Origin of the sequence: Staphylococcus sp. GDY8P54P, assembly GCF_017892645.1 — a bacterium.
Classification (GTDB): domain Bacteria; phylum Bacillota; class Bacilli; order Staphylococcales; family Staphylococcaceae; genus Staphylococcus; species Staphylococcus ureilyticus.
Genome location: NZ_JAESLN010000007.1, coordinates 1 through 57671 on the forward strand (window position 1 = coordinate 1; position 57671 = coordinate 57671).

General features: G+C 31.9%; 39 protein-coding genes and 2 pseudogenes (1 of these 41 running past the window's edge). 15 read left to right on the forward strand and 26 right to left on the reverse strand.

Features of this window, described 5'->3' with window-relative positions:
• From KA883_RS01990 to KA883_RS02005, 4 genes and pseudogenes are all read right to left on the reverse strand, one after another.
• Positions 1–85 (reverse strand): annotated as a pseudogene (locus tag KA883_RS01990) (IS200/IS605 family transposase); the annotation flags it as partial.
• 202 nt (positions 86–287) lie between these two features.
• Positions 288–2162 (reverse strand): glycosyltransferase family 2 protein, encoded by a 1875-nt coding sequence (locus KA883_RS01995; RefSeq protein WP_210122404.1) that lies wholly within the window; start codon positions 2160–2162, stop codon positions 288–290.
• Positions 2163–2177: 15 nt separating this feature from the next.
• Positions 2178–3245, reverse strand: a complete 1068-nt coding sequence (locus tag KA883_RS02000) for an acyltransferase family protein (RefSeq protein WP_046207215.1) — start codon at positions 3243–3245, stop codon at positions 2178–2180.
• 405 nt (positions 3246–3650) lie between these two features.
• Entirely contained in the window at positions 3651–5261 is a 1611-nt protein-coding gene (locus KA883_RS02005) for a poly-gamma-glutamate hydrolase family protein (RefSeq protein WP_245335462.1), read from the reverse strand.
• Between the two features lie 293 nt (positions 5262–5554).
• Between KA883_RS02005 and KA883_RS02010 the strand changes: the two genes are divergently transcribed.
• Positions 5555–7156, forward strand: a complete 1602-nt coding sequence (locus KA883_RS02010) for a trypsin-like peptidase domain-containing protein (RefSeq protein ID WP_046207213.1) — start codon at positions 5555–5557, stop codon at positions 7154–7156.
• A gap of 492 nt (positions 7157–7648) precedes the next feature.
• On the opposite strand, the gene KA883_RS02015 is transcribed toward KA883_RS02010, so the two are convergent.
• Positions 7649–10498 carry a YhgE/Pip domain-containing protein gene (locus KA883_RS02015; RefSeq protein WP_107365361.1) on the reverse strand — a complete coding sequence of 950 codons (2850 nt, stop codon included), beginning with the start codon at positions 10496–10498 and terminating at the stop codon, positions 7649–7651.
• A gap of 217 nt (positions 10499–10715) precedes the next feature.
• Here KA883_RS02015 and KA883_RS02020 point away from each other — a divergent pair, with 217 nt between their 5' ends.
• Positions 10716–12911, forward strand: coding sequence for an amidase domain-containing protein (locus tag KA883_RS02020; protein ID WP_046207211.1), 2196 nt, complete (start codon positions 10716–10718; stop codon positions 12909–12911).
• A 161-nt stretch (positions 12912–13072) separates the two neighbouring features.
• Here the strand turns inward: KA883_RS02020 and KA883_RS02025 are convergent, their stop codons facing one another.
• Entirely contained in the window at positions 13073–15067 is a 1995-nt protein-coding gene (locus KA883_RS02025) for a hypothetical protein (protein WP_210139837.1), read from the reverse strand.
• A 585-nt stretch (positions 15068–15652) separates the two neighbouring features.
• Here KA883_RS02025 and KA883_RS02030 point away from each other — a divergent pair.
• On the forward strand, positions 15653–16264 hold the full coding sequence (locus tag KA883_RS02030) for an MFS transporter (protein WP_268989456.1): 612 nt from the start codon (positions 15653–15655) through the stop codon (positions 16262–16264).
• 534 nt (positions 16265–16798) lie between these two features.
• Here KA883_RS02030 and KA883_RS02035 read toward each other — a convergent pair.
• The 5 genes from KA883_RS02035 to isaB all read right to left on the reverse strand — a co-directional run bounded on the left by KA883_RS02035 (position 16799) and on the right by isaB (position 23296).
• Entirely contained in the window at positions 16799–18607 is a 1809-nt protein-coding gene (locus KA883_RS02035) for a MucBP domain-containing protein (RefSeq protein WP_210122406.1), read from the reverse strand.
• Between the two features lie 47 nt (positions 18608–18654).
• Positions 18655–20154: a YSIRK-type signal peptide-containing protein gene (locus KA883_RS02040; protein ID WP_046207208.1), complete on the reverse strand. Its 1500-nt coding sequence runs from the start codon at positions 20152–20154 to the stop codon at positions 18655–18657.
• 613 nt (positions 20155–20767) lie between these two features.
• Positions 20768–21406, reverse strand: a complete 639-nt coding sequence (locus KA883_RS02045; RefSeq protein WP_046207207.1) for an NAD(P)-dependent oxidoreductase — start codon at positions 21404–21406, stop codon at positions 20768–20770.
• Positions 21407–21864: 458 nt separating this feature from the next.
• The gene (locus KA883_RS02050) at positions 21865–22293 is read right to left on the reverse strand and encodes an Rrf2 family transcriptional regulator (RefSeq protein ID WP_046207206.1); all 429 of its coding nucleotides are present in this window, start codon (positions 22291–22293) and stop codon (positions 21865–21867) included.
• Positions 22294–22699: 406 nt separating this feature from the next.
• Positions 22700–23296 (reverse strand): immunodominant staphylococcal antigen IsaB family protein, encoded by a 597-nt coding sequence (isaB, locus tag KA883_RS02055; protein ID WP_210122407.1) that lies wholly within the window; start codon positions 23294–23296, stop codon positions 22700–22702.
• Positions 23297–23850: 554 nt separating this feature from the next.
• Between isaB and KA883_RS02060 the strand changes: the two genes are divergently transcribed.
• Positions 23851–24783, forward strand: a complete 933-nt coding sequence (locus tag KA883_RS02060) for a ketopantoate reductase family protein (protein WP_107365743.1) — start codon at positions 23851–23853, stop codon at positions 24781–24783.
• A gap of 370 nt (positions 24784–25153) precedes the next feature.
• On the opposite strand, the gene KA883_RS02065 is transcribed toward KA883_RS02060, so the two are convergent.
• Positions 25154–27106, reverse strand: coding sequence for a purple acid phosphatase family protein (locus tag KA883_RS02065; protein ID WP_046207203.1), 1953 nt, complete (start codon positions 27104–27106; stop codon positions 25154–25156).
• Positions 27107–27361: 255 nt separating this feature from the next.
• A complete protein-coding gene (locus tag KA883_RS02070; RefSeq protein ID WP_046207202.1) occupies positions 27362–27577 on the reverse strand; it encodes a zinc ribbon domain-containing protein in 216 nt (71 codons plus the stop codon).
• A 591-nt stretch (positions 27578–28168) separates the two neighbouring features.
• On the opposite strand from KA883_RS02070, the gene KA883_RS02075 reads away from it, so the two are divergent.
• The 4 genes from KA883_RS02075 (at position 28169) to KA883_RS02090 (ending at position 32826) form a co-directional block, all read left to right on the forward strand.
• A complete protein-coding gene (locus KA883_RS02075; RefSeq protein ID WP_245337586.1) occupies positions 28169–29275 on the forward strand; it encodes an ATP-grasp domain-containing protein in 1107 nt (368 codons plus the stop codon).
• 138 nt (positions 29276–29413) lie between these two features.
• Positions 29414–30535 carry an MFS transporter gene (locus KA883_RS02080; RefSeq protein ID WP_210139838.1) on the forward strand — a complete coding sequence of 374 codons (1122 nt, stop codon included), beginning with the start codon at positions 29414–29416 and terminating at the stop codon, positions 30533–30535.
• Entirely contained in the window at positions 30516–31811 is a 1296-nt protein-coding gene (locus tag KA883_RS02085; protein WP_046207199.1) for a tetratricopeptide repeat protein, read from the forward strand. Before KA883_RS02080 ends, KA883_RS02085 begins: the two co-directional genes overlap by 20 nt.
• Positions 31804–32826, forward strand: coding sequence for a class I SAM-dependent methyltransferase (locus KA883_RS02090; protein ID WP_052722086.1), 1023 nt, complete (start codon positions 31804–31806; stop codon positions 32824–32826). Before KA883_RS02085 ends, KA883_RS02090 begins: the two co-directional genes overlap by 8 nt.
• Positions 32827–33068: 242 nt before the next feature.
• Here the strand turns inward: KA883_RS02090 and KA883_RS02095 are convergent, their stop codons facing one another.
• The 6 genes from KA883_RS02095 to KA883_RS02120 all read right to left on the reverse strand — a co-directional run bounded on the left by KA883_RS02095 (position 33069) and on the right by KA883_RS02120 (position 42468).
• Positions 33069–34538 (reverse strand): DNA/RNA helicase domain-containing protein, encoded by a 1470-nt coding sequence (locus tag KA883_RS02095; protein ID WP_210139839.1) that lies wholly within the window; start codon positions 34536–34538, stop codon positions 33069–33071.
• 254 nt (positions 34539–34792) lie between these two features.
• Complete coding sequence (locus tag KA883_RS02100; RefSeq protein WP_046207198.1) at positions 34793–35707, reverse strand: DUF5655 domain-containing protein; 915 nt, start codon at positions 35705–35707, stop codon at positions 34793–34795.
• A gap of 126 nt (positions 35708–35833) precedes the next feature.
• On the reverse strand, positions 35834–37039 hold the full coding sequence (locus KA883_RS02105; protein ID WP_080937849.1) for a restriction endonuclease subunit S: 1206 nt from the start codon (positions 37037–37039) through the stop codon (positions 35834–35836).
• The gene (locus KA883_RS02110) at positions 37032–38588 is read right to left on the reverse strand and encodes a type I restriction-modification system subunit M (protein ID WP_046207196.1); all 1557 of its coding nucleotides are present in this window, start codon (positions 38586–38588) and stop codon (positions 37032–37034) included. Before KA883_RS02110 ends, KA883_RS02105 begins: the two co-directional genes overlap by 8 nt.
• A gap of 117 nt (positions 38589–38705) precedes the next feature.
• Entirely contained in the window at positions 38706–41498 is a 2793-nt protein-coding gene (locus KA883_RS02115) for a type I restriction endonuclease subunit R (protein WP_210122409.1), read from the reverse strand.
• Positions 41499–41664: 166 nt separating this feature from the next.
• Positions 41665–42468, reverse strand: a complete 804-nt coding sequence (locus KA883_RS02120; RefSeq protein ID WP_107365240.1) for a hypothetical protein — start codon at positions 42466–42468, stop codon at positions 41665–41667.
• A gap of 219 nt (positions 42469–42687) precedes the next feature.
• Here KA883_RS02120 and KA883_RS02125 point away from each other — a divergent pair, with 219 nt between their 5' ends.
• The 4 genes and pseudogenes from KA883_RS02125 (at position 42688) to chrA (ending at position 45894) form a co-directional block, all read left to right on the forward strand.
• Positions 42688–43002, forward strand: a complete 315-nt coding sequence (locus KA883_RS02125) for an ArsR/SmtB family transcription factor (protein WP_046207818.1) — start codon at positions 42688–42690, stop codon at positions 43000–43002.
• Positions 42999–44284: pseudogene (gene arsB / locus KA883_RS02130) on the forward strand (arsenite efflux transporter membrane subunit ArsB). The gene KA883_RS02125 and the pseudogene arsB overlap by 4 nt, the downstream one beginning before the upstream one ends.
• A gap of 17 nt (positions 44285–44301) precedes the next feature.
• Complete coding sequence (arsC, locus tag KA883_RS02135; RefSeq protein WP_046207817.1) at positions 44302–44694, forward strand: arsenate reductase (thioredoxin); 393 nt, start codon at positions 44302–44304, stop codon at positions 44692–44694.
• Positions 44695–44730: 36 nt separating this feature from the next.
• Positions 44731–45894: a chromate efflux transporter gene (gene chrA / locus KA883_RS02140; RefSeq protein ID WP_046207816.1), complete on the forward strand. Its 1164-nt coding sequence runs from the start codon at positions 44731–44733 to the stop codon at positions 45892–45894.
• A 356-nt stretch (positions 45895–46250) separates the two neighbouring features.
• Here chrA and cstB read toward each other — a convergent pair whose 3' ends face one another.
• Together cstB and cstA are read right to left on the reverse strand one after the other, a co-directional pair.
• On the reverse strand, positions 46251–47585 hold the full coding sequence (cstB, locus tag KA883_RS02145) for a persulfide dioxygenase-sulfurtransferase CstB (RefSeq protein ID WP_046207815.1): 1335 nt from the start codon (positions 47583–47585) through the stop codon (positions 46251–46253).
• A gap of 28 nt (positions 47586–47613) precedes the next feature.
• Positions 47614–48681 (reverse strand): persulfide response sulfurtransferase CstA, encoded by a 1068-nt coding sequence (gene cstA / locus KA883_RS02150; RefSeq protein ID WP_046207814.1) that lies wholly within the window; start codon positions 48679–48681, stop codon positions 47614–47616.
• A gap of 137 nt (positions 48682–48818) precedes the next feature.
• Here cstA and cstR point away from each other — a divergent pair, with 137 nt between their 5' ends.
• Both cstR and KA883_RS02160 read left to right on the forward strand, forming a co-directional pair.
• The gene (gene cstR / locus KA883_RS02155; RefSeq protein ID WP_031869238.1) at positions 48819–49079 is read left to right on the forward strand and encodes a persulfide-sensing transcriptional repressor CstR; all 261 of its coding nucleotides are present in this window, start codon (positions 48819–48821) and stop codon (positions 49077–49079) included.
• Positions 49079–49834, forward strand: a complete 756-nt coding sequence (locus KA883_RS02160) for a sulfite exporter TauE/SafE family protein (RefSeq protein ID WP_046207813.1) — start codon at positions 49079–49081, stop codon at positions 49832–49834. Before cstR ends, KA883_RS02160 begins: the two co-directional genes overlap by 1 nt.
• A 555-nt stretch (positions 49835–50389) precedes the next feature.
• On the opposite strand, the gene KA883_RS02165 is transcribed toward KA883_RS02160, so the two are convergent.
• The 4 genes from KA883_RS02165 to KA883_RS02180 form a co-directional block, all read right to left on the reverse strand.
• Positions 50390–50935: a YdhK family protein gene (locus KA883_RS02165; RefSeq protein ID WP_046207812.1), complete on the reverse strand. Its 546-nt coding sequence runs from the start codon at positions 50933–50935 to the stop codon at positions 50390–50392.
• A gap of 17 nt (positions 50936–50952) precedes the next feature.
• Positions 50953–53016 carry a heavy metal translocating P-type ATPase gene (locus KA883_RS02170; RefSeq protein WP_046207811.1) on the reverse strand — a complete coding sequence of 688 codons (2064 nt, stop codon included), beginning with the start codon at positions 53014–53016 and terminating at the stop codon, positions 50953–50955.
• A gap of 644 nt (positions 53017–53660) precedes the next feature.
• On the reverse strand, positions 53661–54092 hold the full coding sequence (locus KA883_RS02175; protein ID WP_016911012.1) for an antibiotic biosynthesis monooxygenase family protein: 432 nt from the start codon (positions 54090–54092) through the stop codon (positions 53661–53663).
• A 30-nt stretch (positions 54093–54122) separates the two neighbouring features.
• Positions 54123–55496 (reverse strand): cryptochrome/photolyase family protein, encoded by a 1374-nt coding sequence (locus tag KA883_RS02180; protein ID WP_046207810.1) that lies wholly within the window; start codon positions 55494–55496, stop codon positions 54123–54125.
• A gap of 183 nt (positions 55497–55679) precedes the next feature.
• On the opposite strand from KA883_RS02180, the gene KA883_RS02185 reads away from it, so the two are divergent.
• A complete protein-coding gene (locus KA883_RS02185) occupies positions 55680–56105 on the forward strand; it encodes a pyridoxamine 5'-phosphate oxidase family protein (RefSeq protein WP_041080228.1) in 426 nt (141 codons plus the stop codon).
• Positions 56106–56280: 175 nt separating this feature from the next.
• Here the strand turns inward: KA883_RS02185 and KA883_RS02190 are convergent, their stop codons facing one another.
• Positions 56281–57671 carry the 3' portion of a phytoene desaturase family protein gene (locus KA883_RS02190; RefSeq protein WP_046207809.1) on the reverse strand. Its footprint extends 115 nt past the window's final position, so 1391 of the gene's 1506 nt are visible here — the last part of the coding sequence; the start codon falls outside the window, past its right edge; the stop codon is at positions 56281–56283.

The following is a 57671-nucleotide window of genomic DNA, read 5'->3' on the forward strand; positions in this document are numbered from 1 at the left end:
TTTGTCTTCTATATTTAGGAGTGAAGACAATGTGATACTTACAATTCCATTTTGTATGTGCTAAACTATTTGTGTCTGATGACATAAGTTGCATCTCCTCGTGCTGTTTATTTTGGTTGGCTGACCAAATATTATTTTAGCACGTAGAGATGCAATTTTTAATACAACGGTATAACCATACTGCACCATACGCATAGCGTATGGTTTTTTCATCTAACAAAAAAGGCTACTAAAACCAGTACTTCCGGTTATTTAGTAGCCTTTTAAATATATTCATGATTTAAATATTATTTTATAACTTCAACAAAATCTTTATTTGCTGTTAAGTAATTTCCTTCTTGTGTAACTAATCGTGGTGTTGATTTATTTGTATAAGCAATATTAGCGATACTAATCGTGTCTCCAACTTTAAGTGTTTCCAATGGCTCACTTTTGAATATTCTAGAATGATATAACTTACAAACTTTTTTAATTTTAATCTCATTAGGAACATCTGTAATATATTTATGATGGTTGTCCATGTGAATCTGTGCCAAAAAATCTTTATTTGCTGTGATCACACTATCATCTTCAAGAATTAATCTAGGTGTACCATTTGATGTGAACTGAACATCTTTAGGCACTACTTTCATACCTGGATTTAAACTCATGAGCTTCGTTTCAAATTCAATATCACGATATACATTTGTTTTTTTAAGCGTCATCAATGGTTCTGATGCCGTTAGGAAATATTTTCCTTTGTATTTTTCCCTCAACTTATTGACGAACTCTAACTTGAAGCTTTGTCGCTTCATTTTATAAATGTCATTATTACTCGGGTAAGAAGCGTAAACTAAGGCGATATCATTCGTTTCACCAAATTCGACACCGAGGTTAACATCTATCTCTTTCGATTGCTTAAATTGCTCCTGGGGTATATAAATGCTTTTATCTTTATACACATAATCAACATGATACACGTTCATTGCGTTATTAATTTCAATTAATTTCACACCATTGATTTGAACGTTTTCTGGTTTCAATACTTTAATCACTTCATATAATTCACCATTTAGCATTTGTGTACCTTCATACACTGGATAACAACGCACTGGTGTTGGTTCTAAAATAGCACAATTACTGTCAATTTCCATGTAAATTGCATCTTTTTTCATATAATAACGCCAATAACCATAAACAAGTGCTTCTGTAAAATTTAAAAAAGCTTCCTTATCTTCTTGATGATAAAGTGTATACATAGCTATAAATTTTTTGTTACTAATAAATTCCTTCATATCATAACCATATTCATTTAGCATCTGTTCTACATCATCAAAAATAGCATAGAACGTTTGCTTATTATCAGACTTTAAAAACGTCTTTGTATGCAACAACCTTCTAAAGAAGTCTACTTCCACCATTCTAGATAACATCATTTTTTTCAGAGATTCGGATATATTCATTTTACAAATACGTTTGGTTATATCCACATTCAAATAAGCTTTATCTACCACTGAGGTCTCTTTCACAAGTGATTGATTTTCATCGTATCTGTTCACATGATAAACAGGTATCGTAGACATCGTAATGTTTTGAATCTTAGAAATAAGATCGATGAAAAATAATTTATCTTCACCAAATTTCATATGTTCAAATTGAATCTGATTATTAATTACAATATCACGTTTAAATACTTTACCCGGTGGCCCTACTGCTCTAAAAATCTTTTCAATATCTTGTGGCATCAAATTTGATGCATCTTTATAGGATGTGAATTTAGCATGATACGTAATACTTTTATTCGTATGTTTGTAGCTTTGTCCTAAGCCTAACTCTGCATCATCACTATTAACTTTTTCCATAAATCTTGGAAACCCTTCAGTATCTAACCAATCATCTGCATCCAATAAGGCAATATATTTTCCTTTTGCCGCTTTAATACCTATATTTCTTGGTTCTGACGGACTACCTGTATTCGTTGATAACTGAATTAATCGGATAAAATCATACTGGTTAGCATAACTATCAATCATTGCTACTGAGTTATCTGTAGAACAATCATCAACAAAGATTGCCTCCGATTTTGATTGTTCCATATTTAAATTGATTAAAGATTCAATACATTTTTTTAAGAATGGTTCTTTATTATAGACAGATATAATAACCGAGACTAATTTATCCATTCAATTCTCCCCTTTTTAATCTACTAGGTTATTTTTATAACTTTGATAAAACGTATCATACTTAACGTTCCCAATGCCTCCTACTATATATTTGCCTAGTTTAAACTGGTTAAACACATAAGCAATGCATATTGAGAACGTAATCGTTAATGTAAATGTAAATACGATATTGAATATAGGATGTTCATGTAATGTCCCTAACCTATGTACAATAAAGTAATGAATTAAATATATTGAAAAAGAATAATTACTGATTAAAATGAAAAATTTTGGTACATATTTAACATAAGACGATATTAGAAAGAATATTAAGATTATCATAGTAACATAGATTGGTGTATCAATACGCTTAGAGTCCACTAGCGTTAACCAGCCCGACAAGTAATTGATCAGCGTTATGACCGTCACTATAACAGTTCCTAACACAATGTATTTCGTATACTTTTGTATGTTGGCCATCAACGTTTCATAATAATAACCCATATAAAAACCTAGTAAGAAATAACTAAGCCAACCTATGAATATCATCCAGCCCTCTCGTTGCCATAACCAATTTAAATACCAAGCCTCTGGTGCATCAACAAAAGTTCTCATAGCCCAAAATAGCATCGTGATAACTAATGAATATACGATTAATTTTAATGGATTAAGTTTTACTAAGTGCTTCGCAAATAATACATGTAAAGCATAAAATTGAAAAATAATAACAATAAAATATGTCAGCGTGCCTCCATGAAACATCATAAATTGTACAGAATCTAAATATTCCATTAAATTATTAGGCTGCCCGTAGACATACGCTAAACCTAAGTTAATGATGATATATGGAATCCCTAATGTCAGCAACTTCTGTTTTACAAATCCTTCTTTAACCCGTGTCTTATATTGTTTCGCTAATAAAAACTCAGAAATAAAAACAAACATTGGTGTCGCGTATAATAACAGTAATTGAAAAACTCTTAATAAATAGCCATCATTCGGCATTTCAAATTTATAAAATGTTGTAGTAATTGTATGAATCATCACAATACTTAGACAAGCAATTGCTCTCATCCAAAAAATAATAGATGTATATACCTTCATCATTGTGCTCCTCTTTAGATTAATCTATGTATGTTCAAATTTTCGCAAATGTGAATTTATCATTTTGCATGAAATAACGTGAATTATATTACAATGTTTTTTTGAATTCAAACATTTCTTTGTTTTTGAAATCTATACTTAGAGATTTATTTATTAACGCTACATGCTATGTCCTTATACAATTTTATAAATATATGCGCAATTACAATTTTTGTTTTTCTACAGAAAATCGGAAGATTTAGACTTCCCTTAGACTACCCGAATATGAATCTCACTAAAATATATAAAAAACCCCAACACGTATATACATACGCATTGAGGTCATTAGCTTATTAAAAGAAATCTACTTATTAAAATTAAAAACTTGAAACGTGCTACTTTAGCAATAAATTCAATATATTATCCTTAATTTTCTGGATAGACTTGCTTGATTGCACCATTAAGCGCTTCAGCAAAATCATACATCGTGGTAGTCCAATTTTCTATTTTTTTTCGTGATGCTGTGCTAGTGTCTTCATCTTTGAAAAACACTTTTCTTAAAGCGGTCGTTAGTTCTAATTGAACACCTGTGCTTTCCTCTACTTTATTAATAAAATTAGCATTACTCAGCCCACCAAGGTATTCTGGCGGTATCTTCACTACAAATCCTTTAAGTTCAAGTTGACTTTGAATGGCGTCTCTAAGCGGTGATTGATAACCACCTAAGTATACGAGTTGTTCTTCACCTTGAGCACCATGTATTGAAATGGTAGCTGTTCGATCTTGAATCATCTCATGCAAAGTTGCATCATCATAATTTGTAGATGTTACATGTAATTGTGTGTTGTTGGATGGACGTATCGCTTCAAATGAAAAATAATCAAAATCACCATTATTCGCCACTAGTTTTGTTAATTCTGAAGTCCCTTGTTCAATGTTCCCACCATGTGGTGCCGCTATCAACACTGATTTCCCGACATTTCGTGTATCTTTCTTCCAGTCGATACCTTCTGTCGTATCTTTGTATAATTCTGTCATAGACTTATAATAATCTTGTTTACGCGTTGCACTAGCTGTCTTTGTTTCCGTTTCTGGGGTTGCTTTTATTGTTTCTTGTGACTGTAATGTCTTATCTTGAATGTTCGTATTTTCGAGTTTAGGAGATACTGTGTTTTGGGATGCTTCATTTGTCTTGACTGGTGCGTTTGCTATTGTACTGGGTTGTACTGGTGCAGATGGTGTAGGTACTGTCGATGATGTGTTTGATTTTGTAGTCTGCGGCGTTGTTGTACTTGAAGCCTGAGTCTTTGTCGGTGTGCTCTGTGTCTTTACTGGAGTTGTTTGCGTTTTTGTCGATGATATTGTCGTGCTTTTTATCGGTGTACTCGGTTTCTTCGCTGTTGTCGTCGGTGCTTTTGTTGTTGTGCTTGGTTTCTTCGTTGTTGTCGCCGGTACTTTTGTTGTTGTGCTTGGTTTCTTCGCCGTTGTCGTCGGTACTTTTGTTGTTGTGCTTGGTTTCTTCGCCGTTGTCGTCGGTACTTTTGTTATTGTACTCGGTTTCTTCGCTGTTGTCGTCGGTACTTTTGTTGTTATGCTTGGTTTCTTCGCTGTTGTAGTCGATACTTTTGTTATTGTACTCGGTTTCTTCGCTGTTGTCGTCGGTACTTTGGACGTAACAGGTGCTTTAACCATTGTTGTTGAAATAGCTTTACTAACAGGTTTTTTTACAGGTACTGACTGCTTCGTCACTGGTGCTTTTTGCGCTATAGGTTTTACTGTTGCTTGTGTTTTTTTAGTCGTTACATTTGTAGCAGCTTTTGTTGGCGTTGCTTTTACCACTGCAGGCTTTACTGTTTTCACCGTTGTAGTTGGTTTAGTTGTCAAAGTCGTTGTTTTTGTTACTGTTTGTGATTTTACTGTTGAAGTACTCGCATGTGCATTTTCACTTACTAAAGCAATCGTGCTAATCCCAATAGCAGTCGTTACAAGCCCTAGCACTAACTTCTTGCTAGAAAAAGTACGTATATTCGTATTCATTTTCATTCTTTTCCCCTTAATGTTTTCTATAATTTTAATAATACACAATGTTTTTTAAAATGCAATAATTAAATTATTGTTTAACTTAAGATTAATAGCTTATGACATTAGTAAAAAAATCTGAAATAAAGAAAAAGTTAGTTATCACAAGTATATTTTGCCAAACAAATGTCTATTTCATTATATTATTCCTATTCTCAAAAATATATTGCCATACACAAAAGAAAAAGTATATAATATTAAAGAAATAATCTTATTTACTTTTTACACAAAAAACAGAAGGGACAGATTAAGTGAATAAACCGTCGTGGGCAATAAAATATATTTCTGCAATCATCGCCATATCTATGATAATTTGTTTGGTGATAATATTTCATGTTGATACAATGGAGGCTGCTGAAAACACTACTGATATCAACTATCCAACTAACCATAAAGTAACTAAAAAATATCCGATAACAACAAAAGCAACAAAAAAGATCAATACTACAAATGAAGTAAAAAATACTAAAATAGTTAGTAATAGCAATTTAAAATCAAAACAAAATGGAGTTCAATTTCCCAAGCAAAACACTAAATTGAAATACAATAATAAAGACATAGAATTTAAAAATCCAGTTAAAAAAGGGGATCCAAAAGATACTCCGAAAGTAATTTTGGGTAAAAATGTGCAACCACCATCAAAAACTATAAAAGTAAAATCGCACTCACCAATAACCCCAAAGAAAAAACTATCAAAACAACCAATAATTCAAAATAAAAATAAAGCTATTATCCCCACTAACAAAAATCAAAAAACAAATGCATCTATTAAACAAAAACAAAGTGGGTCATCAAAAACCAAAGTTCGAGTAGCACAACATACTTCTTCTAAGCGTACATCAAAATCTATAAAACCACAGTTACTATCAAGTTCAACTAAAACAACAAAAAAACAAACGAATACGACTAAAATAAATAAAAATATAAAACCACAAACCTTATCTTCAACAACAAAAAAACAACAAACAAAACCATTAGCTAAGCAAGCAAAAGCATCTAAAAGTGTAAAGGTTATTCCAAAAACAAGTAAGCAAACTTCAAAAAACAGCAACTACTATAATCAAGCACCTAAAACTTGGTCATCAAAGATACCAGGCAGCGATAATGTGCGGGATTTTGGTCAAACGACTGAAGCATCCGGCATCAATGATGCATTAAAAATCATGAAAAAGTCCGGCAATAAAGGAGTTACTTTAGAACATACGACTGCAAAAGCAGCCAATATTGCAACCGTATTTAATTGGAATCCTATTAAAAAAGCTCTGACATATGGCACTGGAACTGCAATTGGTAAACATACAATATTAACAGCTAATCACGTCGTCAATAATCCAGAAGCACATAAACCAATGTCACCATCTTCATTACAAAATCTTAGAGTGAACCTGCTACAAGAAGGTTCAACCTACACACGTTCTCTCAATGTGATTGGTGTAAAAATGATGCAATTTGGTGATGTCGCATTATTATATACAAAAGAAGATATTTCAAAGTATATGAAAATACGTAAAATTGCTCCAGAAAAATCGATTACTAATATCAAGGCTAATACGCCTATTCATATGTACCATTATGGATTACCAACTGGTAAATTCAAGAATGATCCTATGGGTACGATGTATCATTCTAAGGGAAAATATTCCCTTATGGCTCGCAACATCAATCCAATGGGCTATTATCAAATGATGGCTGAACCTGGTTCTTCAGGAGGTGCCATTTTAAATAGTAAAAATGAAGTTTTAGGTATACACGCTTTTAGAATTGATTCAGGTGATTATAAAAAATACCACTTAAATACGATGGCAGAATTAAGAAGTAAATTACGCAAAGAAGTTATTCAAAATATTATCTAAGCTATTTAATAAGCATCTTCGATTGTTATCGTGGATGTTTTTTATTGTTGCAATAATTCGAAACCCTTAAAGTGTCTTTTTTATATTAAAATACATACCTTCAATCATTTTTAACGCCTCACAACAGGATTATATTATAGAAAAGCGCATCTACGAATTAGATCCATTTTCTAAACAAGTATGCATACACATTCAAAATCTAAACTGATTCAAAAAATAAAAGTCCCACTTCTCAATTGATTGAGTTAGTGGGACTTATGCATGAATTACAGCTCTAGGTAGTCATTTTATACTTTTTTCAATTCTAATTACCCAAGCAAGAGGAGATAACAAAATCTTTTAAATAAAATTAGATTTCTGTCCTACTCCCTTATTTGAAGTGAAATTCATCGCTCATTATATTTTTAAGTTTCTGTTTTAGACCAAAACTGTTTTTCACTATCATCATTCAAACTGATAAACATCATTTTGACGTTTAACTTGTTAGCAACTTTACTCCATTACATCGCTTTCTTCAGCTTTTTCAGTTACTTTTCTCATCAGTGGATCTGTAATTGGTTTGAATATTACACCAATTAATAAGAATCCTATACCAAATAATGAAAGTACTACTAATTTTTGAGTTAGAATTTCAGGAACAGGTCCGCCAACCGCTTCTCTTAATGCATCGATTGCATAAGAGAATGGTAAGTAAGGATGAATCGTTTGGAAAAACTCTGGTGTAACTTGGATAGGAAATGTTCCCCCACCACCTGCAATTTGTAGCACAAGAAAGATGATGGCAATGGCTTTCCCTGGATTTCCTAACAGTGATACCAAAGTATAAACAATGGTAACAAATACGATTGATGCGAATACTGCGATACCAATAAACCAACCAATTGATTCTACTTGTGCTTTCAGTATTACGATATCACCAATAGATACAATAAGCGCTTGAACGATACCTAATAAGTAGAATAATCCACTTTTACCTAAATATATTTCTCTTGTTGATAGGTATGGTGCTAATGATTTGTGTTTATTATCTGTCGTTAATAAGCTCACCATCAATAACGCACCTACCCAAATGGCTAAGGCTGTATAGAATGGCGTGCTTGCTGAACCATAGTCTTTCACAGGAAATACATCCTTTTGATCAATATCTATTGGGTTCGCAATCACATTCGCTTGTTTTTTCAAATCATTCTTCAATAAATCTACCATTTTGTCTACCGCATCATCTTTTTCAATCTCATCAAATAGTTTGTTCGCTTTAGCAAGATCTTTTTCAACATTTGGTAATTGGTTACGTGCGAAATTCGCTAAATTATGCAATCCTTCTTTGGCACGTGGTTGATTGGTATCCAAAATATCAACTAAACGATCGTAACGATTGAATAAGGTCGGTATCGTGCTATTTACTGTTGCTGTCGTATCAGACAATTGTTGCTCTAACCCTGGTAAATCATTTTCAATAAAGGATGCTGCGTTCGCAACGCCTTGTTTAAATTGTGGATAATAATTTTGTGCAGTAGCCATTGCATCCATATATCTTTGCTCAATGGTTGGCAATGCACTTTGAATCGCTTCGATTCTATCTTTGCCTGTTGTCAAAATACTTTGTCCAGAGTTTATAACCTGTTCTATCGTATTTAATTTCGATTGAAGCGTTGAAAGTCTAGCATCGCCTTCATTTAATACAGACATTACTTCGTTTGATATGTCGAACAAATTCTGATTTAGTTCTGTTTTAATATAATTTCTTAAATCATCCAAGCTACGATTTACGCGAGGTAGGTCTTTAAGTAATGCTACTGCTTCTGCCTTACCAGAACTTCCGTTTGACAGTGCATCACTAAGTTGATTCTGCTGCTTAATTAAGTCATTTATTTTATTATTTGTCGATTCTAATTCTTTGATTTCATTCGATAAATCGACATTTTCTCTCTCTTCTAGTTCTGTTAATATATCGATAAATTGCTGATTAAATTTACTAGTTATTTCCAGTCTGGATTTAATATGATCCAGTGTTTTTTGAAAATCTTTAGGTTTGTCTGTAGATAAAATACCATATGTGACATTTTCCAACGCTTTGATATCTTCCTGACTACTTTCGGCTTGTTTGTCAGCATAATTAGAAAGTGATAACAATGACTCTGATAATGAAGATTGCATAGCATTAACATCTTTACTACTTACTGTAGAATCATGTTGTTCATTGTCATCATCATCGCTTTGATTATTACTTATTTGCGATGTTTGAATATTTGAATATCGACCTGAACGCTTAGCACTTTGCTGCTCAGTTTGTATATTATCTTCTAGGCGTTGATTAACATTTTGATTTGCATCTTGTGCGCGATCAACGACTTCTTGGTAACTTTCTACGCGTTGTTGAATCGCAGGCAAGTAACCTTGTGCATCGTTCAATCCTTGTAAGCCAGCGTCTACCCCAGTGCTTGCAATATCAACACCTCGATTGATTTTAGGAAAGGCTTCTGGCACATCGTTAGAAGCAACATTAAGCGCATTTTCAATATTTGGCATGTAGTCATTTAATGCCAGTATTAGTTTAGCACGCTCGTTCAATGCAGGTATTGCAGCATTAACTTGATTTAACTTATCTGCTGCATCGATAACTTCACCTTTATAGTCACCTAATCCTCTAAATCGATCCGCATAATTGTCAATTTGATCTTGGTTTTCATCTAAATAAATAAGTGTATCTGCAAAATCGTTAATTTTTGGCATAGCTTTATTCGCTTCGGATACAGCATCTTCAATTTTATTGATGGTTGGAATCTCTTCTTCAAGTTTTACACCTAGACGATTCGCTTCATCTAAAAGTGCTTGTGTCACTGTTTCATTAAACTGTTCATTCGCTTTTTGAACGATAGCACTTGTACCAGCATCAGTCATTTTAGGCGCAATCGCATTAAGTTTTTGGTTCACTTTATATTCAACGTTTGCTTGTTGTGGGTCTTTTCGCAACGTACCAGTAATTTGGTGTGTAAATTTATCTGGTATATAAATGGCTGCATAATATTCTCCCATTTTCAAATCATGATCTGCTTTTTTTCTACTTACAAACTGCCAATCAAAGTTATCATCTTTTTTAAGATTATCGGTAATTTGATCACCAACATTAATTTTTTTACCTTTGACTTTATCCCCATTATCTTCATTCACAACTGCAATTTTAATATTTTTAGTATTACCATATGGATCCCATGTCGCATCCAAGTTAAACCAAGCATAAAACGAAGGAAGCAAGGCTAAACCACCTAAAATCACTAATACACTAGGCGCTTTAGCAATCTTTTTTAAATCCATAAAAAATAATTTTATTACGTTTTTCATTTATACACCTCAAAAACTAGATCTGTGATTTCTTCTTATATAAAATTCAAATTACTATTTGTTTATTGCATATAAATTGATATACTGAATTCATTAATAACGTTTAACCTTTTCATAGTTGATAGACATCAACTAAAAGCAAGACTATTAACAGTTTACCAAGATAAACAATACTTTGTATATAGTAAATAATATATTTTAGGAAAGAGGTATTTTCATGAGGCAACAAAAATTATTAGTCTGCTTACTTTCAACTTCTTTACTTATGCCATCATTTCCTATCAATGATGCCAAAGCCGAAACCTCAAAAGAAGATACAATGACTACTCAGTCAACTGAGACACAGAAAGACAAAGACAAAGACAAATCTGATTCATCGCTATCATCATCCCAAAATCATAAAACTAATAACGAGAAATCTGATGATGTAAAAGAGAAATCTAGCGATAATAAGCATAGTAGTGAACGGGGAGATCAACAAAATCGCAAAAATGATGGCCATGCTAAAACAAGTGAGCAGAACAACAGCCAAGAAAACGATAATTCTAAGACTTCTGACAAAACGTCGACAAATGTAACTAAAAATACATGGGATACATCAACAGACGATGATCGTTCAAACATATTTGATATGTTTAAACCAACACCTTTGAAACAAAACCAAGACAATAACAGTTTATCTAAGTTACTGGATCAATTACTTTCTAATAATGAAGCAACACAACCCCCTTCCACATTAAAACAAAACGATGATTCAAACGAAGACAATAACAAACAAAATAATTCATTAACAGACCACACTGATTCAGAAGATTCAAATGCGACAGCTTTCATTGATGATAATGAGATAAATGATGATTCAAATGAAGATAGTGAGGAATTTGTACAAGAACAAAGTCGTACAGATTATGACAACGATGCTAATGACACAGCGCGTGAATCAAAAAACAGTCAATATGAGTCAAATCAATATACAGATGAGCATGATGCGCAACAAGATGATAACGAATCCAATTCAGATTCACACCAAAATCAATCTCGTGAAAACACAACGCAGGATGGGCATAGTCAGAATAAACAAGATGATGAAACAACGACAAGTAATAATGATACAGGTGAGCAGGATGATGACGCAGACACTCGTGACAATGACAGCACAACAGACAATCAATCCGGTTCATCGTCGGAAGATAGAGTATTAGAATCAATTTTAGACGAGTATAGTGAAGACGCTAAAAATAACCAAAAGCAATATGAATCTCAAAAAGCACATTCATCAAATAAGGATTCTGAAAATAAGAAAAGTGACTCAGATGAACAACCATCAAGTAACCATGCTAATCCGCAGTTACCTTCTCAATCACAATTAGCCAAAAAAGAAAAACCGGCTCAATCCTTTGAAAATGACACCAAGCAGTCTAACATACGCGCTACTGCTATTTTTCAACAATTACCAAACTTGTCGGGCGATAATAACACTACAAATCAACTGACAATAACTGAAAATAAAAACACACGTGACTTCATTAAAACAATCGCACAAGATGCACATGACATAGGCCAAGATGAAGACATATACGCATCCGTGATGATTGCACAAGCCATATTAGAATCAGATTCTGGCATGAGTGCACTTGCCCAAGCACCTCATTATAACTTATTCGGTATCAAGGGAACTTACCAAGGAAAATCCACTACTTTCAATACACTTGAAGACAATGGAAACAACATGTTCCAAATCTCAGCTGATTTCCGTAGTTATCCGAGTGAAAAAGAATCATTAGAGGATTATGCTAAATTAATCAAACAAGGTATTGATGGCAATCCAAATATTTATAAACCAACGTGGAAGCGCGAAGCACATAACTATCGGTCAGCAACTGCACATCTGGCTACCACATATGCAACTGATTCTCAATACGCTGACAAACTTAACAGCATTATTGAGCACTACGACTTAACACAATTTGACCGTAAACAAATGCCAGATTTAGACGATTATAAATTGAAGAACGATGACGATAATAGCGATTTCAAGCCATTTTCAGAAACCACAAATCACTCGCCTTACCCACATGGCCAGTGTACGTGGTATGTCTATCACCGTATGTCGCAATTCGATCAATATGTCGGTGGAGATCTAGGTGACGCCAGAAATTGGAACAATCGCGCAGAAAGAAAAGGTTATACGGTTTCTTCAACACCTAAGACACATACTGCCGTTGTATTTGAGGCAGGTCAGCATGGTGCAGATTCAATATACGGTCATGTAGCTTTTGTAGAAAAAGTGAACGATGACGGTTCTATCGTTATTTCAGAATCAAATGTTAAGGGACTTGGCATCGTTTCTCACAGAACCATTGATGCAGATGTCGCTACTGATTTAAGTTATATTACAGGTAAACAAAACTAACTTTATATAGACACATGATAGAATTCAATCAATATTTTAAAATTCTCATTTTCTGCAAAATAAAAGTGCACCATTTCAAAAGTCTCACTTATGTGACTAACTTTGAATGGTGCATTTTTTATATGATAACAAGTAGCCTTAGCACCTGTTAAATTGATAAACTATGATTTTTTCGACTGTTTACGTTTAGCAAACCATATCAGTCCGCCACCAACGATTAACAACACGATACCTACTGGAATCGTTGATTTTTTCATTACTGTACCAGCATCAGGTAACGAGAAATTACCCTCATCATCGAACAAACCACTCAAGAAACCGTCTGATTCACCTATAGATAAAGCACGTCCAGGTGATGGATTCGGTATGTCTCTCACACCATCTAATAAACCATCACCACTGAATAAGCCACTCAACAGACTTGGTTTTTGAAGTCGTTGTGTCTCTGCATCTAATAATGTCGATATCTTGTCACCTTTATTTAATGATCTTTTATCCAATGTATCAGCAATGCTTGGTGTATTTTTTAAAGGTTCAAAGATACCATGGATATCATCTCTAAAGTTACTTATATCTTTATCAATTTTTAATAAATCATTTAACTGTTGATCAAGACCTGATTTCATTAAATCAACAATATTATGCTTAGCATCTTCTTTTTTAGCAATAACATCAGCAAGTGCTTGTGCTTTCGCATCATTTAATTTGCTAGCCAACATCGTTTCCAAGGCTTGGCGTTTATCTTCAGATTGATCCAATAGCGTTTCTAAAATATCATCACTTGTTACATTGTCCCCAAAATTTTGTTTTAGTAACGCTACAATTTGTTCGTTATCAGGATTGTCTCGCATAATTTTTTCAGCAATACGAGATGCATCCACATCGTTCAAATGCGTTGACAATATCGTTTTAACCAACGCTTGCTTATCGCCTGTCTTATCAAACATCGCTTGTAAAATATCGTCACTTGAAGTTGTAGACAAACCGTCTAATTGACTGATTACCTGATTGGCAATTTGTTGATCTGTTTTACCATCTGTGTCTATACGTTCTAAGATAGATTGAGCATGTCTGTCATCAAAAGTACGATTAATGATATTTTTAACTGCTCGGTCTTTATTGTCTACAGATTTCAATTGATCCAGCACAATTTCATGTTGTTCATTTAAATTTTGTTCAACTTGCTTAATTTCTTTTGCCATTTTACTTTTATTCTCTTTAGATATTGAATCACGCTCTGAAAGCATTGATGTTAATGTTTGTAACTTTGCTTCTTTAGTTGCTACATAGTCATCTAAGTTGTCATTGTTTTTAGCTTGTTTTGTCGTTACTTTATCAATATCTTTTTCAAATTTTTCTAATGGTTGGGGAACATCATGATCTGAACGAGACGTTTTTTCAGGTGTGTTTTTTTCTGCCTGATTTTTTTCACCTTTACTGTTAGTGCTTTTCGCAACCTTATTTTGTTGTTCTTGTTTGTCTCCAGTATCTCTTAACGCTTCATTATCGTTTTTTAGTTTACCCCCATCAACTTCATTTGATAATGCATCAATTTTATCAAGCAATTGATCTAAGTTCTGTTGTGAATTTTCACTAGTTATGCGATCATGAGCGTTTTGCGTTTGATTATTTTCTTGCTCAGGTAAGTTACTTGAGTCTGTTTTCTTACTAGGAACAGTTTTTTCTTGATGATCAGTTACATGTTTTTGATTATCTGAAATATCTTTTTTGTCTTCATACGATTCATGATTATCTTCAGTAATATTGCTATCTTCTATTTGGGTGTTAGCAGATACGCTTTGTTGTTCACTGAGGCGATTGTCATCATTCTCAGCTTTTTCCAACATTACTTTGGCCTCTTCAATGCTTTTAGCCTTCTCCATTTTTTGAATCGCATCACGCTTTTCACTACGCTTTATATTTTTCAATTTCTTTATTTTTTCTTTAGCTTGTTGAATTTGCTTTTCTAACGCTTGTTCGCTAGTCAAATGTGTATCAGCTTTCACATCAGCACTTTCTTTCGCCATTACAGATGATGTTGGATTTATACCATATCCTATTAAAGTCATAGTCATAATCAGTGCGATACCAGACAATTTAAATTGATGATTCAAACTTTTTTTATGATTTAAATGATGAGTTTTTATCTGTTTCATTAAATTCACCTTTTCCTAGTTATTCACACCCATTATATCGGTTATATCACTTTATTCAAAGAACAATTTCAAATAACTACAATTTTATTAATTCAATATCAAACGGAACGCTATACCATTTGACGATGTAATTAATATCGTGCCAATGAAAATTGGTTGTTAAGCGTAAAATATGATGAACTTAACAATTAATCTGAATTAAACGAATATAAATCCAAATTGCTGTAAACAATTTTTATATCTAAATATTTATCATTTCAAAGTTACTAGGTTTCTTCATTATTAAATACAAAAGTTGTTGAGAAGTAATAGCTAATTCTCAACAACTAAAATTATAGTATATTCAAATACTCTCAAAATTTCTCTACATAAATTTTATGTTTGTATCTTCACACATATAAAAACTACATACTATATTATTTTATCAAGAATCCATTAACCGCGCGAAAGTTGCTTTATCAATAGAAGCACCTTGTTGTAGTTGTAAATCTAATCGTTCATCAAATTTCATTGTGTCACGTGAAACATTTTTTTATGTATTGCTTAACATCGTCGGTTCATTAATGTCAAATAAATTTTCATATAATATTTTTTAAATATCATCTCTCAGGCTATTTTTTACGTTTTTTATTTTTATGTACGAGTTTTAGTTTTTGGTATTATATGAGTATTTATCTTCAAAGTGTATTTCATTTATCACCGATAACTACAGGATCATTACTCATTTTCACAACCGGCTTTAATTTTATTACTGCGCTAAATATATATAAATTGTTAGAGCGCAAAACCAATATCTCACTCCTCATACAAGGTATCATTATTTCAATTATAGGTATGGTCACGTTAGCACTATGTATCTATTATCATTCTCAAATTATTTTATTTATCCCTTCTCTCATTTTAATCGGTATAGGTCAGGGATTTATATTCACCCCATTAACGAATTTAGGCATGCACAACGTATCAACAGACCAATCAGGCATTGCTTCTGGATTCGTTAACTTTTCACATCAGATAGGATCTTCTACAGGTGTAGTACTTGAGCTAGTTTTAGCAACTTTTATACTAAGCTATACAGGAGAAACACACGATAATTTGACATTTTATACAATAGTGATTGGTACTGTTATACAATTTTTAATGTTAGCGTATATTATCATTGTATTTAAAAAAAGTAAAAATAAATATGAATTTTAAATTTAGCTTTTGTATACCTTTGATAGCCTAAACTTAATAAACATGAAAAGGAACCAAAGTTAGAGCAACTTTTTTTATATTTAGATGTAAGTTGCTCATTTATCTTATATCAGTTTCCAAATTCACAGGTGACAGTAAGTAACTATTATTAGAAATGGAAAAGCGGAGAACAAGATGCTATAGATATGCTTGGTAACCAAGAAAGTGACTTAATCTCATTTGGAAAATCTCTACTAGCCCACCATATTTCGCCAAAAAAATGAAATACAAATAAGGATAGTATGAAAATCTTTAATTGCTTTATTCAGTATATTTTTGACTTAGCAAATCATAATTTTTTAAATAGATTGCAACAGAATATCTCTAAAAAGTTCCACTGTTTTGATTTACTATCAATGTTGTAACGAGGTTTTATCGTAGAATTATTATGATATACAAAGCAAAAAAGGATTAAGCAACCCATGATTGCTTAATCCTCAAAGATTATATTAGTGCGATTTAACAAAGTATTCGTAACACTTTAATCCAAAGACTTTAGTTTTTCTTTCTTCTAAACACAGTAAGGAGTATACCGCCAATTAACGCTAGTACACTCGCAAAAAATCCAGTATTATTCGTTTCTCCTGTTTTTGGCAATTGTTTCTTTTTAATTGTATTAGATGTTGCTGAAACATTTGATATATTTTCCGAACTTGATACATTTGATGTATTTAGTGTATCTGGCATACTTGGTGTATTCGGTGTACTTGGTGTGTTCGGCGTACTTGGCGTATCCGGTGTACTTGGCGTATTCGGTGTGTTTGGTGTATCCGGTGTGCTTGGTGTATTCGGCGTACTTGGCGTACTTGGCGTATTCGGTGTACCCGGTGTGCTTGGTGTATCTGGCATACTTGGTGTATCCGGCGTACTTGGTGTATTCGGTGTGCTTGGTGTACTTGGCGTATCCGGTGTACTTGGTGTGTTCGGCGTACTTGGCGTATCCGGCGTACTTGGTGTATTCGGTGTATCCGGCGTACTTGGCGTATTCGGTGTGCTTGGTGTGCTTGGTGTACTTGGTGTACCCGGTGTACTTGGTGTATCCGGTGTGCTTGGTGTACCCGGTGTACTTGGTGTATCCGGTGTGCTTGGTGTATCCGGCGTGCTTGGCGTATTCGGTGTGCTTGGTGTATTTGGCGTATTTGGCGTATTTGGCGTATTCGGTGTATCCGGTGTGCTTGGTGTGTTCGGCGTACTTGGCGTATTCGGTGTATCCGGTGTGCTTGGTGTGTTCGGCGTACTTGGTGTATTCGGTGTATCCGGTGTGCTTGGTGTACCCGGTGTACTTGGTGGTGTTGAGTCTTTCTCGTACGGCACTGGCGTATCCTTTGATGGGTCCTTTGGATCTGTTATAGATGGTGGAATGTATCCTTTTTCTGGATGGTCTGGATCTACTGGAACCAATGGATTACCACTTGGATCCTTCGGTGTATAACCTGGAATGTATGGTAATGGTGGATTATCTGACGGTTCTTCTGGCGTCTCATCATACAATACTGGTGGCCTATTTGTACCTGGTTTACTTGGGTCATACGCATCTCCTGGATTTTCTGGAATAAACGGAATATATCTGCCTAATACTTTATAGATGTATGTCACTGACGTTGTTCCTTCTACAACTTTTCCTTTTTCATGATCTCCTTCTTTTACTTTTGAGAATAAATATAATTTCCCATCTTTTCCAATGATTTTCGGTTTGTGATCCGTCGTATCATATAGTGTATCTATGTTTGAATCTGATGTATCCTCTATAGATTTTTTAATCGGATTTCCTGCTTCATCAACATAATTCACCACGACATTACCTTGTTTCAGTTCTTCGTAAACATAAGTAACCGTCTTCTTCCCTACCGCTATTTTACCTATCGGTGCATCCGATGTAGTTAAATGACCCTGGTCATCAACTTTACCTATCGTATAATTACCTGCTGAAACGAGTTTATAAGTTTTTCCATCTTTTTCAATTGTCACTGGACGATGGTCTACTACAGTATCATAATCTGTGCCTGCAAACCCACCTTTCACATCTTCAACAAGGCCTTTTAATTCATTGCCTTCCGTATCAACATAACTAACAACTACATCCCCTTTTTGGCTAATATAATAGTACTCAACAGTATCTGGATACTCAAAGTTATTCGAAATATCAAATGTTCTTCCATTATCATATCGGGAATTAGTCACTTCACCTTTTTTTAGTCTCACAACTGAGCTAGACGTTGCATCGCCCCCATCATAATCTGAAACAGATATTGCTACATTTGAAGGTAATCCATTTTTATGGAAACGGAATTTTTGAAATATCACTTTCCCCTCCAAACCGAGTTGTTGATATTTCCCTTCAGATGCGCCATCTACAATTTTTTCTCTAAATTCATAACCATTAGTATTTTTTCAAAATCATAATTTATATCTGGCAGATTATTCGATGCTATTCTTCCTCTATCTGCACTACTGCCATTCACTGGATCAAATGTATCCGGTGCTTTAGCATAAGTAAACCATACTTCACTTTCTACAGTGCTTTTATCGTCAAGAATTTTATCTTTACGATACATTGTGCCACGACTCGTTGTCGCTTTACTATATCGAACATTACCAATTATTTTAGAAGATTGTTTGTTAATTTTTCCATTTTGATTAAGTGGCGCTCTTGTACTATCAAATGCGTATCCAGCAATTTCTGGAGGTTCTGTTGTATAAGTACTCTTAGTCCATCCATATTGAGTGAATGGTGGTACAATTTCTCTACCTTGTTCATCATAGTAATATGTTGTCTGACCTTTCCAATGTGGTAACACAATTGAATAACTTACAACCTCACCCGTTACCAATTGTGCAGAATTTCCATAGATGGGAAGGAAATTTGATGGTTCATTTACATCGATTTTATTTAACCTGAATGAAAATCCATTCTTTTTTGCAACTATATTTAAAAAAGTCATTTCATCGAGCTGAATATCACTAGGTGTAATGGTCTTGATATCAATCTCTTTTACTAATGTGTTTTTATCTTTATTAAATACCGTAACGAAAAATTTTGTGGGTGCCCCTACATGATCAACATCCTCTTTTCTAACAGAAAAGACATATTGTCTGTCTCCACTTTCACCTCTTCTAGCTACTTCGAATGTATATTGTTTCGGATCAGCCGCTTTATGAATTTTATATGTCACCTTATTATTAGTTGGGAGTTCAGAGTTAACACTATAACCATCCGCAGGGGGTTGAGTTAAACTTTCATTCGCGCTTCTAAGCATGCTGTTTGAATCATATGCATCTGGAATGTCACGTTTTTTTATAGATTTAGGTGTTTCACTTGCTGTTACGTTCTCTGATTTTGAAGTATTTATTTTGTTTTCTAGTGTTGCTGATACTTCTTTTGCAGCATCTGCTTGGTTTTCTGTAGCTTCTGATGTTTCTTTTACAGCTGTGTTCTCAAATTTCGATGTATCTGTTTGATTTTCTGGTGTTGCCGCCACTTCTTTCGAGCATACATTTTCTGTTTTAGAAGCGTCTGTTTGATTTTCTGTAGCTTCTGATGTTTCTTTTACAACTGTACTCTCATATTTCGATGCATCTGCTTGATTCTCTGATGTCATCGCCACTTCTTTCGAGAGTACGTTTTCAGCTTTTGAAGCGTCTGTTGAGTTTTTTGATATTTCTGGTGCTACTTTTGAATCTATGGTTCCACTATCTACAGTCAAAGAAGGTTTTTCATCCAATTCAGCAGCAGACGCATCATTTGTTGTACCAACAAATAATATAGCGCCTATTAAAACACTAGCCGCACCAAAATGGTATTTTTTGATTGAAAAACGCTGTTTTTGTTCGTGTTGTTTGAAAATCTTCATTTTCTTTTCTCCTTCCTTATATAAAACTTACTTATATCTTAATATCACCTAACTCAATTGTCCACAATGAGTTTGTTTTATTTTTTAAAAAAATTCCAAAACTTATTATTTATTTAAAATAAAATTTATAAAACAGATTTTCATGGCGTGATATACCTAAATGAATTAATTTTAATGACTGCTCTACTTTCGAATAGTAATTAAATGTATAAAATCGCGGATTTAAAATTTCATGAATTCGTCAAAACTAGGAATGACTTTGTTGATTATTATCAATCCATTAATACTGGTAATTGTATATAAAAAGGTCCCTTCAAAGTTTACATTTTTAAGTGTCTACTTTGAAGGGAGCATATCATTATGGATTCGTTCTTTTTAAAATACATATTTATTTTTCGCTTTAAATTCTAATAAGTGCAGTAGTTTACTGAAATGAAAATGTACACTACTTATACATACGTATCAATTCATCTGAATTTTTTCATTATTATACTAGAGTAGGTGCAAGATATTTTTCAATAAATCTAATCACTGCCCATCTCTATTTTGTAAATTTTCTAAGATACTGAGTTTCTACCTCTGCCACAATAAAATTAAATTATCTACTATATACTTACGCTTCTTCTCCAACAACTGTAAAGCGTTCATTTATATGTTGTGGATTTTCAATTTCATCTAAAATGGCAATGGCAAAGTCAGCATAACTAATATAGCTATTACCATTTGAATTCACTAATAAATTATCTTTCCCTGATTGATAACCCCCTGTTCTGACACCTTCTGCATTAAAATCTGCAGATGGGCTAAGGAAGGTCCAAGTTATACCTTGTGTAGCTTCTAAATCTTGTAAATTTCTACCTTGACCTTTTGCAGTAGGTACAAATATTTCTGGGAATTCTGGCGTATCTATTAACTTAGTCGTTTGTGCTTTATCAACATATAAACTACCAGCACCGCCTACAATAATCGCTCTTGTATCTGTTCCTTTTAATGCTTCAATTAATGCGCGCCCAGCAGTTACATGTGCTTCTTCCTCACCAAGTGGTGCACCAAAAGCATTCACAACTACATCTAAATCTTTTAAGTCTTCCGCTGTAATGTCGTATATTTCTTTTTCTAGTACATTTATATTACTATTAGATAATTTTGAAGCATTTCTAACGATGGCTGTGACGTCATGTCCTCTTTCTATTGCTTCTTCTAATACCAAATTTCCAACTTTTCCAGTTGCTCCAATAATTCCAATTCTCATAATAAATTCCTCCAATTTTCAATTAATATAATACGTTTAAAATAACTACTAATAGCGATAAAATGCTAATAATAAAAGGGTAAACTGCTTTCATTGTTACAATGACAATTTCTGACAAAATGCTATGTTTGACAAGTCACTAACAGATCTAATTGTGCTAACAGTTACGGTTTTGGTCTTAACTCAAACGTTTGCCCTTCTATAGATACATCTACGCCAGTTTCATAGATACATCTACGCCAGTTTCTTAAATTACTTTTTTATGTTGATCTTTACCTATAAAACAAAATAGACACACACAGAATAAATACTTATTTTCAGTGAACAACCAGCCCTCCTTTCAATTTAATAAGGTTTGTGATAATCGTTTAGGTTGCTTTAAAATAATTTATTAAATGCTTTACAATTACGGTTGTAATTGTAATAGTTACAGTTACAAGTCGGTCATACGGATAGATTTATCCGTTATTTACGAGTATTTTATTGACGATACTGTCTAATGTGACACCTTTTAATACCGCTTCCATTGCGTCTTGCGCACTTTCTAAAATAACTTCCAACACACTTTGAATATTGGCACCAACTGTACAATTGATATTCGTATCTTCATGTATTTGGAATAAATGTCCTTTTTCAACCACTTCCACAGCTTTATAGACGTCAAATAATGTAATTTCATCCAAAGGTTTCAAAAGCTTAGCACCTGAATTGCCTCGAGATACATCAATAAAACCAGCTTCTTTAAGTCTTCCCATCAATCTTCGAATAACCACAGGGTTCGTATTCACACTATCTGCGATTTGAGTCGATGTTAAAGTATATTCTCGTTCAATCTTAATTAAAGCTAATATATGAACAGCTACCGTAAAACGACTGCTTATTTTCATATCAACCACCTCGTGTAACCATTATAGTTACACCTATTGTTAATGTCAATGTAATCGTATTATTCAATTTTGGTAACTGTTAGAAAGGTGGCATCTTTTTATATTAAATTATATTTATGAAGAAACTGGATAAACAGTGCTAAGTTTATTGAAATAGCCAAAAAAACTTAAATATTATATTAGCAATGCTTAACACGCATTTTCTAAAAAACTGTAAAAGCAGAAGAGAATCAGGTTTAAATCTGATTTTCTCCTGCTCTTGAGGGGTTGAAATATCAGGCTTCCATACGCTTTGTGTTAACTACACGCGCATGATATATAGCCAACTTCATATTTTCTGGATTTTTATCAATAATCAATGCGTTCTATAGCTGACAACAATGATTTTGTAAAATGCGACATTGAATTATTGCCCAATAATTATTTTAGTTAAATAACCATCTTCATCAAAGAATCCCTTATATGAACCACCATTATTTGTATAAAACGGAATCATTGTCTCATCTTTTAATTCTGAAGCATCATCGTCTTTATCCATGTTAGATTCATGTGCTTTTATAAATTCTGATTTAGTTACAGATTTGGGTTTCGTTTTAAAGCTCATTTGGATAACTTCGTCTTTATCGTTAAAATCTATCGTTGTATCGTAAATTGTTTTACTATAAGCATGATCTTTATACGCTTTAGGATCTACTTTATATCCATTGATAGTTGCATTGTCATATTTCATAGCTCTAACGAAATTATAATCTAACGTAAATGTTGGGTCGTATGTCGTATAGCCTTCATACTTATACCATGGTGTTTGTGATTGTAATTTTGAAACGTTTTGACTATTCATACTTTCTCCACCACTTGAACCACCTTCACCACTACCCCATTTTTTAACTTGTTCCGCTGCTTGTACGTCATTAGTTATCGTCGAAAAATACGTTGCTGAGGATCCTACTACAAGTGTTGATACAACGGCCGTCGTCGATAATAATTTAGTTACTTTACGCATAATCAATCACTCCTTTAGTATTGAATACCGCTTGGCTTTAGTTATTTAAACTTCATTCAAGTGGAACAATCCCTAAATTAGTAACGATTTCTCAAATTCCCATCAAATGATTGTAATTGACAACCACGCTCATACTTCTATTTACGATGTTTGAACCAAATAATAATGAAAAGTCGCTATATCATGACAATCATTTAACAGTCGTTTGAAGTTATCACTCCTACGATTTGGCATACGTTAAATGCATAGTGTAATTATTCACTTTCATCATACATCATATTTTTTTAAATGCAAGTATATATAGGATTTTGATTGAAGATGGTTAACAATGAAAATCCACTGTTTGGGGGTTTTTATCTTCTCTTAATTTTCACGTAATCATTCATATATTTAAATTTTAAAAGTTATTAACGATTCAATTACCTCTTTACAACCCTCACATAAATATTCAAAAATTATAAATTGCACAATATTGTTGTCGATATATGTAAATGATATAGTTAAATTGTATTTTAATATTTTTCAAACTGAAAATAACGAAGGAGCGTGTTTCGATGTATAGGATAGGCATAGCAGGAGCTGGCGCAATGGGTGGACGAATTGGTGTGTCCATAAAAGAAGCTGGCTATGATGTTACACTTATTGATAATTGGGAAGCACACGTCAAACGTATTAATACAGATGGTATGGACATTAAAACAGAAACGGATAACTATTCAGTCAACATCCCAGCAGTTTTAACCAAAGATGTTTCAACTGAGTTTGACCTTATCATTATCTTGACTAAGGCTATGCACTCGGAAGCAATGTTACAGCAATTACAAGAAGCTGGTTGCATCCATCAAAATACAGCTATAATGAGTATGATGAATGGTTTAGGTCATGAAGAACGATTATCACAAATCGTCCCTTTATCTCAAATTTATCTAGCAGTAACGATGTGGACTGCAGGTCTACGTGGACCAGGACAACTATTATTAGAGGGTGAAGGATCTATATATTTACAAAGCGCAGATGGTGAGACCGATGACCATACGCATGCTATACTTCAAATTCTTAATGATGCAAATTTGAATGCTCAAATTAGTAATAATGTATTCGAAGCAATATGGTCTAAAGCTACATTAAATAGTGTTTTAAATCCTTTATGTACGATATTAAACAAAACGATTTATGAATTTGGTAATCATCCGGATTCAGCTGAAATGGTTATGCCTATCATTGAAGAAATTGTCGCAGTTGCCAAAGCAAAAGGTATTCATTTAGATAGTCATGCACTATTAAAAAAAGTTGAAGCAGCTTATCCAAAAGAAGCTCAAGGCCTTCATTATCCATCAATGCATCAAGATTATACAAACGGACGTTTAACAGAAATAGATTACCTTAATGGGCAAATAGCTGCTTATGGAAAAACATACAACATACCTACGCCTATTAATGCTATGCTCACCCATCTTGTACATCAATTAGAGTCAAAATTACAATAACTACCAAAGGCAAATTTAATTATTATTATGCTATCGACGAAGTGTTTATCAACACTTCGTCTTTATTTTGAGTTAAATACTGAAGCAGATGTGGATTTAAATAAAAATAGAGTTGCAGGACTACTATATTATTAGGTTCTGCAACTCTGACTATTCTTCATTCATGTGGTTGTTAAATATCGTATTTCTCTAAAATTGCGATGTAGGTAAAAATGAATACTTGCGATATATCACACAGTAAAGTTCAACATAAAAATTTCAATACACACTTAATATACACGGTAGCGTATAGTGACGGCACACAACCTTATGACTTACCTCTCTATATTTTGATAAAATTACCACTTTTCATATATTACTGAAAGCGAGTTTAATTATCATCTTTATTAATGCGGACACGATCAATCGGTTCACCAAGTTTTTCATTACCTTGTGGTACATGGTATGTTAATACTTCAATATAATCCTTCGTGATGTTCACTTTCGTATAAGCAGGTTGGTTATCCTGTATTGATTTAACTGCATAATCTTTTTTTCCATCTAATTCATAGAATTTGCTACCACTAGCAGAGTTTAATGTTACATAAATTGTACCGTTTGGGTTCGAGTATGTTTGTGGTGCCGCTCCATTTTCATCCCATTTTACTTGAGCATCTTTACCATTCATAACATGTGAACGACTATAAGAATGGTCATGTCCACCTAATACTAAATCAACATTGTACTTTTTCATCAACGGCGCAAATTTATCACGTCTGATTTTTGTTGCTAACTTATCAGAATGTTTGCCTGCTGAATATGGATTTCTGTGAGTGAGTGCGACAATCCACTTGGGATTTTGATCTTTAGTATCTGCAATCGCACGTTTCATCGTTTCTTCGTGCCCTTTATAATCCAAACTCTCAGAGTTTAAACTGACAAAAAGTGTATCATTATGTGTAAAATAAAAATCAGAACTCGCCAGGTTTTTACCACCATTTTGCAAATTAGGAAGATTAAAATGTTCAGAATAAGCTTTATTGGCACGATCATGATTACCTAAAGTAGGTACAACTGTGAAATTTTCCATCCCTTTGGCTTCTATAAAACCACTATATGCCTTTTCATCCCAAGGCAAATTGACTTGATCTCCCAAGCTCATTAAAAAATCTGGATTTTTATTTAACTGTGCCATTTGATTCACAGTATTTTGCCATCCTGCATTATCCGCCTCTAAATCTCCCGAAGCACCTAGTTGTGGATCAGCGACAGCGATAAAATTCGTTTCTCCATTATTATTCGTATCAAAACGACGTATCGGGGATTTTTCTCCATTTACACCGTTAAAAAAGCGATACATGTATGTTGTATTTTCTTCTAAGTGAGGTAGCGTTGCATGAGTATAATTCATTTTTGGTATATCTTTATTTAGCAAGCGTTTTGTGTTGCTACCCTTATGTGTTTCTCCTTCAAGACGTCTTGCATTAGAAAAATCACCCTGCTCGTTTGCTTTTGCAATTTCCACATAACCTTGCTCGTCTGATTCATGGTACCAAGTTAAATTCTTTTCTGTGTCATCTTTACCAATCGTCATAATCGCATAACGATGCTCATTAGATTGTGTTTGCTGTGTAGTTGCTTTTTTATTATCTGATTCCTGATTAGTAAGCTCATTGTTATTTTGTTGAGGCGATTGGTTTTGCTGATTTGTATTCTTTGTTGTAGCCGTTTCATCTGATGTTAACGCTTTGTTCGATTTATGATTATTATCTTCTGTTGTTCCTTTATCTAATTGTTCCTCTTTGTACTGTTGCTCTGAAGTAGCACAATCATTTTTATCCACTTCATTATCCCATTGTTGATTATTTCCTGGGTTATACTGATTGGACGTTGATTGATTTGGTAACTTTGGTTGTTCTTTCGCTGCTGTATATGATTCTTTTTGTTGTTGATTATCAGATGGTTGTATTTGTTTATTACTTTCATCTTGTTGCTTATATGTAATTTGTGTATTTTGGTCTACTTCCTCATCGGCATTTTTAGATAAAGTTAAATTATCTTCACTTAAATTTTGATTATTATTTGCTTTTGACTGTGCCTTTGTATCATTTGCTGCATCTTCCTGATCATTACCCTCAATGTTAGCTACTTTATTAGCAAGTGATTCTGTTTCTAACGCTTTATCTGAAGTTTGTGTGATTGTATCATCGTTTTGATTCGTTTCATTGATTGCTTCTGTTTTTTTCTGTTGATCCTCTACTTCCGATGCACTAGCATCTTGTGTCCCTACAAAAATTCCTGCCGCAGACATCGTAAATATGATGCTCGAGGTGCTTTTTTTCATAAAATAACGCCACTCCTATCTATTTTTTAAGTTACCAATTCATATTGATTACCACGAACGTAACAAAATAGTATTAAGTTCAAATTAAATAGAAGTAAATGTTAAATTAAAAAAGTGAACCAGAAATCTAATTAAAAAGATTTCATAGTCCACCTCATAAAGCTAACTAGTTATAAAATAAGATAAAATTTCACCTGCATTTATACAGTTATCGTAAAACAGTATTTTATGCACCGTGCTAATTATTTATAATTTCTATCCTCCAAAGAACAAATCGACAATATCTGTTGTTCTATTTTTATCTACTTTATAAAATTCTGTATACCCACAATTTTTACATGTTATTGTTGTAAAATTATTATGTTGCAAATCAAATATTTTAGAAAAACCTGAACCTGTCGCTGAAAGTGTTCCTTCTTCAATTTCTGTATGTCCACACTTAACACAACCTTTATGTGTTTCTGCTGCCATTATTTTCCACCCCTTTGTCATAAGCGTTATTATGTACATATCACTGATATGGTCACTTTAAACTTGATGGGATGTTATAGGGATTGTGGCATTTTTTAGGGGTGAATATAGATCGAATTATTAAAAATTCATTTCTCATATGACAAATTTTTGCTTATCGGTTAGCTATGCGGTTTTTATATTTATGATTCATATTTAAAAATTTATAATATGAGTTATCTTATTTTAATTAGCTTTCAGATCATTTACAATTTCATTTTCATCTTAATTGCAAGAATCCCAATTATTACATTATGCGCTTCAATAACTCCCATCATTCTACCTCGTCTTTTTATTCCTTGATTACCACTTAAGATAGATAAATCATGTTGCACATTGTAACTTTAAAAAATAATTTCAAAATAAACCTGCAAAGATTAAGTATATATTCTTAAGTCATTTATATGTTTAAAACTAACCTCTTCTAAAGAAATATCTATAAACAAACTCGATAAAAACAAAACGCACAATCCATTTTCATATCATTTTAAACTACAAAATTATATGGTATTATTTTTATATAATAAATGTTTTATGAATGAGGAGGCTCATATGAAAGAATATCTATTGTTATTAGGTGCTGATCAGTTTCTTAGAGAAAGATCTTATGCAGGTGGCAAAGCAATTGGAGATTTTCAGGTTTGGACAGCTATTAAAAATGCAAAATATCAGTATAATGCTTATTGGGATTTTTGTATTAATGCTAATCCTTTAAACTATGAAGAAATAAAAAATGAAATAGCTTACTATAAAACGCAAGGTTACAAACCTAAATCTATTATTCCTTTAAATGATTGGACACTAAAAGTCGCTAACAAACTAAATCAAGACTACGGTTTGCCTTACCTTGAAGAACAAGTCATAAACGCTTGTAGAAATAAAAGTATAATGAAGTCAATATTTGAAAAGTTTAATATCCCCACACCAAAGTCTATGTATTTTAATAGTGTATTACAATTAGAACAGCTAATGGATGAATTTAATTTTCCAGTAATTATAAAGCCGGTTGATTTCGGAGGTAGTGGCGGTGTTTATTTAGCCAATAATAAACAAGCATGTATGGATGCCTATACTAAATCGAAACAAACGATGGAGATCTATGCAGATGATTTCCAAGTTTCTAAAAGTGGATTTCTGATTGAAGCATTTATTGATAGTGATGACGAAGTTTCAGTTGAAGTACTGTGTGGTCATAATTTCTATGAAGTCATTACTGTTACAGAAAAATATTTATCATCTAGACCATGGTTTACTGAAATGGGTCATTTAGTTCCCAGTTTCAGATATAAAGATAAAAATATTAAAGACCTTGCAATACAAGCTTGTAGATCTTTAGGAATTTCACGTGGAGTTGCTCATGTTGAAATAAAAATTAAAGACAACAACCTCTATGTCATAGAAGCTGCAGCTAGACCTGGTGGTGATGCTATTATGGATTTGGTCGAATCTTCTTATGGCATTAACCCCTACTGCCTTCATATATCTATGTATATTAACAATGACGTAAAACCTACATATCCATTTACTCCCCAAAAAACTTCTGCCATAGCATTTATGAAAGCTCAAAAAGGTAAAATCATGCATATTCATTATCCAGATGTATCAAAAGATCCTGAAATCAAAAAAATTAATATACTTAAAAAGTTGGAGATATCGTAACTACCCCTGAAAATTGGAGTAATCGTGAAGGACTCATTCAATTGAACTGGCCTGAGTTACCAACTTCAAAAACATATAAACATATTCACAAAGCCAATGAATTAGCAAATAAAATTTTTGACTGTAGTGATGTTCATAATGACTAAATATTTAACCATTACTGCACTATATCGATTTATCTGTGGAGGTTTAATCCTCATTATAAATTGGGAACTCGCAAATCCTGAATCTACGAGTGATTTAGCGCTGGCTACAATCCTTTCATTTGTTCCAGCAATATTCACTCCATTTCTAATAAGGTTATTCTTTAAAAATTATTCAGGTGCTGGCCTGACAAAATTGTCTTTTTTAGTACTATTTTATATAGTCATTATCATAACAGTATGTTACCGAAACGCTTTGCAATTAATTATTCTAAATTTTACCTTATGGATTATATTTTTCCTTTTAGAAACAAGTTTAGAATTTTGGTTTTCACAATTAGTTGAAAAGAAAAGCGAAGTATTTATTAACAAATATAGTTCCCTTTCAATGACTATCAATCAAGTTGCTTTAATGGTAGGCCCTTTGTTTGTTTCAGTGATTGTTAAATTTATTACACTTCGTTGGATATTTATATTGTATGCCTTAATCTATCTACTTCTTTACTTTTCCATTAGGAAACAAAATGAGGATAATCAGCTAACTTCTAAAGATAATGAAGTTCATACTAAAGAATCTGTAAAATTTACACATTACTTTATAAGTATGCTTATGTGGCCAATATTAGGAACTATCAATTTTATGTTACCTACTTTTACAGCTTTTAAGAGTGGTGAAGTTCATGAAGTCGCACTATTGGACTGTGCTTTAGGGTTAGGAATGGCTTTAATTGGAATAATACTCAGCAAATTACGATCTAATAATTGGTTGAATGTATTTTTTATACTAAGTATTGCTATCACTGTTATGTGGTATTTGACTGAAGGAACGCTGGTAATGAAATTACTATTAATGCTATTGTTCGGTTTCACTTTTGGCAGCGCAAGAATTGTTTTCAGAAAAATCATTGTTACAGCATACGCTAGTCATACTGTAAAACATATTTATTCCCTGGGAAATGCTTTGGGGCTACCAGTTCTTGCATTCTGTATTTATCTTGGTATATTCAATTTAAACTTTGTTTGGTTACCATCATTTATTTTGTTAATTATATTAATGCTTTTATTGAAAATTGAACATCACGAAAGGAACACTACAATTGAAAAATCATTTAATTAAAAGGAAAGATATTTATAACAATGTATATTACTCGCAACAAGAAATTAATATCGAAAAATTATATGATCATCTTTATGGAATGATTGAACCAATTCAATATGTAAATATTAATACTCAAGATATATTTCTATTACAATTACAAACAATTGAATATTTAAGTAGCATGGAAAAAAGAAAGCATAATAAAGCATTAGAGAATTTAAAAATTCTAAACATCAATTCAATAGATAATACTGATACCGTACTTTTAAATAATGCTTTAGAAAAACAAGCCACTTGTAAATACACTGATGCTCACCAAAAATATAGAGAATTACTTAATCATAACCCAAAAAACCGACTTGCTTTCTTTGCCCTTCATATGATGGAATTTAATCTTGGTTGGCAAAAAAGTATGCTTGAAACATCACAAATTGTAGTCAATGCTTTTACAAATACAAACCATTCTTTTTATGGATATAGCAAAGGTATTGAATCATTTGCTTTAATTGAAAATGGAATGTTTGAAGAAGCAAAAAATGCAGCCGATATTGCACTTAGTATAAATCCTAAAGATGTATATTCAATACATGCTATGTGTCATTATTTTTATGAAACAGGTAAATATCAAGAAGGCATATTGTGGATGAAAAAAATGAAACCATATTGGGAATGTAATAAAGGTATGAGAATTCATGTTTGGTGGCATTTAGCAGTATTTCATTTATTCAACTTGGATTTCAAAGAAGTTAAACAGATTATGACGAATGAAATCATACGCAAAAACATTGAGAATGGGTTTGAAGATTTAGACGTCACTGCCCTACTTTGGAGATTACATTTATTGGATGAAAATAATATTATTCCTTATAAGTCATTAAACAATTGGGACGATTACTTAAATAATAGTCACTTTATTTTCAATGATTTACATGCTTTAATAGCCTATATATTAAAAGATGAAAAAGAAAAAATTGAATCACTTATTCAACAAATAAGAGAAAGACAATATAATACAATTAATTACGAACAATATAACTTATTAAGTGGCTTTTACGATTTTGCTAGACAAAATTATTCTGAAGCTTCTAAAAAATTGTTTCCGTTATTAAATAATACAAATTTTGGCGGTAGTAACGCTCAAAGAGATATTATTCCAATAACACTCTATTTTTCATTATTAAAATCTAACAATTTAAATGAAACTCGGAAATTATTAAACACCTGCAGAGCATTTAAACATACTTCTAAATTAAAAGAAAAACTATTGTTTGAGTTAGAAGGTGATGATGATTAACACTCTACAATTTATAGAAAATAATGATTTGCGCACTTTCAAAATAACTAGTGATAAAGAGAATAATCTAACTGTTGAAAGTGGTCGTTTAGCCATAATAGAATGTTCTAATAAAAATAAAGTAGCAAAACCATTTCTTATCGGTGTCGGAGAAAAGTTTGAAATACACAAAAATAAAAAGTACTTTATAAATTTATTAGTGTCTAACACACGTATTTCACTTTCAAATCACTATAATCTAGCCATAGAAGATGATGAAAATACTCAAAAACTATTTGCTGATATCGATGACTACTATTTTGGTTACGAAGAAAGATATAAAAAAATTTATAGCATTGGTGCTGATTTATGGGAAACAGGAAAACCAAATGAGTCATTATTAATGGTTTTCCGAAAATATCCAAATATATTTAAAGGGAAAGTTATAGATTTAGGGTGTGGAGAAGGAAGAGATACCATTTTTTTACACAAACAAAATATTGATATACAGGGTATCGACATTTCTCACAGTGCAATTGAAAAAGCAAAAGATAAAATTGGAAACTTTAATGACGAAAAATCTATATTCAGCACTGGAAATGTACTTTATTTAAATAAATATGAAGATGAAACTTTCGACTTAGCTATGAATATGGGCTGCTTACACATGATTAATAAAAATTCAGACAGATTATGTCATCTACAAAATGTTGCAAGAGTCTTAAAAAAGGATGGTTACTTCTTAGTTGATCATTGTAAATCAGAGTGGGGCAAAGGATTCCATACAATAGAGGATTACGATCAAGTTAAAGAAAAATTAAAGAACTTTCATAAAGAAAATTATATAGATAGAATGGTACGAATAAATGGAGAAAAAATAAAAATACCATTAAAAGTTATTCCTTATTTAGAAAAGTCAAAGACTGATCTAATAAAAGAAATCACATACTTTGGATTCGAAGTAGTAGAAACTTTTGACACTGACACAGAATCCTTTGGCAACTCTACATTAGCCCTGTTTAGAAAAACCATTTAGTAGTGCTTAGTATTAGGAAAAGACTGTAAAAATATTCATTTTCAACCTTTTTACAGTCTTTAAAAATATATTATCGAACAATAGTATTTATTCAATGTCTTACTAGGTTTATATGAAAAATCGTTATAATTAACTAAATTAAATTTCAAATTGGCAAATTACTATCAAAGTTTAAAATAATGTAAATATTGAGGTAGTATTGTAATTTCCTCTAATATTTTTCAAATTTAGTTTTTAGCAATTTATCCACTATAATCTTTAGTTACTATCGTCATAAGATTTTTGTATAGTTCCCTATTTTCAATAACTATTAACTTAAGTTTAGATCGGGTTCTCGTCATATTTTGAAACACCATTTGAATAGGATTATAATAATATCTAGGTCCAAAATAACTTAATGTTTTATCCTTAATTGCAAAACTCTTATCTAATATAATAGCCACATTATCAAATTCTTGACCAATAACCCTGTGTGAATTTATTTCTGGTTTAAGCGAAGAATAGTTATCAAATGATGCTGTATTGTATTTAGAAGATGTTAGTGGTAAATATGTCCAAGAAATTTCCTCAAGATAATTTATATATTCTCTAAGGTTAGAATTTGCACCTAAAAAATCAATTTCAATATTTTTATACTCTGCTTTATTCTTTTTATCATTATCAAATACTTCTTTTATAAAATAAGCTATTTCTTTATTTGATCTAATTTTTTCTGTTAGCGTCTCGTGTTTAACATTTTCTAGTACTTGTTTAATTGACTCGATATTATTATAATCTCTCTCTGTATCCCTCAAATATTGTTTAGGATCTAAAGAGAATATTAATCTAGTACCATTTTCTTTTGATTTATTGATAATATCATTAAGTTGAGAAGGATAAAGTCGCTGTGCTTCATCCAATAATATAACATCTAAACTACCAATTTCGTCTAATGCACTACTATCAATGTTTTTAATACTACAAATATTCCATCCTTCTTGTTGCTTTAATTTTTCATGACCTCTATTGAGATAACCACAATGTATTACCATTATTTTTTTCTCATCCTGAATAAATCTTTTAGCTAAATTATAAAGCACTAACGATTTACCAGTGCCTGCTTTGCCTTCAATAATAAAGTGACTCTTAGAATTTTTTATACTTTTAACGATATTTTGTTGATGTTGAGTAAGTATGTATTTATTATCAAGAAATTTTTCTGTGTCATTAAAAGGAGATATTAAATAATTTGATGGTTGAAAAACTTCATCTAAATGAATAAAGTTTGGCGTTCTATATTTTGACATAGTGTCAACGACTTCTTTAGTATTTATTATAATATTCTGATTATTTTTGCTATTATATTTATAAAATACATTTTTTTCACTCACATATGTAATTATATCAACATTCTTTGAAATATATTTTAAATAAAAATAATTTTTTGACTGCTGTTTTAAAATTGCTTTTTCATTTGCTTTACTTTTGAGTTCAATATTTAACACACCTTCTTTGGTATGTTTTAACAGATCAAACTCTGGATTAATTTGTTTTATTTTATAATTCAAATAAAATGAATCGAAATATGATACACTCTTGTCATATTTATGTAATTCTTCTACTAATTTGATAATACAATCTTTTTCAACATCTTTCATGGGTTCTAAATTATATTGTTTCTTTAATAAGTGTATTGCTGCATCATCATTACAAATATTTGATAATGTTTTCAAATTAATAGTTTCCATAATAAAAACTCCCCTTATTTCAAAATTTTCATATATAATCATTCTTTATGTCTAACGATATACTTTTCGAATGAAAAGTATTATCCCCCCTTTAACATACTTAAAAATATATTACTTTATAATTTTCTAAATTAATAACTAACATAGATTTAAACTTACTTCGCAATGAAATTGTTAATGATAGAACCATACAAGAAATTAACCTAATAAAAATCCGCTTAAATAAAAAATATTATAGTTTAATTATTTTCGTAACTTTCATCAATATACACTTTAGCTTTCTCAACATCTTCTTTATTTCTTATTAAAAGAGATAAGTTCCCAGTACCCCAATGATTGATATCAGTCATATCACGCATAAATCCTGTTTCAATAACTGTCTGTTCCATATCTACTTTTACATATATGATTATTTTTTGCTGACTAGGATGCACTTCAAGACAAGCAAAATTTTTAATTCTTTTGAATGCAAAATAATGTTTCAATTCTTTGAATTGGACATCGTCTCCTTTACTCATCATATATTCATACAATTCATAGTATAAATCTGATAACTTTTGGTTAGCCGCTTCAAGATTTTTTGAAGTATACGAACTATTATCTGCTGGAAGTACGATGTTTTTATTACTTTTTTCTTTATACCGTGTTGTAAATGTCGCATTTACTAAATCTAACAATAAAAACTTATCTTCAAAATACTTATATCGATATAATTCTATATTACGATTAATTTGTTTCACAGCATGCTCATCATATTTTGTAAATCCACCAGCAATACACAATAATCGTGGTGATGACCATTCAATTTTATCAGAAACATTTTTGCCCAATTGATTCATTACAAGCAATTCAAACTCTGCTTTATGATCCATAAGCCAGTCCAAATAGAATAACCCTTGATTAATAACATTCTCATTTGTCGTACGTTTATACTCAATAATTACAGGAGAATAGTTTTCATCAATACCCAAAGTATCAATTCTACCTGAGTGGTTTCTCCCTGTAGAATATTCGCTTGCTAAAAAACTAATTCCTAATAATTGCTCTGTATTACATTCAATAATATTCTGCAATGATTTTTCAATCGCAACAGATTCTCCTAGAAGTTCATAAGTATTGTTCTCTTCAATATTAAAAAGTTTTACATCTCCCAAAAGAAAAACCACCTTATTTTAAAATTTACTTATCATTATATATGAATTGTTTAATAGTTCATTCAATAATCATAGTTGTTCTTTAAGATATTCAAATTTTATTTACATAATAGGCCTTTATCAGAACTACACAAACATTTTTTGTAAGAATCCATTTTTATTTTTTTGTAATATCTCAACTTTTTCTTTTTGTTTATTAATTAATTGGTCTATTTTCTTAAAAAAACTTCCTATCTTTTCTTGTTCCTTCAATACAGGCATATCTATATTTATATTTTTTAATTGCTTATATTTTAAATTCCATGTATCAGATGTAAGGCCTTGTGAATTAATTTTAAATGTATGAATCATTCTATAAGTTTTAAATTTATATTCAATAAATGCTGAACTAGTACTTTGAGTTGGGTAAATTACAGTATAAGCTGGGCTAACAATTCCATCATAATCTGATTTACCACTAGCTCCTTGCCACATTCTCATTGAATTATATGCAATATCATCTTTCTTAACGACTTTATAATTACTTTTATCCTTACTTGAATTATCTTTTCTATCTAATTCATTAAATTTAACAATACCACTATTTATAGTTACTGATAGCATTTGCCCTTCACCAGAACGCTCATTTCTTTCTTTTAATTGATTCTCTATTTTGCTAGATTTCCAGTCTGGATAATCATTACCATTCTTATCTTTAAATCGAAGTTCTTGTGAAAAAATCTTTTGCATATATCCCTTTTTCTGTTCTTTTAACTTCTCTAATTTTTGTTCTTCTAATTCGATTTGTCGGTCGAGTTTGCTAAAGAAATTGCCTATTTTATTTTGTTCAAATTTGCTAGGAAATCTCATTTTTAATTTTCCATACTCTTCGCTATTAATACCAGGTTGACCAGACCTAACAGACATTACAGAAACCCAGTTTTCAAATCTCTTTGTTAATGTATTTTGAAATATAAAATTAGCTAGATAATTATTCTTAAATTCAAATTTTATTAAAAATCCTGCAAAATAATAATTTTTATCTCTATCATAATTTGTGTGGATATATGTTTTACCAGTACTTGCACCAGTTCTTGCAAATAATACATCATTTTCATTAAGCAAATACTTTTTATCCAATTTATCAGGTGATGTAAGTTTATCTTTATTAAGTTTTCTGCTAGTTTCATTGATATCAGTTATACGTACATATACATTTTCTCCGTCAAACTCTGTTGCAGAAGCACCAATACCATACATACCTTTGTTACTAATATCTTTTAAATTTTTTTCTTCCCACTCATCTTCAAATTCTGGAAATCTCAATTCTGGTACATACATCTCATTAGTCATGTTTATACACTCCTAATTCTTTTAAATACTCGTTAATTTCTTGTTCTACGTCTGCGATTTCATCATCGATTTGATTTAAGTCTTTTTGAACTTGATCTAAGTCGATAGGTTCTTCTTCTTCAAATGTGTCGACATATCTTGGAATATTCAAATTATAGTCATTGTCTTCAATTTCTTTGAGATTTGCCACATAGCTATATTTATCAACCGTTTCTCTGTTTTTATACGTATCGACAATTTTTTCAACTTGTTCATCTGTGAGATGGTTTTGATTTTTACCTTTTTCAAATTCATTAGATGCATCAATAAATAGGACATCTTGGTCTTCTTCACGACATTTTTTAAATACTAAAACACATGTTGGAATTGAAGTGCCATAGAAAATGTTCGCTGGTAAACCAATCACTGCGTCTAAATAATTTTTCTCTTCGATAAGATATTTACGTATCGTACCTTCAGCTGCACCACGGAATAAGACACCGTGCGGTAAGACTACCGCCATCGTTCCTTCATCATCTAAATAATGCACCATGTGTTGGATAAACGCGAAGTCAGCTTTTGATTTCGGTGCTAGTTTACCGTAATTACTGAAACGTTCATCATCATTGAATTTACTGTCCGCAGACCATTTGGCACTGTAAGGTGGATTAGCGACAACCGCATCGAATTTTTCATCTGAAAATGCTGGATTTTCCAGCGTATCCCCATTTTGAATATCAAAGTTTTCATAACGCACATCATGTAACAACATATTCATTCGAGCTAAGTTGTATGTTGTATTGTTACGTTCTTGACCATTGTAACGGTAGACCGTTGTTTCTTTACCCACACGTAGTAATAATGAGCCTGAACCACACGTAGGGTCATAGACATTTCTTAACTTGTCTTTACCTAATGTCACGATTTTCGCTAAGATTTTTGACACTTGTTGAGGTGTGTAGAATTCCCCAGCTTTTTTACCTGCATTTGCCGCAAAACGTCCAATTAAGAACTCATAGGCATCACCTAACATATCAATTTCCATATCACTATGCACGAATGGTAAATCACCTAAGTTAACCATCACTTTACCTATAAGGGCTGTTCGTTCTTTAACAGTATTCCCTAGACGTGTTGAGCTTAAATCCATATCACTGAACAGACCAATGAAATCTTCTTCGCTATCTTGCCCAAGTGTCGATGTCTCTACTTTTCGAATCGCTTGTGCTAAATGTTCAATGTCAAAGCGTTGATTTTCAATTTCTTTAACCATACTACTGAATAAATCCTCAGGTTCAATAAAGTAACCCACATTTTCAATCAGTTCAGCTTTTAAGTCTTCACGATATTCTTCATCTTCCCATGCTTCTTCATATGTTAAATCTTCACCTGATAATGCTTCTGCGACTTCTGTTTCGGCTTTTTCTGATAAAAAACGATAGAAGATAAGTCCTAAAATATAATTACGGAACTCACTTGCGTCCATATTCCCTCTTAAGTCATTGGCAATGGACCATAAGCGTTTATGTAATTCAGCCTGTTGCTGACGTTGTTTCTCGGTAATTGACATGTTATTTCCTCCATTTATTAAAATGCTTTTTTCTTTGCTTATATAATTATCTTATGTGTTTGTAGCACATGTCAAAACCTCTGTAATATTCATTATCACAAAGGTTTGATATAGTTTCTAGCTACTGTATTTTTCTGACACTTCTTCGACGAATGATGTGACTGCTTTTTTCGTTTGACGTTTTTCTCGTAATTTTTTATCACCCACAAGCTCTTTAAGATGATCTTGGTTAACAATACCGCTATATTCATATTCACCTGTGATATCTTTAAGTACCTGTTCGTCAACCGCCTGTTGTTGCGCAAATTGATTGAATTCTGATTCACGTTTCGCATTTTCAAATAGGATATAAGCTTCATCAATATTGTCCTCTTCAGACAATTCAGGTATAACGTCATCGATAAACTCACGAATCAAATCACGTTTCAAACGTAAAGTTGGATCATCCGCGTTGTCTAACATACGTCTAATTTGTTCACGATTACGTTGTTGTTCTGCTTTATCTTTTAAATCAATTTGTCTGACGAGATCCATGATATAGGAGACATTAATTCGATCATTACGTAAGATTTCGATTTCAAAATCAATATCGTTCAGAATAGAGGCTTTTTCAACTTCACCCCGTTTTGGTTTCACTTCGTCATATATCGCAAAATACTTACTTTTGTAATCTTCAAATTCTTGTTCATCCATACCGATATTTGTTTTTGTAAAGTCAAACTCATCGAAGGCTTTCAATCTCAGCACGAGTTTTGAAACTAAACGGAAAGCTTCTACAAACGCTTTTTTCTCATTTTCATCTTGAACTTGATCCATATCTTGAGGCATTAATGCGACAGCTTTCAGTTCAGCTAACGCATCAATAAACTCCGCTTTATATTCATCATAATCTCTCATTAATACTCGATCTGTGTCTTCAGTTTGAGAGAACAATTTTAAGGCGTTGTCTGTATTTTGTTTCAGATCACGATAATTCACGATTTTACCAAACGGTTTGGTTTCTTTTTCCACGCGATTCGTACGTGAATAGGCTTGGATCAAGTCGTGATATTTTAAGTTTTTATCGACATATAATGTGTTTAATACCTTACTATCAAAGCCTGTTAAGAACATGTTAACGACAATTAAAACATCAATTTTGTTGTCTTTAACACCTTTTTTGACATTTTTAGAGATGTGATTAAAGTATTCTTGGAAGGTATCCGTTGAGAAATTTGTGCCAAAGTTATCATTATAGTCTTTGATGACTTCTTCCAATTTTTCTCTAGAATGTGCCTCATCCACTTCTCCTTCGTTTCGTTCTTCATTAGCGGCATAAGAGAACACGCCTGCGACTTTTAAGGGATGATCATAGTCCTTACTGATCTTTTTAAGCATATCATAATATTTCACAAGGGCTGGAATGCTTTGAACGGTTAATATCGCTGAATACTGTCTGTTTCTTGTATATTTGTCATGATTTTCTGTAATATGACGCGCAATAAGTTCAACGCGTTGATCAGATAACCAAACTTCATCAGTATTAATACCTTCAACCAATTCGTCTGTCTCTGTATCTATATTCTGAGCTTTAATAGTGTTGATATAGTCCACGGAAAAGCCCAATACATTACCATCATGAATCGCATCTTTAATTAAATAAGTGTGTAAGCATCGACCAAAGATGTCCGCAGTACTTCGACCGTCCTGGCTTTGATTTTCTTCAAAACGCGGTGTACCCGTAAACCCAAAATATTGCGCATTATTAAAATGTTGACGGACAATGCGATGCATATCCCCAAATTGACTACGATGACATTCATCAATAATGAATACCACTTTATCTGTCTTATATTGATCTAATGCTTCAGCATTATTCTGAATCGCTTTAGACATTTTTTGAATCGTGGTAACGATTAGTGGTAAGCTCTTATCCTTTAATTGCTTAACGAGCTGTGCCGTATTATTCGTCTTGTCCACGGAACCTTTGGAGAATTTATTAAACTCCTCTTCGGTCTGGCTGTCTAAGTCCTTACGGTCGACAAGGAAAATGACTTTTTTAATGTCATCTTGTTCTGACAATACTTGACTCGCTTTAAAGGAAGTTAATGTTTTACCACTGCCTGTGGTATGCCAAATATAACCATTATTACTCGTTTCCGTTGCTTGATGTATCAAGGCTTCAACTGCATGGACTTGATATGGACGCATGGCCATAAGGATATTGTCTGTTTCATTTAAAATCATATAGCGTGAAATCATTTTAGCGATATGACACGGTCTTAAAAATGTTTCAGTAAATTCATTTAATGTATTGATACGATTGTTCTCTTTATCACTCCAATAAAACATATGACTTTTATATATTTCACCATCATTATTAGAGATATAACGCGTATCGATACCATTACTAATAATAAATAATTGTATGTAGCGGAAAAGACCGGTGTAGTTTTGTTTACGATAACGCATAACCTGATTAAATGCTTCATTGATATCAATGCCACGACGTTTAAGTTCAATTTGAACTAAAGGCAATCCATTAATTAAAATTGTGACATCATATCTCGCTTTATATGTGTCATCTACAGATACTTGGTTGGTGATTTGAAATTTATTTTGACACCAATTTCTCGTATCCAAAAATGATAAATACACTTCAGATTCATCATCTCGTTTCAAAGGCATTTTATCACGCAATATACGGGCACTTTCAAAAATCCCTTTACCATTAATCATAGTTAATAAACGTTGAAACTCTTTATCTGTTAAAGGATCCCCATTTAATTTATCGGCGTGACGTTCATTTAAAATAGAACGGAAATTATCTAATAGTTGTTGTTCATTTCTAATCGTTACAGTTTCATAGCCATTAGATTTTAACTGCTCCATCATTTCAGTTTCTAACGCAAATTCACTTTGGTATACCATAACATCCCCTACCTTTATCTCTATTACAATCAATTATAATATATAAATCTATTTAGGTGGTGTGAATTTCAAATTTTAAGTAATCTCACTAAAACTTTCGCACTCATCAAATTGTTCTATACTATTAAAGACTCTAGTAAATTTAATTTTATATACCTAAAAACCATTAATCACACCAATTTTTATATTCTTCATTCAATAATTTTTCGTTACTAATATTAATTGCTTTCATACATCCTATATTCTTAATCATTGTAATAACCGCCATCAAAATCAAGAAACCAAATATCCAAGCACTGTTCAACTCAAATATTGGCATGATAATAAGTCCAACAATGCCAATTAATAATGTTAAAAACCATCTAACAACATCAATTACTAGCAGTGAGATTTTCTTATTAAACACACTTATATTTTTCAAGCGGTAAATACTATCAGAAATAAAGTAATTATTTTCAATATACTCTTCAGTTATCGGTATACCAATTTCTCTATATTTTTTTCTATAAAATTTAATAATATTTTTTTCTTCTAAGCTATCATCCAATATTTGATATTTTAATACTCTTTGTGAATCAATTATTTTTTGTTTAATAAGTAGTCCGGAAATATTTGACACTTTCATCAATGTAAAACCTATTCTAAGTTTTGATTGATACAACATTTCTACCATAAGTGAAATAAACAATAAAAACATTGAAATACCTAGTAGGACCATACTATAAGAATTAAAATTAAATAAATTCCAATCACTATCATAGTATGCTTGAACAAATAACAAATATGTAAACAACGAGTAGGTTAACATATTAACTAAAAAAATAGTAAATAATGTGAAAAATTTATCCAGCTTATTTGTCAAAATCCTTCTTTCATAGTATGAATGAATGAAGTATGTTATAGGCCCTAATATAGTCATTATCCCACCTATAATTTGCCAGTATTTCGATAATATATGAATCAACTCCATTATAAGACCTCATTTCTATATAAATTTATTTTATTATGAATCATCAAAACACCTTTACAAAGCAACTGCAAAAACCGCATTACTTATGATACGCTTCTGCTTATCAGTAGATGATGCGGTTTTTTTTCTCATTCCCCAATCCTATAGATTCACAAGAACAAAAACATAGACTATCATCTATATAGATGATAGTCTATGTAGTATCTAGGAGGTATAGTTATGTCTTATCAAGAAGTAGCAACAATATTAAAAGTTTTATCTGATCCAAGTAGATTGGAAATAATAGATTTACTTTCATGTGGTGAACTATGTGCTTGTGATTTACTAGAATATTTTCAATTTTCACAACCTACCCTAAGTCATCATATGAAGTCATTAGTTGATAAGAAATTAGTTCTTTCACGAAAAGAAGGTAATAAACATATGTATCGACTTAATCATGAAATTTTTGATCATGTTAATCACAACTTAAACCTTATTAACACATCTAACGAACGATGTGTATGTGAAAATATGAAACAAGGTGAGTGTTGATGACAATATTAGCAATTGTGATTTTTCTTTAACCTTTGTAATTTGGCAACCAAAAGGTTTAGATATTGGTATTACAGCTTTAATTGGAGCTGTCGTTGCGATCATTACGGGAGTTGTAAGTTTTTCCAATGTATTAGAAGTAACAGGTATTGTTTGGAATGCTACCTTAACATTTGTAGCTGTTATTCTTATTTCATTAATATTAGATGAAATTGGATTTTTTGAATGGTCCGCGATACATATGGTCAAAGCTTCAAACGGTAACGGCTTAAAAATGTTTGTTCTTATTATGTTATTAGGATCAGTTGTAGCAGCATTTTTCGCAAATGATGGTGCAGCTTTAATCTTAACACCCATTGTATTGGCGATGGTAAGGACTTTAGGGTTTAATAAAAAAGTGATTTTCCCCTTTATTATTGCCAGTGGTTTTATTGCAGATACGACATCACTACCTTTAATTGTTAGTAACTTAGTGAATATTGTTTCTGCAGATTACTTTGATATTGGGTTTATTGAGTATTTTAGTCGAATGTTTATTCCTAATATATTCTCTCTGATTGCTAGTATTCTCGTCTTATGGTTATATTTCAGAAAATCTATACCTAAAAGGTTCGATACAGAAAATCTTTCAGATCCTAAAAATGTAATCAAAGATCCTAAATTATTTAAGATTTCATGGATTGTATTAGCCGTACTACTCTTTGGATATCTTGTTAGTGAGTTTATACCAATACCTGTATCAATCATTGTTGGTATCATTGCTCTTATTTTTGTAATATTAGCTCGTAAATCTAAAGCAGTTCATACAAAACAAGTCATTAAAGGAGCACCATGGAATATTGTTGTATTCTCTATTGGTATGTACCTTGTTGTATTTGGGCTAAAAAATGTAGGTATTACAACGATTCTTGGGGATGTCCTAACAAATATTTCTGGTTATGGGTTATTAAGCAGTATCATGGGTATGGGTTTTATAGCTGCATTTCTATCCTCTGTTATGAATAATATGCCAACTGTTTTAATAGACGCTATTGCTATTGGACAATCTAATGTAGTGGGTACTATTAAAGAGGGAATGGTATATGCGAATGTCATAGGTTCTGATTTAGGACCTAAAATTACACCAATTGGTTCGTTAGCAACACTTCTCTGGCTACATGTCTTAACACAAAAAGGTGTGAAGATTTCGTGGGGGACATACTTTAAAACTGGAATTATCATTACTATTCCAGTCCTATTTGTAACACTCTTAGGTTTATACCTTACACTAATCATATTTTAAGAAAAGAGGCTTTAATTATGGATAAGAAAACAATTTATTTTATATGTACAGGAAACTCTTGTCGTAGCCAAATGGCTGAAGGTTGGGGAAAGGAAATATTGGGTGAAGATTGGAATGTCTATTCTGCTGGTATTGAAACGCATGGTGTTAATCCTAGAGCAATAGAAGCTATGAAAGAAGTAGATATTGATATATCAAACCATACGTCAGACTTGATTGATAATGATATTTTAAAACAATCAGATTTGGTCGTGACGTTATGTAGCGATGCAGACGATAATTGTCCTATTTTACCACCAAACGTTAAAAAAGAGCATTGGGGTTTTGATGATCCAGCAGGTAAAGAGTGGTCAGAATTTCAACGCGTTAGAGATGAAATTGGCAAAAAAATTAAAGAATTTGATAGTTAAGTAAAAAATTAATCAACGAAATACAAGGAGCTTTTTATGTATAAATATATAAATATATTTTTAGTTGCATTAAAACTTGGATTACTATCATTTGGAGGACCAACTGCCCACTTAGGTTATTTTTATGATGAGTATGTTAAGAAAAGAAAATGGCTTGATGAAAAAGAATACTCAGATTTAGTAGCGCTATGCCAGTTTTTACCTGGACCTGCAAGCAGCCAAGTTGGTATTGGTATAGGAACTATTAGAGGAGGAATTCTGGGCGGAATTATTTCTTTTATTGGTTTTACACTTCCTTCTGTGATTATACTTATGGTTTTTTCAGCATTAATTATTAACAATGATTCTAGTTTAACTTGGATGCAAGGATTAAAACTAGTAGCTGTTGCCATTGTTGCCCAAGCCGTAATAGGTATGGGTAAAAAATTAACTAATACTAAAAGTACCATTACATTGGCATTATTTGTTCTTATATTATCTCTAACAATCGATAATCTTTATATTCAAGTAATCGCATTATCTATTACTGGTATATATGGTCTTATCTTTTTAAAAGAAACCTCTACAGATAAAAATTATTTAAGAGTGAAGACATTTAAATTACCTAAAATGTTAGGTTTTATTTCAATTTCATTATTTTTTTTACTATTAACTGTATTACCTATAGTTAGTTCTATGACGAATAATTTATGGCTTAGAATGTTCGATAGTTTTTATAGATCTGGTTCTTTAGTGTTTGGAGGTGGTCATGTCGTATTACCTTTATTAGAAAATGAGTTTGTACCACAAGGTTTAATATCACCTGATAGCTTCATAACGGGTTATGCTGCTGCTCAAGCTGTACCCGGACCATTATTTACGTTCGCTTCATATATTGGCATGTCTATAGAAGGTATTGGAGGAGGAATTTTGGCTACTATCGCTATATTCCTACCAGCATTTCTATTATTATTTGGAGTGTTACCATTTTGGGATGATATTAAATCTAACACTTATGCTGAAGGTTTTTTAAAAGGTATAAGCGCGGGTGTAGTAGGTATTCTTATCGCTGCATTTTATAATCCGATTTGGGCTTCAACTATTAAATCAGAATTAGATTTTGTTCTAGCTAGCTCATTATTCGTATTCCTAGTTTATTATAAATTACCTTCCTGGTCTATTGTGCTAATAGGCATTATAATAGGTATAATGTTTTACTAATCTTTCTCGTTCATAATCAAAGAATAAATTTTATAAGTATAGTTATTAAAGTAACCATTATAAATTAAAATAATTGATTTCGTGTAATTATAGTATCTTATCTCAATGTAAAAGATAGTAAAAACCATTAATTATGTAGTGAGCCCAAAAAGTAAAACTTATTGGGCTCACTACATTTCCACTAGAAAGGGGTTTATATTAATTTTATAAATCTATTGCTATTATGACTAATTAGGAATCATATCTATATTTCTTTTAAACTTCTATTTATTCTAAATAATCTTGGTGGTATTATAATATCTGATTGTCTTACAATAACAATTTCATAGGATTACTCACTTTTCCACATCTTTAAATTATTTTAATGATTCTGGGAAATCTTGATAGCCTTCTCTAATATTCACGACATTTTCATAGCCTTTGTTTTCTAATATACCCACTGCGATTGAACTTCTAACACCTGACTGACAATGTACATATATTTTATCTTCTTTATTAAATGGAATATTTTCATTTAATAATTTACCATGCGGAATATTGACTGCTTGATCTAAGTGCCCATTATTCCACTCTTCATCATTACGTACGTCAAGTATATATTCTTCTTTACCAGTCATATCAACGCTATGGATGGATTGGGTTAAAATTTCTGATTTTGGTAAACGATAACCTGCTACATTATCAAAGCCAATTAATTGTAAAGTATGTGTTGCTTGCTCAACGGTAGATTTATCACCAATTAAATCTATACTGTTTTCATAGTCTAAATACCAACCGATTTGGTTAATGAAGTTTTTGTTGTAAGGAATATTGATTGTACCTTCAGTATGACCGCCATGAAAGGCTTCTTTACTACGAAGATCAAAGGCTATTCTTACATTATCTAAACTAGGAAAAACGTTGTATGGTTGATACATGTTCATACCAAACTGATTAATTTTTTTCATCTGTGCAAAGTGATGGGGTGGCGCTGGTTGATTTGATGTTAATGTTTCAACAAATTTAGATTCATCTGTCACATTAAATGCCCAGTTATTTATTTTTTCGTAACCTAGCGTAGACATTGGTATAGCACCTAATGCTTTACCACATGGGCTGCCAGCACCGTGTCCAGGCCATATTTGAATATAATCTGGTAAATCTTTAACACCTTCTATAGATTGGTACATCTGTTTTGCACCAATCTCTGTAGTACCTTCCATTTGTACTGATTTTTCTAGTAAATCAGGTCTACCGATATCACCAACAAAAATAAAGTCACCACTAAATAAACCCATTGGAACACTTGAGCCGCCACCTTCATCTGTGAGTAAGAAACTAATACTCTCTGGGGTATGACCAGGTGTATGCAAGACTTCTAATTTAATATTACCTACTTGAATAATATCTTGATTTTTAACAAAATTTGTATGTTCCGGCATATTTTGATAACTTAATTGATCATCACCTTCGCCAGATACATATATATTGGCGTTTAAACGTTCTGCTACGTCCCGAATTCCAGAAGCAAAATCAGCGTGAATATGTGTTTCTGCAGCTTGTGTAATTTTAAAACCTTCGCTATCTGCAACTTCCATATATTTTGTTAAATCACGAACAGGATCAATTACTATTGCCTCTCCTGTACGTTGACAGCCAACTAAATAAGATGCTTGAGATAAATGATTATCGTAAAATTGTTTGAAAAACATTATAAAACTCCTTTTTTAATAGATTTAATTAGATGAATAAATTATGATTCGCATTTTCTGTATCACCAATATAAGTACCTACTCCACCGTACTCAACTTCGTCTCTGAGCTCTTCTTTCTGAATTCCCATAACATCCATGCTCATCGTGCAAGCGATTAATTTGATATCTTGGTCGATTGCTTGGTCAATGAGTGACGGTAAGGAATCAACATTTTTCTTTTTCATTACGTAGCGCATCATGATATTACCTAAACCAAACATATTCATTTTAGATAGCGGCATGCGTACAGGTGTTTTTGGCAACATCAAGTCAAACATTTTTGCGATACCTTGCTTTTTAACATGAACGGATTGGTTCTTTTTCAACGCGTTGAGTCCCCAAAAAGTAAAGAAAATAGTTACGTCTCTGCCTGCAGCCTTAGCGCCATTCGCAATAATCATTGCTGCCACTGCTTTATCTAACTCACCACTAAATAGTACAATTGTCGTACCTTTGGCAGTATGGTTCACTTCCAAGTCTTTTGGTTTTTCTTTTTGAATAATGGCATTAATTCCATTATTACTTTCATCCAGTTTAACTAACGTATGTCCTGTTTGTTTGACCCAGCTTTTAATGTCACTAAAGAACCCAGGATCTGTAACTGTAACCTCGATTTGCTCGCCTACTTCGATATTTTTCACTTCTTTACTGATGTTTACAATTGGACCTGGACATTGAAGACCACTATAGTTAAATTGTTTACGCTCTGCTTTAATTGCTACATTAGTATTTTCTTCAAATGTATTATCATCGTCGTTTTTTGCTTCATACGCTTTATAGCCACCGTCTAAATTAACAATGTCGTAGCCTTGTTCAGCTAAATATTCGCTCGCTTTAGCACTTCTGGTACCACTTTTACAGTGTACAAAATAGGTTGTGTTTTTATCTTTATTGAACGATTCAATCTTATCTACAGGATGTAATGTCGCACCATTTATGTGTGCAAGCTCATATTCTTCTTGTGTTCTAACGTCAATCAGTTGACCTTGTGCACCCAATTTTTCTAATTCTTGTTTACTGAAATTGTTGATATGGTTTTCGTTATATTGTTTCATAATATCCTCCTAATAAATACCTGTAGGGGTATATTAACAGTTTGTTTACGCCGTTTCAAATACCGTATGGGGTATTTGACATTTTCGATTCTATCTATTATTATGATTTTAATCAATTAAAAGTGGAGGAAATAACTATGCATTATGATAAAAAAATGATTAATCGTATTAATAGAATACAAGGGCAACTCAATGGCGTTATTAAAATGATGGAAGAAGAAAAAGATTGTAAAGATGTCATTACTCAAATCAGTGCATCAAAAAGTTCAATCCAACGTTTGATGGGAATTATCGTTAGTGAAAATTTAATAGAATGTGTAAAAGCAGCAGAGGATAATGGTGAAAATTCAGAAGAATTGATTAATGAAGCCGTTAACTTATTGGTAAAAAGTAAATAATGGATATTTCAACTGTTATTATGATGTTACTTATTGGAGTGTTCGGAGGCTTTATTTCGGGTATAGTAGGTATCGGTGGTGCTATCATTATTTATCCAGCTATTTTATTATTACCGCCACTATTTGGTGTTCCTCCATACAGTGCATACATCGCTTCAGGACTTACTTCCAGTCAAGTCTTTTTCAGTACTTTAAGTGGGTCATTAAAAGCGCGAAAAAAAACAGAATTCTCCCCGCCATTAGTTATTTATATGAGTGGAGGTATGATTACAGGGAGCATGTTAGGCGCATTCCTAGCAAATTTATTTAATGCTGCATTTGTAAATACGATATATATTATCATTGTTTTACTCGCATTAATTTTAATGTTTATTAAAGTCGAATCTCGTTCAGGCGAACCTGCTTTTAATAAACCTTTACTAGTTATTATAGGTCTTTTCGTTGGTATTATTTCGGGTATAGTTGGAGCAGGCGGCGCTTTTATTATTATTCCTATATTGCTAGTTTTATTCAAATTACCAATGAATATGGTAGTTGCTAATAGTATAGTAATTGCTTTTATATCTTCAATTGGCGCCTTTATCATTAAACTTATACAAGGTTACATTCCTTTAGAAGACGCGTTATTTTTAATAATAGGAAGTATTATCTTTGCTCCCTTAGGTTTAAAATTAAGTAAAAAGATCCCTAACTTCATACAAAAATGGATTATAAGTATTTTAATCATTGTTGCAATTATTCAACTTATCTTTTAATCAATGAAATTTGTCAGGCAACTCCTGATATTTATAATTATACACACCAAAAATTAAGTATTAGTATCAAAAAATAGCATTCAATAACTATGGATATCGTAAAGGGATTAGAAAAGAGAAACATAAAATCAATAATAAAGAATTCGATTATTCAAAAGACCTTTGTGACATTGTATCAAAAAAACAAAAAGCCTATCATTATCTATTTAAATCTTAGTGATAAAGTACAAGAATTAAATCGCTTTACAAGTGTCATGTTTATTATCTTTATATTATTTAACCTAAACTGAAAATCCACCCAATTAATCTTTAAATTGGGTGGATTTTCAGGATTATTTATTATATGGCTCTGCGTATTGGCTAATGATGCGGTTTTTAATTATATAATTTCAATTAATAAGGCAATGAACAATTTTTTGATAAATGTTATTCTTCTAAAATTCTTTTTAATTTACACACTAAAAATATTCTCCTTAACAATAATAAGTTTTTTAAATTATTGATTAAGGAGAATATTTTTTATATCTATTTATTTCTCAATTTAGAATTAGATTTTTAGCGTGCTTCCAATTCATTTCCTGTCATCCATTTATGATTTTTAATGATTTTACCATTATCTTTGGATTTGTAATCAACCACGTAAACAGTAGTCTTTTTCACGTTATCTATATTGGCTGTAGCACCTTTCATACCAGACATATGACTTGCTTCTAATTTAACAGTATCGCCCTTACTAAATCCATCTTTAGGTGCATCTTTGATCTCTTCGTTTACAACCCATTTATGATTGTTTACTTTTTTATTTCCATTTGTGGGTTTATAACTTACAACATAGGCATATGTTTTATACGCACCTTTTACAGTAGCTTCTGCACCTTTCATACCTGGCATATGCCCTGCTGTAATCGTTACTTTATCTCCCGCTTTAAATTCACCTTCATTAGTCGATTTCATATCTTCAGGAACTTTAATTTCATCATTATGCTTCATATGGGTCTCACTTTTTTGATCTTTAGTATTTTTATCTTTTTCATCATTATTGGAGCAAGCTGATAATATTAGTAATGACCCTAATATCATAAAAAATAATTTTTTAATCATAATAAAACGCCTACCTTTTATTTTAATTTTAATGTAAAAGCATTAATTGCAACGATAATCGTACTTAATGACATTAAAATAGCACCTATTGCAGGTGATAAAATCAAACCAATAAATGCTAAAACACCGGCTGCTAAAGGTACAGCAACAATATTATAACCTGCACCCCACCATAAGTTTTGCACCATTTTTCTCATAGTATTATTTGAGAGGGTCAAGAAATGGATAATATCTGATGGATTACTTTTAACGAGTATAATATCAGCTGACTCAACTGCTACATCCGTTCCGGTACCAATTGCAATACCAATATCTGCTCTTATAAGACTTGGTGCGTCATTGATACCGTCTCCGACCATCATTACTTTTTTACCACTACGTTGATAATCTTTTATGATACTTTCTTTATCTTCTGGCTTGAGTTGTGCATGCACACCACTAATACCTAATTCTTTTGCGACAGCTTTTGCTACTTCTTTATTATCACCTGTAAGCATGACTGGTGTAATATTTCTTGATAGTAAATCAGCTACCATTTGTTTTGAGCTTTCTTTAATTTGATCTCCTTGAGCAATCATGCCAATGACTTGTTGTTCATCAATTAAATAGCTGATTGAATTGCCTTGTTGTGCTAATTTTATAAATAAGTCATTGTCATAATTAAGCTCATGTTTATCAAGATAAGAAACATTTGTTATTTTATATGTTTTATTATCAATTATACCTTCTAATCCGACACCTGGAATGTTATTGACATTTTGTGGATTAGCAGATGAAACATTTTTACTTTTTGCAAAATCAACAATACTTATAGCTAATGGATGGTTAGACTGACTTTCTAATGAGGCGAAAAGGCTTATTATAGTATCGTTGCTTAATCCTTCTTTAAAACTTTCATAATGATTCACAGAAAAGTTACCCTCAGTTAAAGTACCGGTTTTGTCCATCATTACATAATCGATATGTTGAGCCATTTCTACAGACTCTCTATTTTTAATAATTAAACCATTGTGGGCAGCTATAGAAGTAGAACGTGCAGTAACTAAAGGTATTGCCAGGCCTAAAGCATGTGGACAAGCAATGACTAATACAGTTACGAGACGTTCGAGTGCAAAATCAACATCTTTTTGAATGAGCATCCAGACGATAAACGAAATCACGCCGACACTTACAGCAAAGTAGAATAAATAACCCGCCACTTTATCAGATAACAATTCAGCACTAGATTTATCATTTTGTGCTTGATTAACAAGTCTCATAACTTGAGAAAGATATCCATCTTCTCCAACAGCTGTAACCTTGACTTGTATTGTTCCAGATCCATTAATAGAACCCCCAATAACGTTGTCATTTTGATTTTTTTGTACTTTTTTTGATTCTCCAGTGACTAGGGATTCATCTATGGATGTTTGTCCTTGAACAATAATACCATCTGTTGGAATGCTTTCTCCGGCTTTTACTTCGACGACATCATCAGTCATGATCTCTGATATTTTAACTTCTTCGCGTTGACCATTGTCCATAACTTTAATAGCACTATTAGGTAAAAGTTCTGCCATTTTCTTTAAGGCATCTCCAGCATTTCCGACAGCATTCATTTCTATCCAATGTCCTAATAACATAATTAAAATTAAGGTAGCTAATTCCCAAAAAAAGTCCATTGTATGACCAGTTGCACTACTAAAGTTATTCATATAAAAAGCATACAAGCTATAAATATAAGCTACCGAAATGCCTAGGGCAACTAAGGTCATCATGCCTGGTTTTTTTGCAGCAATTTCATCTTTACCACCAGACAAGAACGGTTTACCACCATAAAAGAATAAAATTGTACCTAATATTAACACTACCCATTCAGAACCTGGAAATGTGAATTGAAAAGGTAATTTAACGCCCATCATTGGCGATAAAAAAATGATAGGTATTGCAAAAATTAATGAAACAAAAAACTTAGCTTTAAAATTCCCATGATGATGTGCATGGCCACTATGTTGATTATGTGATTCATGGTTATCATGATGCATTTGATTGGAATGATTCATGTGATTTTGATGCTTAAGCTCTTCACCATTATTCTTCAAATTAACTCCTCCTATTTATGAAAATATTATATTAGCTATACTTATACTATAACACATACCCCTTAGGGGTATAAATGTTTTCGATTTATCTACTTTTATGGATTTATATAATTCCGAAACTTATGTCTACACGTCCTACATTAGACCTTGTCATCGATATTTAAAACAATGTTTTAATTAAAAGATCTAATCTTAACTATCGCATGACAATACACTCTGACCAAGGTTATCATTACCAAAACAAGTCATATATTAATATTCTTAAAGAAAATAACGCATTTCAGAGTATGTCTAGAAAAGCAAATTGTCTAGATAATTATTTAAAGAAGCCAGTAAATGAATTTATAATAAACTCATTTACTGGCCATTTTTCTAGTATTTATGCTCAGTCTCTTCAAACTATATTAATCCTTTTTTGATTCTCAAATTCTACGCCACAATAGCTGCATTTTATTAAAGATACTATATATTCAATCAATTTCAAAGTGAGTTACATACAACCTATTTTTTAGTTTTATTTGTGATATGTCTCTGCTTATCAGTGATTTTGCTAAAATTTTTATATCGCTTAAAAAATAGGCAAGTTAGTATTTAAATAACTCGCCTATATGTTTGCAGAAATATCATTTAATTCAAAAATTATGTTATTTAAATTCTAAACTAATATTAAATGATAGGTTTCTGTTTACAATAGATTTATCAGCACCTTGCTTGGTTCCTCTATTTTTATGGGATGCTTTATATTCCTGAGACTCTTGCCAATGTTTGTAAGCTGCTTCGTCTTGCCAAAACGTAATGATAACATGATGTTCATGTGTACTATGTGGCTTTAGAAATAATAGATTTTCAAACCCTTCAGTATTCTCTAGATGTTTATCTCTATTTAAGAACACACGCTCGAAGTCTGCCTCTAAACCAGGATTAGCATATAAATGGTTTAAAACTGCATAACCATATTGTGGCAAATCATTAATTTGTTCTAATATAGTATAGTGATATGTCACATTAAATCTATTAATAGTTACCTCATTATTATTTTTGTCTAAATAAATACGATGTATTTCATTTTTCAACAAATGAATCACTCCTTTTTATTGGATGATATGTCAAAATTGCTTAAATTTATCCATAACATAATCTCTACTATTTTTATGATTCACGATAGTCTGTGGATAATCTTTTCCAATTTCAATATGATAAATTTCTTGTAACTTGTCTTTATATTTAGTTGGATCATGAATGTATTTACTGCTCACATCATTAAATATTTCTAGCTGTGTTTTAATAAAATACCCTTGCGCATCAAAACGCTCACTTTGACGTATAGGATTAAACATTCTGAAATAAGGCACTGCATCTGTTCCAGTTGATGCTGACCACTGCCATCCATGTACATTAGATGCATTATCATAATCTATCAAATACTGTCTAAAGTACTCCTCCCCCCAAGTCCAATCAATAAATAAATTTTTCGTTAAAAATTGTGATACGACCATTCGTAAGCGATTATGCATATATCCTGTACGATTCAGCTTCTTCATTGCAGCATCAACGATTGGGTAACCAGTTTGACCTTTTTTCCATACTTCAAAATGTGTTTTATTATACGACCATTGCATGTTTCGATATTTTTCAGAAAAGGATTTAGTTGCCGTTTCTGAATACTGTGTCATTAACACATAATAAAATTCACGGAATAGAACCTCTCTTATAAAAGCTTCAAAATTTTTTTCATCGCTCTCATAATCTTCAAGTAAATCATTTATAATTTCACGAATATCGAGTAGTCCATATGCTAAATATTTACCTAATCCACTAACAAAATCCTGCGACACATCGTCAGTCAATTTATCATAATGAGCTATGTCACCATTTAAAAAATCATCCCAAGCTTTACGAACTAACTTTTCTATATCTTTATTATTTTCAAATTTTAAGTCACTTTGATTTGAACCCTTTTCCGCAATTTGAGACAACTGCTTAAATTGATAACTTTTTTTAGGGGTGTGTACTAAGTCCTGACGATTTGCTTTATAAAAACTAGTAAATACTTTATAAGGCTGTTGCTGTTTATTAAAAGTCTTTGTTGGCACAAAATAATGATTCACGCGCTGTCCAATTACTGTAACTTGGTGATTTTCAAAAGCCTTTTTTACATGAGGATAGTCATATATTTCTTTGTGATAACTCATAATATCTTTTGCTACTAATACGTGAGATAACGCCAATGTTTCTGCTAATTCACCTAGCTTTTCGTATGTGACAATATAAGGTTGTATATCATGCTTATCTAAAGCATTTACAAATCCTTTTACAACTTTATAGTAATAGTTACGTTTTACTTCTGATGCGTCAGTTAAATCTTCTAAAGGTAAGATAAAATACAATTTATTTATCTCATTTTGATACTTCACTATATATTGAAAAAGTGGATTATCTTTCGTTCTAAAAACTCTGTTAAGTATGACTCCTAAATGCATTTTATTGCCTCCCAGCTTGTTTCATACAAATTCACTTTATAATTGTCCTTTAACTTAAGATTGTGTTTTCAATCATATACCCGTTTTAACTTTTGTATAATTCACTAAAAAATAAAATAAATTTTAATACCTTACATATTATAGGCAACTTCAGGGTATATTATTATCAGAGGTGATTAAATTATGAATAACAAACAATTACAAAATGAAATTGAAAATATATTAAATACATCAAAAATAGGTGTCCTATCTACTGCACATAACAATACACCTAATAGTAGATACATGGTATTTTATAATGATGGACACACACTTTATACTAAGACAAGCATTGAGTCTAAAAAAATTGCTGAATTTAAAGATAATCCCAAAGCTCACGTACTTATAGGTTACGATGAAACGAATAATCGTAGTTTTCTAGAAATTGATGCTAATGTTGAAATACTGAAAGATCAAGAGACTATTGATTGGATTTGGAACAAACAAGATAAGTCCTTTTTTGACTCTAAGGATGATCCAAACTTGTGTGTAATTAAAGTAATACCAAAATCCATAAAAATTATGAACGATAAAAAATTAGACGCACCACAAACCATTACGTTCGATTAGTTAAAAAGGCGAGCCTAGGACATAAATAGATGTCTCAGGCTCGTTTTCAATTTGGCAGTAGGTGACTGAATTGAAAATGCGATTATATCAAGCTTTTTTCAATCCTAGTCACCCTTGCCGGGGTGGGACTACGAAATCTATATTAGAAAATTTGATTTCTGTCCCACTCCCGTTTTTATATACCATTATTAATATCTTCTAACATAGCATCAACTGTAATTTTAGCACTCGTCAGTACAATTGGCACTCCTGCCCCTGGATGAACACTAGCTCCAGCAAAATACAAATTTTTGTAATCTCTGCTCACATTCGGCGGTCTGTAATAGTTACTTTGCGCTAAAGTAGGCATTAAACCAAAGGCTGCTCCAAATTTAGCATTATAATCTCCTTCAAAATCCTTAGGCGTATAAATAATTTCTGTCACAACTTGCTTTTTCAAATCTTTTAACGCTTTAATCGTAGAAAGCTTATTGTAAATAATATCTTTCACTTGTATGATTGTTGACTCATCAGACCAATCCGTATCACCTGTTTTCAATTCTGAAACGGGCATCAGCACATAAATACCTGTTTGACCTTCTGGCGCTAACGACTGATCTTCCACACTAGGAGCGTATACATATATTGATGGATCTTGGGATATTTCCCCGGAAAATATTTCATTGATATTATTATCAAAATCCTTTGAAAATATAACATTATGTAACAAGATATCTTCAGATAAATCTTTATCAACCCCTATGTACATTAAAAAGGCTGAGCAAGAATAGTCCATGTTATCAATTTTCTGTGTCGTATACTTCTTAGGATGATGTTCATTTTTAATTAAAGATGAAGTAGCATATGGAAAATCAGCAGTACAAATTATTTTGTCATACTTTTCTATATGTCCGTTTACTTTTAGTCCCTCCGCACGCTTATACCTACTATCAATGATAATTTCTTCAACGTTTGCGTTGGTATAAATTTGAGTACCTAATTCTTCATTTAGCGTTTGAAGCGCTCTGACAAAGCTATACATACCACCTTTTATAAAGTGAACACCAAACATTAACTCTATCATGGGTATAATTGAATACAATGACGGGCTTCGTTTAGGGTCGATACCTATATATAATGTTTGAAACGCTAAAATCTTTTGGATTTTTTCATTATCAACATATTTTTCAATTAAATTATCTGCTTTATCAAATGTTTTGAGTTTCATACCCTGATATATAGTAAAAGGATTATAAAAATCCGTAGGTTTTCTAAACGTACGTTCTAGAAAATATTTTCGTGCTATTTCGTATCTTTCGTATATATCTGTTAAAAAGGACATAAAACCATATGTAGAGTTAGGTTCAATACCTTCAAGCATATTTCTTAATTGAGCAAGATCTGTAGGAACGCGAATTTGATCTGTTTCACTAAAATAAACATCATATATATGTGATAATTGTTTAATTTCCAAGTAATCATTCATATTTTTTTGAGCGTAATTAAAAACGTCTCGATAAATCTCAGGCATCATTACGATGCTTGGTCCCATATCAAATGTAAATCCATCTTGCTTGATCTGATTCA

Excerpts from the sequence above, each read along its gene's own strand:
- KA883_RS01995 (WP_210122404.1), bottom strand. The coding sequence starts at position 2,162 with ATGGATAAATTAGTCTCGGTTATTATATCTGTCTATAATAAAGAACCA.
- KA883_RS02000 (WP_046207215.1), bottom strand. The coding sequence starts at position 3,245 with ATGAAGGTATATACATCTATTATTTTTTGGATGAGAGCAATTGCTTGT.
- KA883_RS02005 (WP_245335462.1), bottom strand. The coding sequence starts at position 5,261 with ATGAATACGAATATACGTACTTTTTCTAGCAAGAAGTTAGTGCTAGGG.
- KA883_RS02015 (WP_107365361.1), bottom strand. The coding sequence starts at position 10,498 with ATGAAAAACGTAATAAAATTATTTTTTATGGATTTAAAAAAGATTGCT.
- KA883_RS02020 (WP_046207211.1), top strand. The coding sequence starts at position 10,716 with ATGAGGCAACAAAAATTATTAGTCTGCTTACTTTCAACTTCTTTACTT.
- KA883_RS02025 (WP_210139837.1), bottom strand. The coding sequence starts at position 15,067 with ATGAAACAGATAAAAACTCATCATTTAAATCATAAAAAAAGTTTGAAT.
- KA883_RS02040 (WP_046207208.1), bottom strand. The coding sequence starts at position 20,154 with ATGAAGATTTTCAAACAACACGAACAAAAACAGCGTTTTTCAATCAAA.
- KA883_RS02045 (WP_046207207.1), bottom strand. The coding sequence starts at position 21,406 with ATGAGAATTGGAATTATTGGAGCAACTGGAAAAGTTGGAAATTTGGTA.
- KA883_RS02050 (WP_046207206.1), bottom strand. The coding sequence starts at position 22,293 with ATGAAAATAAGCAGTCGTTTTACGGTAGCTGTTCATATATTAGCTTTA.
- isaB (WP_210122407.1), bottom strand. The coding sequence starts at position 23,296 with ATGCGTAAAGTAACTAAATTATTATCGACGACGGCCGTTGTATCAACA.
- KA883_RS02060 (WP_107365743.1), top strand. The coding sequence starts at position 23,851 with ATGTATAGGATAGGCATAGCAGGAGCTGGCGCAATGGGTGGACGAATT.
- KA883_RS02065 (WP_046207203.1), bottom strand. The coding sequence starts at position 27,106 with ATGAAAAAAAGCACCTCGAGCATCATATTTACGATGTCTGCGGCAGGA.
- KA883_RS02070 (WP_046207202.1), bottom strand. The coding sequence starts at position 27,577 with ATGGCAGCAGAAACACATAAAGGTTGTGTTAAGTGTGGACATACAGAA.
- KA883_RS02075 (WP_245337586.1), top strand. The coding sequence starts at position 28,169 with ATGAAAGAATATCTATTGTTATTAGGTGCTGATCAGTTTCTTAGAGAA.
- KA883_RS02080 (WP_210139838.1), top strand. The coding sequence starts at position 29,414 with ATGACTAAATATTTAACCATTACTGCACTATATCGATTTATCTGTGGA.
- KA883_RS02090 (WP_052722086.1), top strand. The coding sequence starts at position 31,804 with ATGATTAACACTCTACAATTTATAGAAAATAATGATTTGCGCACTTTC.
- KA883_RS02105 (WP_080937849.1), bottom strand. The coding sequence starts at position 37,039 with ATGACTAATGAGATGTATGTACCAGAATTGAGATTTCCAGAATTTGAA.
- KA883_RS02110 (WP_046207196.1), bottom strand. The coding sequence starts at position 38,588 with ATGTCAATTACCGAGAAACAACGTCAGCAACAGGCTGAATTACATAAA.
- KA883_RS02115 (WP_210122409.1), bottom strand. The coding sequence starts at position 41,498 with ATGGTATACCAAAGTGAATTTGCGTTAGAAACTGAAATGATGGAGCAG.
- KA883_RS02120 (WP_107365240.1), bottom strand. The coding sequence starts at position 42,468 with ATGGAGTTGATTCATATATTATCGAAATACTGGCAAATTATAGGTGGG.
- KA883_RS02125 (WP_046207818.1), top strand. The coding sequence starts at position 42,688 with ATGTCTTATCAAGAAGTAGCAACAATATTAAAAGTTTTATCTGATCCA.
- arsC (WP_046207817.1), top strand. The coding sequence starts at position 44,302 with ATGGATAAGAAAACAATTTATTTTATATGTACAGGAAACTCTTGTCGT.
- chrA (WP_046207816.1), top strand. The coding sequence starts at position 44,731 with ATGTATAAATATATAAATATATTTTTAGTTGCATTAAAACTTGGATTA.
- cstB (WP_046207815.1), bottom strand. The coding sequence starts at position 47,585 with ATGTTTTTCAAACAATTTTACGATAATCATTTATCTCAAGCATCTTAT.
- cstA (WP_046207814.1), bottom strand. The coding sequence starts at position 48,681 with ATGAAACAATATAACGAAAACCATATCAACAATTTCAGTAAACAAGAA.
- cstR (WP_031869238.1), top strand. The coding sequence starts at position 48,819 with ATGCATTATGATAAAAAAATGATTAATCGTATTAATAGAATACAAGGG.
- KA883_RS02160 (WP_046207813.1), top strand. The coding sequence starts at position 49,079 with ATGGATATTTCAACTGTTATTATGATGTTACTTATTGGAGTGTTCGGA.
- KA883_RS02165 (WP_046207812.1), bottom strand. The coding sequence starts at position 50,935 with ATGATTAAAAAATTATTTTTTATGATATTAGGGTCATTACTAATATTA.
- KA883_RS02180 (WP_046207810.1), bottom strand. The coding sequence starts at position 55,496 with ATGCATTTAGGAGTCATACTTAACAGAGTTTTTAGAACGAAAGATAAT.
- KA883_RS02185 (WP_041080228.1), top strand. The coding sequence starts at position 55,680 with ATGAATAACAAACAATTACAAAATGAAATTGAAAATATATTAAATACA.